General features: G+C 66.9%; 48 protein-coding genes and 6 tRNA genes (1 of these 54 running past the window's edge). 22 read left to right on the top strand and 32 right to left on the bottom strand.

The annotated features are described in order from the left end of the window. The 7 genes from tig to AC06E7_RS08930 all read right to left on the bottom strand — a co-directional run. Positions 1-66 carry the 5' portion of a trigger factor gene (tig, locus tag AC06E7_RS08960; RefSeq protein WP_478064235.1) on the bottom strand. 1230 nt of this gene lie to the left of the window's left edge, so the window shows 66 of its 1296 coding nt (coding positions 1-66); the start codon lies at positions 64-66; the stop codon falls past the left edge of the window. A gap of 191 nt (positions 67-257) precedes the next feature. Beyond that, positions 258-342 (bottom strand) — tRNA-Leu (locus AC06E7_RS08955). Between the two features lie 139 nt (positions 343-481). Further along, positions 482-557: transfer RNA gene (locus AC06E7_RS08950), tRNA-Lys, on the bottom strand. Positions 558-736: 179 nt separating this feature from the next. Further along, positions 737-812, bottom strand: a tRNA-Lys gene (locus tag AC06E7_RS08945). A gap of 84 nt (positions 813-896) precedes the next feature. Beyond that, a tRNA-His gene (locus tag AC06E7_RS08940) sits at positions 897-973 on the bottom strand. 47 nt (positions 974-1020) lie between these two features. Beyond that, a tRNA-Arg gene (locus tag AC06E7_RS08935) sits at positions 1021-1097 on the bottom strand. Between the two features lie 46 nt (positions 1098-1143). After that, positions 1144-1220, bottom strand: a tRNA-Pro gene (locus AC06E7_RS08930). 162 nt (positions 1221-1382) lie between these two features. Here AC06E7_RS08930 and AC06E7_RS08925 point away from each other — a divergent pair. After that, complete coding sequence (locus tag AC06E7_RS08925) at positions 1383-2141, top strand: Bax inhibitor-1/YccA family protein (protein ID WP_320459216.1); 759 nt, start codon at positions 1383-1385, stop codon at positions 2139-2141. A gap of 195 nt (positions 2142-2336) precedes the next feature. Here the strand turns inward: AC06E7_RS08925 and AC06E7_RS08920 are convergent, their stop codons facing one another. The 3 genes from AC06E7_RS08920 to grxC form a co-directional block, all read right to left on the bottom strand. Continuing rightward, positions 2337-3344: an isocitrate dehydrogenase gene (locus tag AC06E7_RS08920; RefSeq protein WP_068849569.1), complete on the bottom strand. Its 1008-nt coding sequence runs from the start codon at positions 3342-3344 to the stop codon at positions 2337-2339. A 297-nt stretch (positions 3345-3641) separates the two neighbouring features. After that, a complete protein-coding gene (locus tag AC06E7_RS08915) occupies positions 3642-4034 on the bottom strand; it encodes a carboxymuconolactone decarboxylase family protein (RefSeq protein ID WP_019185812.1) in 393 nt (130 codons plus the stop codon). Continuing rightward, positions 4031-4327, bottom strand: coding sequence for a glutaredoxin 3 (gene grxC / locus AC06E7_RS08910; RefSeq protein WP_478064233.1), 297 nt, complete (start codon positions 4325-4327; stop codon positions 4031-4033). Before grxC ends, AC06E7_RS08915 begins: the two co-directional genes overlap by 4 nt. A 108-nt stretch (positions 4328-4435) precedes the next feature. Between grxC and AC06E7_RS08905 the strand changes: the two genes are divergently transcribed. From AC06E7_RS08905 to lpxH, 9 genes are all read left to right on the top strand, one after another. Continuing rightward, the gene (locus tag AC06E7_RS08905; protein ID WP_095364538.1) at positions 4436-6076 is read left to right on the top strand and encodes a M48 family metalloprotease; all 1641 of its coding nucleotides are present in this window, start codon (positions 4436-4438) and stop codon (positions 6074-6076) included. A 112-nt stretch (positions 6077-6188) separates the two neighbouring features. Then, positions 6189-6878, top strand: a complete 690-nt coding sequence (gene phoB, locus AC06E7_RS08900; RefSeq protein WP_068849561.1) for a phosphate regulon transcriptional regulator PhoB — start codon at positions 6189-6191, stop codon at positions 6876-6878. A gap of 18 nt (positions 6879-6896) precedes the next feature. Beyond that, complete coding sequence (gene phoR, locus AC06E7_RS08895) at positions 6897-8237, top strand: phosphate regulon sensor histidine kinase PhoR (protein ID WP_068849559.1); 1341 nt, start codon at positions 6897-6899, stop codon at positions 8235-8237. A gap of 20 nt (positions 8238-8257) precedes the next feature. Further along, positions 8258-10315: a polyphosphate kinase 1 gene (gene ppk1, locus AC06E7_RS08890; RefSeq protein ID WP_478064602.1), complete on the top strand. Its 2058-nt coding sequence runs from the start codon at positions 8258-8260 to the stop codon at positions 10313-10315. A gap of 125 nt (positions 10316-10440) precedes the next feature. Beyond that, positions 10441-11967 carry an exopolyphosphatase gene (ppx, locus tag AC06E7_RS08885; RefSeq protein ID WP_068849555.1) on the top strand — a complete coding sequence of 509 codons (1527 nt, stop codon included), beginning with the start codon at positions 10441-10443 and terminating at the stop codon, positions 11965-11967. Between the two features lie 344 nt (positions 11968-12311). Next, positions 12312-15230, top strand: a complete 2919-nt coding sequence (locus AC06E7_RS08880; RefSeq protein ID WP_478064230.1) for a TonB-dependent receptor domain-containing protein — start codon at positions 12312-12314, stop codon at positions 15228-15230. Positions 15231-15376: 146 nt separating this feature from the next. Then, positions 15377-16513 carry a glycosyltransferase family 4 protein gene (locus AC06E7_RS08875; protein WP_478064229.1) on the top strand — a complete coding sequence of 379 codons (1137 nt, stop codon included), beginning with the start codon at positions 15377-15379 and terminating at the stop codon, positions 16511-16513. Then, a complete protein-coding gene (locus AC06E7_RS08870) occupies positions 16494-17033 on the top strand; it encodes a phosphatase PAP2 family protein (protein WP_068849550.1) in 540 nt (179 codons plus the stop codon). Before AC06E7_RS08875 ends, AC06E7_RS08870 begins: the two co-directional genes overlap by 20 nt. Before the next feature lie 163 nt (positions 17034-17196). Further along, complete coding sequence (gene lpxH / locus AC06E7_RS08865; RefSeq protein ID WP_478064227.1) at positions 17197-17937, top strand: UDP-2,3-diacylglucosamine diphosphatase; 741 nt, start codon at positions 17197-17199, stop codon at positions 17935-17937. Between the two features lie 85 nt (positions 17938-18022). Here lpxH and AC06E7_RS08860 read toward each other — a convergent pair whose 3' ends face one another. Beyond that, positions 18023-19279 carry a zinc-dependent metalloprotease gene (locus AC06E7_RS08860; RefSeq protein ID WP_478064226.1) on the bottom strand — a complete coding sequence of 419 codons (1257 nt, stop codon included), beginning with the start codon at positions 19277-19279 and terminating at the stop codon, positions 18023-18025. A 218-nt stretch (positions 19280-19497) separates the two neighbouring features. On the opposite strand from AC06E7_RS08860, the gene AC06E7_RS08855 reads away from it, so the two are divergent. Beyond that, positions 19498-20985 carry a DUF2235 domain-containing protein gene (locus tag AC06E7_RS08855; protein ID WP_478064225.1) on the top strand — a complete coding sequence of 496 codons (1488 nt, stop codon included), beginning with the start codon at positions 19498-19500 and terminating at the stop codon, positions 20983-20985. A gap of 257 nt (positions 20986-21242) precedes the next feature. Here the strand turns inward: AC06E7_RS08855 and AC06E7_RS08850 are convergent, their stop codons facing one another. The 7 genes from AC06E7_RS08850 to AC06E7_RS08820 all read right to left on the bottom strand — a co-directional run bounded on the left by AC06E7_RS08850 (position 21243) and on the right by AC06E7_RS08820 (position 30261). Then, entirely contained in the window at positions 21243-22031 is a 789-nt protein-coding gene (locus AC06E7_RS08850) for a ferritin-like domain-containing protein (protein WP_217537667.1), read from the bottom strand. A 72-nt stretch (positions 22032-22103) separates the two neighbouring features. Further along, entirely contained in the window at positions 22104-23570 is a 1467-nt protein-coding gene (purF, locus tag AC06E7_RS08845) for an amidophosphoribosyltransferase (RefSeq protein WP_068849542.1), read from the bottom strand. Positions 23571-23599: 29 nt separating this feature from the next. After that, on the bottom strand, positions 23600-24397 hold the full coding sequence (locus AC06E7_RS08840; RefSeq protein WP_093534622.1) for a CvpA family protein: 798 nt from the start codon (positions 24395-24397) through the stop codon (positions 23600-23602). Positions 24398-24412: 15 nt separating this feature from the next. Beyond that, entirely contained in the window at positions 24413-25450 is a 1038-nt protein-coding gene (locus AC06E7_RS08835; RefSeq protein WP_478064222.1) for an SPOR domain-containing protein, read from the bottom strand. Between the two features lie 100 nt (positions 25451-25550). Next, positions 25551-26825: a bifunctional tetrahydrofolate synthase/dihydrofolate synthase gene (gene folC / locus AC06E7_RS08830; RefSeq protein WP_478064221.1), complete on the bottom strand. Its 1275-nt coding sequence runs from the start codon at positions 26823-26825 to the stop codon at positions 25551-25553. Between the two features lie 60 nt (positions 26826-26885). Next, complete coding sequence (locus AC06E7_RS08825; protein ID WP_184124939.1) at positions 26886-27530, bottom strand: histidine phosphatase family protein; 645 nt, start codon at positions 27528-27530, stop codon at positions 26886-26888. Positions 27531-28095: 565 nt separating this feature from the next. Continuing rightward, positions 28096-30261, bottom strand: a complete 2166-nt coding sequence (locus AC06E7_RS08820; protein ID WP_478064219.1) for a S46 family peptidase — start codon at positions 30259-30261, stop codon at positions 28096-28098. 159 nt (positions 30262-30420) lie between these two features. Here AC06E7_RS08820 and tdh point away from each other — a divergent pair, with 159 nt between their 5' ends. Beyond that, complete coding sequence (gene tdh / locus AC06E7_RS08815; protein ID WP_210131951.1) at positions 30421-31443, top strand: L-threonine 3-dehydrogenase; 1023 nt, start codon at positions 30421-30423, stop codon at positions 31441-31443. A 186-nt stretch (positions 31444-31629) separates the two neighbouring features. Here the strand turns inward: tdh and AC06E7_RS08810 are convergent, their stop codons facing one another. Beyond that, positions 31630-32331 (bottom strand): TorF family putative porin, encoded by a 702-nt coding sequence (locus AC06E7_RS08810; protein WP_478064218.1) that lies wholly within the window; start codon positions 32329-32331, stop codon positions 31630-31632. A 149-nt stretch (positions 32332-32480) separates the two neighbouring features. Between AC06E7_RS08810 and kbl the strand changes: the two genes are divergently transcribed. Continuing rightward, positions 32481-33692 carry a glycine C-acetyltransferase gene (gene kbl, locus AC06E7_RS08805; protein ID WP_068849526.1) on the top strand — a complete coding sequence of 404 codons (1212 nt, stop codon included), beginning with the start codon at positions 32481-32483 and terminating at the stop codon, positions 33690-33692. A gap of 13 nt (positions 33693-33705) precedes the next feature. Here kbl and AC06E7_RS08800 read toward each other — a convergent pair whose 3' ends face one another. The 4 genes from AC06E7_RS08800 to AC06E7_RS08785 form a co-directional block, all read right to left on the bottom strand. Beyond that, the gene (locus tag AC06E7_RS08800) at positions 33706-34050 is read right to left on the bottom strand and encodes a hypothetical protein (protein ID WP_095364542.1); all 345 of its coding nucleotides are present in this window, start codon (positions 34048-34050) and stop codon (positions 33706-33708) included. Between the two features lie 55 nt (positions 34051-34105). Then, positions 34106-34945, bottom strand: a complete 840-nt coding sequence (locus AC06E7_RS08795) for a pseudouridine synthase (RefSeq protein WP_478064215.1) — start codon at positions 34943-34945, stop codon at positions 34106-34108. 19 nt (positions 34946-34964) lie between these two features. Continuing rightward, positions 34965-35483, bottom strand: a complete 519-nt coding sequence (locus tag AC06E7_RS08790) for a hypothetical protein (RefSeq protein ID WP_068849519.1) — start codon at positions 35481-35483, stop codon at positions 34965-34967. A 179-nt stretch (positions 35484-35662) separates the two neighbouring features. Then, positions 35663-36742 carry an OmpA family protein gene (locus AC06E7_RS08785; RefSeq protein WP_068849517.1) on the bottom strand — a complete coding sequence of 360 codons (1080 nt, stop codon included), beginning with the start codon at positions 36740-36742 and terminating at the stop codon, positions 35663-35665. A gap of 371 nt (positions 36743-37113) precedes the next feature. On the opposite strand from AC06E7_RS08785, the gene AC06E7_RS08780 reads away from it, so the two are divergent. The 5 genes from AC06E7_RS08780 to AC06E7_RS08760 all read left to right on the top strand — a co-directional run bounded on the left by AC06E7_RS08780 (position 37114) and on the right by AC06E7_RS08760 (position 42396). Next, positions 37114-38139 (top strand): zinc-binding alcohol dehydrogenase family protein, encoded by a 1026-nt coding sequence (locus tag AC06E7_RS08780; protein WP_426805782.1) that lies wholly within the window; start codon positions 37114-37116, stop codon positions 38137-38139. 100 nt (positions 38140-38239) lie between these two features. Further along, positions 38240-38851 carry a membrane protein YczE gene (gene yczE / locus AC06E7_RS08775; RefSeq protein ID WP_478064212.1) on the top strand — a complete coding sequence of 204 codons (612 nt, stop codon included), beginning with the start codon at positions 38240-38242 and terminating at the stop codon, positions 38849-38851. A 61-nt stretch (positions 38852-38912) separates the two neighbouring features. Continuing rightward, positions 38913-40946 carry a 2,4-dienoyl-CoA reductase FMN-binding domain-containing protein gene (locus AC06E7_RS08770; RefSeq protein ID WP_478064210.1) on the top strand — a complete coding sequence of 678 codons (2034 nt, stop codon included), beginning with the start codon at positions 38913-38915 and terminating at the stop codon, positions 40944-40946. 290 nt (positions 40947-41236) lie between these two features. After that, positions 41237-41695, top strand: coding sequence for a cell wall hydrolase (locus AC06E7_RS08765; RefSeq protein WP_068849509.1), 459 nt, complete (start codon positions 41237-41239; stop codon positions 41693-41695). A gap of 89 nt (positions 41696-41784) precedes the next feature. Next, entirely contained in the window at positions 41785-42396 is a 612-nt protein-coding gene (locus AC06E7_RS08760; protein WP_093534601.1) for a glutathione S-transferase N-terminal domain-containing protein, read from the top strand. Positions 42397-42415: 19 nt separating this feature from the next. On the opposite strand, the gene AC06E7_RS08755 is transcribed toward AC06E7_RS08760, so the two are convergent. The 4 genes from AC06E7_RS08755 to AC06E7_RS08740 all read right to left on the bottom strand — a co-directional run bounded on the left by AC06E7_RS08755 (position 42416) and on the right by AC06E7_RS08740 (position 47305). After that, positions 42416-43489: a suppressor of fused domain protein gene (locus AC06E7_RS08755; protein ID WP_478064208.1), complete on the bottom strand. Its 1074-nt coding sequence runs from the start codon at positions 43487-43489 to the stop codon at positions 42416-42418. Between the two features lie 66 nt (positions 43490-43555). Beyond that, positions 43556-44050 (bottom strand): hypothetical protein, encoded by a 495-nt coding sequence (locus AC06E7_RS08750; protein ID WP_068849505.1) that lies wholly within the window; start codon positions 44048-44050, stop codon positions 43556-43558. A gap of 223 nt (positions 44051-44273) precedes the next feature. Beyond that, complete coding sequence (gene prpE / locus AC06E7_RS08745) at positions 44274-46151, bottom strand: propionate--CoA ligase (protein WP_478064207.1); 1878 nt, start codon at positions 46149-46151, stop codon at positions 44274-44276. Positions 46152-46240: 89 nt separating this feature from the next. Next, entirely contained in the window at positions 46241-47305 is a 1065-nt protein-coding gene (locus AC06E7_RS08740) for an aldo/keto reductase (protein WP_068849501.1), read from the bottom strand. A 140-nt stretch (positions 47306-47445) separates the two neighbouring features. Here AC06E7_RS08740 and AC06E7_RS08735 point away from each other — a divergent pair, with 140 nt between their 5' ends. Beyond that, on the top strand, positions 47446-48327 hold the full coding sequence (locus AC06E7_RS08735; RefSeq protein ID WP_210131964.1) for an AraC family transcriptional regulator: 882 nt from the start codon (positions 47446-47448) through the stop codon (positions 48325-48327). 55 nt (positions 48328-48382) lie between these two features. Here AC06E7_RS08735 and AC06E7_RS08730 read toward each other — a convergent pair whose 3' ends face one another. Both AC06E7_RS08730 and AC06E7_RS08725 read right to left on the bottom strand, forming a co-directional pair. Continuing rightward, complete coding sequence (locus AC06E7_RS08730) at positions 48383-49369, bottom strand: malate dehydrogenase (RefSeq protein ID WP_478064204.1); 987 nt, start codon at positions 49367-49369, stop codon at positions 48383-48385. 114 nt (positions 49370-49483) lie between these two features. Continuing rightward, positions 49484-49978 (bottom strand): peptidylprolyl isomerase, encoded by a 495-nt coding sequence (locus tag AC06E7_RS08725; protein WP_478064202.1) that lies wholly within the window; start codon positions 49976-49978, stop codon positions 49484-49486. Positions 49979-50226: 248 nt separating this feature from the next. Here AC06E7_RS08725 and typA point away from each other — a divergent pair, with 248 nt between their 5' ends. The 3 genes from typA to AC06E7_RS08710 all read left to right on the top strand — a co-directional run bounded on the left by typA (position 50227) and on the right by AC06E7_RS08710 (position 54237). Beyond that, positions 50227-52074, top strand: a complete 1848-nt coding sequence (typA, locus tag AC06E7_RS08720) for a translational GTPase TypA (protein WP_184124918.1) — start codon at positions 50227-50229, stop codon at positions 52072-52074. A 61-nt stretch (positions 52075-52135) separates the two neighbouring features. Then, positions 52136-52570: a DUF2127 domain-containing protein gene (locus tag AC06E7_RS08715; RefSeq protein ID WP_221414303.1), complete on the top strand. Its 435-nt coding sequence runs from the start codon at positions 52136-52138 to the stop codon at positions 52568-52570. 56 nt (positions 52571-52626) lie between these two features. Next, the gene (locus tag AC06E7_RS08710; RefSeq protein WP_478064200.1) at positions 52627-54237 is read left to right on the top strand and encodes an amidase; all 1611 of its coding nucleotides are present in this window, start codon (positions 52627-52629) and stop codon (positions 54235-54237) included. Positions 54238-54299: 62 nt separating this feature from the next. Here AC06E7_RS08710 and AC06E7_RS08705 read toward each other — a convergent pair whose 3' ends face one another. The 3 genes from AC06E7_RS08705 to AC06E7_RS08695 all read right to left on the bottom strand — a co-directional run bounded on the left by AC06E7_RS08705 (position 54300) and on the right by AC06E7_RS08695 (position 57500). Next, positions 54300-55448, bottom strand: a complete 1149-nt coding sequence (locus AC06E7_RS08705) for a mechanosensitive ion channel family protein (RefSeq protein WP_478064198.1) — start codon at positions 55446-55448, stop codon at positions 54300-54302. Between the two features lie 134 nt (positions 55449-55582). Next, complete coding sequence (locus tag AC06E7_RS08700) at positions 55583-56956, bottom strand: class II 3-deoxy-7-phosphoheptulonate synthase (protein ID WP_249833797.1); 1374 nt, start codon at positions 56954-56956, stop codon at positions 55583-55585. Positions 56957-56987: 31 nt separating this feature from the next. Further along, positions 56988-57500, bottom strand: coding sequence for a disulfide bond formation protein B (locus AC06E7_RS08695; protein WP_068849485.1), 513 nt, complete (start codon positions 57498-57500; stop codon positions 56988-56990). Positions 57501-57671 lie beyond the last annotated feature (171 nt).

The raw sequence follows: 57671 nt of genomic DNA, 5'->3' as shown, positions 1-57671 counted from the left end.
GTCTTCCGGCAGCGAGAAGGTCAGGCGGCGTTCCAGATTGCCGGTGGATTCGATCGAAGCTTGCATGTTGACTCCTGCCAACCGGTGGCGACGCCCCCGGCACGATGTGATTGGATGAAACGGGTTGAGAACGCGGGGTCGTGGACGCGCCTGCCCGCCGCAGCCCTGTAGTTTGGCCGATAACGGCCAGCGCCGCCAGCAGGGTGCCGGGAACGTCATTCCGGGGCGTGTTCAGGGGAGTCCCCTGCCCTGTCAGCTGGTGCGAAAGGGGGGACTCGAACCCCCACGCCTTGCGGCACTGGAACCTAAATCCAGGGCGTCTACCAATTCCGCCACTTTCGCGCTGGGCGGCATTATAGCGGCGCAAGGCCGTTCAATGCCGCCTGCCGACCGACCGCGTAGGGACACGCCATGCGTGTCCGCGCCATGCCCGATCGCAGGCAAGAAAAAAGCCACCCGGCGGACCGGATGGCTTTCGTCTTGGTGGGCTGTCAAGGATTCGAACCTTGGACCTATTGATTAAGAGTCAACTGCTCTACCAACTGAGCTAACAGCCCGAAAATCGGGAGGCGAATTATGACGCAATGCCGCACGCGGTTGCAAGGGGTTTCTGCAGACATGGTTCAGACGCGGACGACGGGGGCGGGCACCGCGCAGGGTCACGCCATGCGTGTCCGCGCCATACCGGATCGCAGGCAAGAAAAAAGCCACCCGGCGGACCGGATGGCTTCTGTCTTGGTGGGCTGTCAAGGATTCGAACCTTGGACCTATTGATTAAGAGTCAACTGCTCTACCAACTGAGCTAACAGCCCTGAAATCCCAGGCGCATAGTGTAGCGTTTGCGCCTTTTTTTGCAACCCCGATTCACTTCCGGTGAAACGGGCCCTTCAAATCAGTGGGGTGGCTGAGGGGATTCGAACCCCCGACCACCGGAATCACAATCCGGTACTCTAACCAACTGAGCTACAGCCACCACTGAAACCTGTTTATTCGTTTGAAACATCCTGACGCTTGCACCGATGGTGCGCCCGACAGGAATCGAACCTGTAACCGCCGGCTTAGAAGGCCGGTGCTCTATCCAGTTGAGCTACGGGCGCCCGGACCGGATTGTCGCATTCCCATCCCGTTTTGAGCAGCGGGATGTGGTCGGGGTAGAGGGATTCGAACCCCCGACATCCTGCTCCCAAAGCAGGCGCGCTACCAGACTGCGCTATACCCCGGTGGTTTGATCCCTCGAGGTTCCCCCCGAAAGAGTCGGCTATTGTGGGAATCGGCGAGGCATCTGTCAACGGTTTTCACAAGGTTTTTCACATTCGTGATCGGGCGCTATGCTTTCTGCAGCGGCCGGACGGCCCTACCCCTACCCTTCAAGGAGATTGGCAATGCGCAGCGGCAATCCCGCACTTTCGGAGTCGACGTTCCTCGACCTGGCCAGCGGCTCGGTGGTGACCTCGCCCGACCAGGTGATGACCATCAACGGCACGGTCAACAAGACCGGCATCCTGCTGTTGCTGACCGTGCTCACTGCTGCCTTCGCCTGGAGCCAGACCATCGGCGCCGACGGCCAGATCGCCCCGGGCGCGATGATCTATGCCATCGGCGGCGCCATCGGTGGGCTGATCCTGGCCCTGGTGACGGTGTTCAAGAAGGAATGGTCGCCGGTCACCGCGCCGATGTACGCGCTGGTGGAAGGCTTCTTCCTGGGCGCGATCTCGGCGGTGTTCGAAGCGCGCTTCCCGGGCATCGTGTTCCAGGCCGTGCTGCTCACCTTCGGCACCCTGTTTGCCCTGCTGGCGGCCTACCGCAGCGGCCTGATCAAGGTCACCGAGAACTTCAAGCTGGGCGTGGTCGCAGCCACTGGCGGCATCGCGCTGCTGTACCTGGCCTCGTTCGTGCTCAGCTTCTTCAACATCAACGTGCCGGTGATCCATGAAGCCAGCTGGCTCGGCATCGCCTTCAGCCTGTTCGTGGTGGTGGTGGCCGCGCTGAACCTGGTGCTGGACTTCGACTTCATCGAAACCGGCGCCGCCGCGCGCGCACCGAAGTACATGGAGTGGTACGGCGCGTTCGGGCTGATGGTTACCCTGGTGTGGCTGTATGTGGAATTCCTGCGGCTGCTGTCGAAGTTGCAGCAACGTTGAGGCGTAGCATCAACGCGGGTAGAGCCGACTGTTAGTCGGCTGCTGTTCGACCGCACGTGAGTGCAACGAAAAAGGGCACCCGATGGGGTGCCCTTTTTTTTGGAGCAGCCGACTAACAGTCGGCTCTACCTGTGGAGCAGCCGACTAACAGTCGGCTCTACCGTCGGCTCTACCGTCGGCTCTACCGCTGCCCGGTTACAGGCGGCTGGCGATGGCCTGGGCGAAGCCCATGGTGTTGCCGGTGCCGCCGAGGTCGCCGGTCAGCGAGTCCTTGGCTTCCAGCGTGGCCACGATGGCCTTGCGCAGGCGCTCGGCGTTTTCAGTCTGGCCGACATGGTCCAGCATCTGCGCGGCCGCCAGCAGCAGCGCGCACGGATTGGCCTTGCCCTGGCCGGCGATGTCCGGGGCGGTGCCGTGCACGGCTTCGAAGATCGCCGCGTTCTCACCGATGTTGGCACCCGGGGCCAGGCCCAGGCCGCCGACGAGGCCGGCGCACAGGTCGGAGATGATGTCGCCGAACAGGTTGGTGGTGACGATCACGTCGAACTGCTCCGGACGCATCACCAGCTGCATGCAGCAGTTGTCGACGATCATTTCCTGGAACTCGATGTCCGGGTACTTGGCCGCCACTTCGCGCGCCACGGCCAGGAACAGGCCCGAGGTCGACTTGATGATGTTGGCCTTGTGCACGGCGGTGACCTTCTTGCGGCCGGTGCTGCGGGCCAGCTCGAAGGCGTAGCGCACGATGCGCTCGGAGCCCTTGCGGGTGATGCGGGTGCCGGAGAACGCGGTTTCGCCGTCGGCCGAGACTTCCTGGCCTTCGGCCAGGTAAGCGCCTTCGGTGTTCTCACGCACGGTGACCAGGTCCACGCCGTCGCCGAAGCGCGACTTGGTGTTCGGGAACGACACCGCCGGACGCACATTGGCGTACAGGTCGAAGTGGCGACGCAGGCTGACGTTGATCGAGGTGAAGCCACCACCGACCGGCGTGGTCAGCGGGCTCTTCAGGGCGATCTTGTTGCGTGCGATCGATTCCAGGGTGGAGGCCGGCATCAGGTCGCCGTGCTTTTCCAGTGCGACCAGGCCAGCGTCGGCATCTTCGTACTCAAAGCCGGTGTCCAGCTTGCCGAGCACGAACAGGGTGGCGTCCATGATCTCCGGGCCGATGCCGTCACCGCGGATGACCGTGATTTTCTGCGTCATTTGATCTGTTTCCGAACCGAGGGGGAGCGCCGTGGGTCCGGGGTCCGGAGCGTCGGCGCAAGGGAAGTTTCACCCGCAATTATGCCCCAGCCAGCCCCCGGACCCCAAATAGACCAAGGTAGCGCCGGCGTTGGCCGGCCCACCGATCGCCTGGACCCGTACCGACCAACGGTCGGTAGCTACCGGGCCTTCGGCCCCATGGCCACGCGGGCGATCCGTACCGACCAACGGTCGGTACCTACCGGCGCCGTGACGCGCCGGGGTAGCGCCCGACCGTTGGTCGGGCGGCGCCATGCATCAATGTTCGTGGACGGCCGGGGCTTCAGCGCCGCCTTCCAGCTGGTCCAGGAAGTCCACGGCGCGGCGCAGATGCGGGATGACGATGGAGCCGCCGACAACCAGGCCGACCGAGAAGGTCTCGAAGAACTCCTCGCGGGTCACCCCGGCGTCCTTGCACTGGGCCACGTGGTAGCTGATGCAGTCGTCGCAGCGCAGCACCATCGAGGCGACCAGGCCCAGCAGCTCCTTGGTCTTCACATCCAGCGCGCCGGCCTGGTAGGTCTGGGTGTCGAGCGCGAAGAAGCGCCGCACCACCTGGTTGGGCTCACCCAGGATGCGCTGGTTCATGCGCTGGCGGAACTCGGTGAACTCGGCGATCCGGTCCTTGCTGCCGTCGTCCGCAGCGCTCATGCGCCTTCCCCGTTCAGCAGCGGCTCAAGCTTTCCTTCGCGGTGCAGGGCCATCATGTCGTCGTACCCGCCCACATGGACTTCACCGACGAAGATCTGCGGCACGCTGGTGCGGCGGGTCTTGGCCATCATCTTCTCGCGCTCGACCGGGTCGAGGTCGATGCGGACTTCGGTCCAGCTCTCGCCCTTGCTCTTCAGGAAGTTCTTGGCCGCCACGCAGTACGGGCAGACGGCGGTCGAATAGATGGTGATGGGCGGCTTCCCACCCGGGTTGGAAGCGACATCTTGGCTCACGGGAAACTCCACAACGGAACGAGTGTCTGTATATGGTAGCCCTGCGCTGGATTTTCCATGTCATCACCGCAACACTGCGGATCACCCGCAGCTCCCAGGAGTTCCTGTTTGCGCCCTTTGCTGCTCTCTGCCGCGTTGACCCTGGCCTTGGCCGCCCCATTGGCGTCGGCCCAGGACAGCAAGCTGCCGGACATCGGCTCGTCGGCCGGTGAGCTGCTGACCCCGGCGCGCCAAGCCGAGTACGGCGGGATGATGCTGCGCGAGCTGCGCAATTACGGCTTCCTGCTGGATGACCCACTGGTGGACGACTGGCTGCAGACCATGGGCGCGCGGCTGGGTTCCAACAGCGCCCAGCCGCGCCAGTCCTACACGTTCTTCATGCTCCGGGACCGGCAGATCAACGCCTTCGCCACCCTGGGCGGCTACGTGGGGGTCAACGCCGGGCTGGTGCTGACCGCAGAACGCGAGGACGAGGTGGCTGCGGTGCTGTCCCACGAAATCGCCCACGTCACCCAGCAGCACGTGCTGCGCGGGGTGGAACGGGCCCAGCGCGACCAGATCCCGATCCTGCTGGGCATGCTGGCGGCGGTGGTGGCCGCGCAGCAGGCTGGCGGCAACTCCTCCGGCGATGCCACCATGGCCGCGATCACCTCCGGCATGGGGCTGATGCAGCAACGCCAGATCAACTACACCCGCAGCAACGAATCGGAGGCCGACCGCCTGGGCATCCGCACCCTGGCCCGCAGCGGCTACGACGTGGATGCGATGGCCGGCTTCTTCGAACGCATGTCCGCCTCGATGCGCGGCAATGCCGGCGGCTATTCGGTACCGGATTTCCTGCAGACCCACCCGGTCAACACCACCCGCATCAGCGAAGCCAAGGCCCGCGCCGAGCAGATGAAGAAGGACACCGTGCTGCTCACCACCGAAGTGCCCGGCGGGGTGCGCCAGGAACGGGTGGACCCGGCCGACCCGGCGCTGTCCGACCCGCTGGTCCGGCGCACCAACCCGCTGCTGCCTTCCTCGATGCAGATCTCGGTGAATTCGCTGAGCCGGGGCGGCACCGGCCAGTTCGAGTGGGCGCGCGAGCGCCTGCGCGTGCTCAGCGCCGATACCCCGGGCGAGCTGGCCACCGAGTACCAGAACCTGCAGCGCGCGCAGAAAAGCGGCCTCAACGACGCCCAGCGCTATGGGCTTGCCCTGGCGCGCCTGCGCAACAGCGGTGCGGCCGAGGCCCGGCGCGACCTCACCGAACTGCTCAAGGACCACCCGGACAACCTGTGGGTGGCACTGGCGCTGGCCGAGTCCGAGTCGCGCTCGGGCCAGCCGGCCCAGGCCAACGCCCGCTTCGACGCGCTGCTGCGCCAGCACCCCGGCAGCCGCCCGGTGGCGCTGACCTACGCCGAGATCCTGAACGAACAGGGCGGGCGCGAAGCCGGCCAGCGCGCGCAGGCGATGCTGCGCCCGCTGTTGTCGCAAAGCGGCAACGATCCGGTGTTCCAGCAGCGCTATGCCCGCGCCAGCGAGCTGGCCGGCGACACCCTGCGCGCCAGCGAGGCCTACGCCGAGGCCGCGTTCCTGAACGGCCGGCCGGAGCAGGCATTGATGCAGCTGCAGGCGCTCAAAAAGCAGCCCGCACTGGATTACGTGGGCCGGGCCCGGGTGGATGCGCGGATCGAGAGCATCACCCCCACCGTGCTGGAGATGCGCCGGCAGGGCATCAACGACCCGGAGCTGGAACGGCGCTGAACCGCGCCCGGATGACCGTGGGATGGCAATGCCCTCATGGCCGTCACAAACATGTCATGAAACCGTAGTCTACTGGGCTCAATCCCGGTCTGATGAGCAATACGGTGGGCACGTGCAGAAACGCATCCTGATCGTCGATGACGAACCCGCGATCCGCGAAATGGTCGCCTTTGCCCTGCGCAAGGGTGATTACGACCCGATCCACGCCGGTGACGCCCGCGAAGCGCAGACGGCCATCGCCGACCGCGTACCGGACCTGATCCTGTTGGATTGGATGTTGCCGGGCACCAGCGGGCTGGACCTGGCCCGGCGTTGGCGCAAGGAGGCCCTCACCCGCGAGGTGCCGATCATCATGCTGACCGCGCGCGGCGAAGAGAACGACCGCGTCGGCGGGCTCGAAGCCGGGGTGGATGACTACGTGGTCAAACCGTTCTCGGCCCGCGAGCTGCTGGCCCGCATCCGCGCCGTGATGCGGCGGGCGCGCGACGACGACGAGGACGGCAGCGTGGCGGTGGGCAGCATCCGTATCGACGGTGCCGCGCACCGGGTGTTCGCCGGCGACCAGCCGGTGCCGATCGGCCCGACCGAGTACCGCCTGCTGCACTTCTTCATGACCCACCCCGAGCGCGTATACACCCGTGCCCAGTTGCTGGACCATGTGTGGGGCGGCAGCGTATATGTGGAGGAGCGCACCATCGATGTGCACATTCGCCGGCTGCGCAAGACGCTGGAACCGTTCGGCGCTGAAAACATGGTGCAGACCGTGCGCGGTGCAGGCTACCGGTTCTCGACCTCGACCTGATTTTTCCCTGGGACCGCAATGCCGCGCCACATCCGCTCCGCCTGGTTGAAAACCCTTGCCACCCTCGCCGTGCTGCTGCTTGCCGCCGGCCTGGTGGGCCTCGCCACCGGGCATGTGTGGATGTGCATCGCACTGGCCTCCATTGGTGCGCTGGCCTGGCACTACTGGCGGCTGCGCAAGGTGCTGCGCCGGCTCACCGCGCGCCAGCGCTGGGACATGAGCGGCGGCAACGGGGTCTGGAACGAACTGGACCGGCTGCTGTACCGCAACCAGCTGGAAATGCGCACGCGCAAGCGGCGCCTGCTGGACATGCTGCGCAGCTACCGCGCGGCTGCCGCCGCGTTGCCGGATGCGGTGGTGGTGGTGGACCGCAACAGCCAGCGCGTGCAGTGGTTCAACGAATCGGCCACCACGCTGCTCGGCCTGCACCATCCCGGTGACCTGGGCGAGGCCCTGGTCGCGCGCCTGCAGCCGATGCCGCTGGCGCACTGGCTGGCCGGCGGCCGCAACGCCGAACCGATCCTGGACGTGCCCTCCCCGGTCGATCCGGCGATCCGGCTCAACCTGCGCCTGATTCCCTATTCGCCCGACTACTGGCTGCTGATCGCGCGCGATGTGAGCAAGCTGCTGCGGCTGGAGCAGGTGCGCCGCGACTTCGTGGCCAACGTCTCGCATGAGCTGCGCACGCCGCTGACGGTGGTGCACGGTTACCTGGACATGATGGAGCCGGAGGATTTCCCCGGCACCGGGCCGATGCTGGAGGAAATGCGCAGGCAGTCGCAGCGCATGGCCCAGCTGGTCGAAGACCTGCTGACCCTGTCGCGCCTGGAATCGCAGGAACACACCGAAGAAGAAACCGTGGCGATGGCGCCGATGCTGGCCACGCTGCGCCGCGAAGCCGAGGCGCACAGCCAGGGCCGCCACCAGATCAGCGTGATCGACAGCGCCGGGGTGGACCTGCAGGGCTCCAACAAGGAACTGCACAGCGCCTTTTCCAACCTGGTCACCAACGCGGTGCGCTACACCCCGGCCGGCGGCCGGGTCGAGGTGGAGCTGGCCCGCGAAGGCCACGGCGTGGTGCTGGCGGTACGCGATACCGGCTATGGTATTCCCGCCACCCACCTGCCGCGCCTGACCGAGCGTTTCTACCGCGTTTCCAGCAGCCGCTCGCGCGAAAGCGGTGGCACCGGGCTGGGCCTGTCGATCGTCAAGCACATCCTGGGCCTGCACCACGCGCGCCTGGAGATCCAGAGCGAGGTCGGCAAGGGCAGCGTGTTCTCGTGCCACTTCGATGCCGACCACGTGCGCGAGCGCACTGACGTGGCCACCCTTTCCTCTGCAGAAGACTCCTCCGCATGAGCACCCTCGTTCCCATCGCCATGCCGGCCGAAACCGATCCACTGCGCGACCCGGCCCTGTACATCAACCGCGAGCTGTCGCAGCTGGATTTCAACTTCCGCGTGCTGGCCCAGGCGATGGACCCTCAGGTGCCGGTGCTGGAGCGGCTGCGCTTCATGTGCATCTCCTGCACCAACCTGGACGAGTTCTTCGAGATCCGCGCCGCCGCGGTGCGCCACGCGCAGGAATTCGGCCTGCCGCCGGCGCCGGATGGGATGGCGCCGCAGACCATCCTCAACGCCATCCATGACCGCGCCGCGGAGCTGGTGGACCAGCAGTACCGCTGCTGGAACGACACGCTGCGCCCGGCGCTGCACGAGGCCGGCATCGACGTGCTGGGCCGGCACTCCTGGAACCACCGCCAGAAGCGCTGGCTGCGCGCCTACTTCCGCAACGAGATCATGCCGGTGCTGTCGCCGCTGGGCCTGGATCCGTCGCATCCGTTCCCGAAGATCCTCAACAAATCGCTGAACATCGTGGTGGTGCTCAAGGGCACCGATGCGTTCGGCCGCGCCGGCCACCTGGCCATCGTGCGCGCGCCGCGCTCGCTGCCGCGCATCATCCAGCTGCCGCAGACCCTGGGCGGGGCGCAGACCTTCGTGTTCCTGTCCTCGGTGCTGTCCACCTTCGTCGGCGAGCTGTTCCCGGGCATGGAAGTCCAAGGTGCCTACCAGTTCCGGGTGACCCGCAATTCCGAGCTGGTGGTGGACGAGGAAGAAGTGGAGAACCTGGCGCTGGCGCTGCGCGACGAGCTGGTCGATCGCGGGTATCGCCCGGCGGTGCGGCTGGAAATCGCCCAGGACTGTCCGCGCGACATCGTGCGTACGCTGCTTCAGAACTTCGGCCTGACCGAGAACGCGGTGTACCGCATCGACGGCCCGGTCAACCTCAACCGTGTCATCCAGCTGTACGACCTGCTGGCCCGACCGGAACTCAAGTACCCGCCGATGAGCCCGCGCACGCTGCGCGACAGCGACGGCATCTTCGAGGTGGTGGCACGCAAGGACGTGCTGCTGCACCACCCCTTCGACGCCTTCACCGCCGTGCTCGACCTGATCAAGCAGGCCGCGGTGGACCCGAACGTGCTGGCGATCAAGCAGACGCTGTACCGCACCGGCAAGGATTCGCTGATCGTCGATGCGCTGATCCAGGCCGCACGCAACGGCAAGGACGTCACCGTGGTGGTGGAGCTGCGCGCGCGCTTCGACGAGGAAGCCAACCTGGGCCTGGCCGACCGCCTGCAGGAAGCGGGCGTGCAGGTGGTGTACGGCGTGGTGGGCTACAAGACCCACGCCAAGATGCTGCTGATCGTGCGCCGCGAGGGCCGCAAGCTGCGCCGTTACGTGCACCTGGGCACCGGCAACTACCACAGCGGCACCGCGCGGGCGTACACCGACCTGAGCCTGATCACCGCCGATGCCGATATCGGCAACGACGTGCACCTGCTGTTCCAGCAGCTGTCCGGGCTGGCCCCGCGCACGCGCCTGAAGCGCCTGCTGCAGTCGCCGTTCACCCTGCACGACGGGCTGCTGCAGCGGATCGAGCGCGAGATGCACCTGGCCCAGAGCGGCCGCCCGGGGCGGATCATCGCCAAGATGAATGCCCTCAACGAACCGCAGGTGGTGCGTGCGCTGTATGCCGCTTCGCAGGCCGGGGTGCAGATCGACCTGATCGTGCGCGGGGCGTGCACGCTGCGCCCGGGCGTACCGGGGGTCTCGGACAACATCCGGGTCCGTTCCATCGTCGGCCGTTTCCTGGAACACAGCCGCGTCTACTGGTTCGGCAACGACGGCGCGTCCGAGCTGTACTGCGCCAGCGCCGACTGGCTGGAGCGCAACCTGCTGCGCCGGGTGGAGACCTGCTTCCCGATCCTGGACCCGGAGCTGGCCCGCAAGGTGTACCGCGATGTGCTGCAGAACTACCTGGACGACAACCTCAACGCCTGGGAACTGCACGCCGACGGCGAGTACCGCAAATGCAGCCCCGGCCCCGACCAGCCCCCGCACTCGGCGCAGATGGCGTTGATGCAAGGGTTGTAGATCGAAGATCTACAACCCGGGTAGATCCCGACCGTTGGTCGGGATTCTTTTGGTGCGGCCTCCGGTCGCATCATGTGAAGGCCGTGCGGTGACGCCGCGACCCACCCTTCGGCTACCATTCGCAAATGCCGCATACCTCCACGACTCCGCCCGCCCTGCAGGATGGCGACCTGCTCGCCGCCGTCGACCTCGGTTCGAACAGTTTCCACATGGTCATCGCGCGCTACACGCTCGGGCAGCTGCGCGTGGTCGACCGCTTGCGCGAGACCGTGCGCATGGCCGATGGCCTGGATGGCAAAGGCGGCTTGTCAGCGGACGCGCGCCAGCGCGCGCTGGAGTGCCTGGCCCGGTTCGGCCAGCGCATCCGTGGCATTCCTTCGGTACGCGTGCGCGCGTTGGCTACCAACACCGTGCGCCAGCTGCGCTCGCCGCAGGCGTTCCTGATGCCGGCCGAAACCGCGCTGGGGCATGCCATCGAAGTGGTCAGCGGGCGCGAAGAGGCCCGCCTGATCTACCTGGGCGTGGCCCATGCGCAGCCGCCCAAGCCGGACCAGCGCCGGCTGGTGATCGACATCGGCGGCGGCTCCACCGAATTCATCATTGGCCAGGGCATGCAGACCCTGGAGCGCGAAAGCCTGCAGGCCGGCTGCATCGCCAGCACCCGGCGCTTCTTCCCGGGCGGCAAGCTGAGCAAACGGCGCTGGAAGGATGCGCTGACCGAGATCGGCGCCGAGTTCCAGCAGTTCGCCACCAAGTACCGCGCGCTGGGCTGGCACGAAGCGCTGGGCTCGTCAGGCACGCACAAGGCGATCAGCGAAATCTGCGCCACCATGAAGCTGAGCAAGGGCGCGATCACCGCCGAAGCGCTGCCGCAGCTGCGCGATGAGCTGCTCAAGGCCAAGCGCATCGAGGACATCAACCTGCCCGGGCTGTCGCCCGACCGCCGGCCGATCATCGCCGGCGGCATCCTGGTGCTGGAAGCGGCGTTCCAGGCGCTGGGCCTGCAGAAGCTGCTGGTCAGCAAGGCGGCGATGCGCGAAGGCATCCTGTACGACATCCTCGGCCGCGCCAGCGAGAACGACCTGCGCGACGAATCGGTGGACGCGCTGACCCTGCGCTACGGCATCGATACCGTGCAGGCCGATCGCGTGCAGCGCACCGCGCTGGACCTGTTCGCCCAGGTCGAAGGCAGCTGGAACCTGGACCCGGACGACGCACGCATGCTCGGCTGGGCAGCGCGCCTGCACGAGCTGGGCCTGATGATCGCCCACAGCGGCTACCACGTGCATGGCAGCTACGTGCTGGAGAACTCGGACATCGCCGGCTTCTCGCGCCAGGAACAGCAGCTGTTGGCCGCGCTGGTGCGCAGCCACCGCCGCAACGTCTCCAAATCCGCATTCGATGCCCTGCCCGAACGCCTGCTGTTGCCGGCCCGGCGCATGACCGCCCTGCTCCGGCTGGCGGTGCTGCTCAACCGTGCCCATGAGGACACCCCCGTGCCGGCGCTGGAGCTCAGCGCCGACGACAGCCGCATGTCGCTGATCCTGCCGCAGGCCTACATCGATGCCCGCCCGCTGCTGCGCGCCGACCTGATCGGCGAAACCGACGGCATGGCCGGGCTCGGCGTCCAGTTCCGCCCGTTCGTGGCCTGAGCCGCGTCCGCGGCACCCGCCTCGCTGCCGCTCCAGACACTGCGCCACCATACGTGACGGTGTGCGCAGATCCACGTGCTGCGTTGCAGTATCCGGATACATTGCGACATATCCGGATACATCGGGCAGATTCAGCAAAACTTCACAATTCATTGATGCATAAGGAAATTTGTCTCTTTGGTTACGAAGAGGTGAATTTTTTTTGGCAAAAAGCTTTACACCGGCTTAACGACTGGGACTAAGATCGAATCACCGGCCCATTTGGGCTGGTTTTCGAGGGACGCGGGACACTTGGGACCCCGCCGACCTCTTTTGATTCAGTTCTGAACCAGAGAGAGAGCCAAATGACTTCACGCATCAACGTACTCGGGCAGGCGATCCGCTATGCCCTGGTCGCCGGTACCGCTGGCCTGGTGGCCGCCCCGGCCATGGCACAGGACGCGCCGAACCCCACCAACCTGGATCGCATCGAGATCACCGGTTCGCGCATCCGTACGGTGGACGTGGAAACCGCGCAGCCGGTGTTTGCGATCAGCCGCACCGACATCGAGCGCCAGGGCTTCAGCTCGGTCGCCGACATCCTGCAGAACGTGACCGCCATGGGCAGCCCGACGATCAGCCGCGCCAACGCGCTGACCGCCGGTGAGAACGCCGGCGGCACCTACATCGACATGCGCAACCTGGGCACCCAGCGCACGCTGGTGCTGGTCAATGGCAAGCGGCTTGGCATCAGCACCTCCGGCTACCAGGACGTGTCGACCCTGCCCGTCTCCGCCGTCGAGCGCATCGAAGTGCTGAAGGACGGCGCCTCGGCCATCTATGGTTCCGACGCGATGGCCGGCGTGGTCAACATCATCACCCGCGGCAACGTCACCGGCGTCACCGCCAACGTCTACCACGGGCAGTACAGCGAAGGCGACGGCGCCCGCGACCGCTTCGACGTGGTGGCCGGCTGGAGCAATGACCGCATCTCGCTGACCCTGTCGGCCGAACACGCTGAAGAGAAGGGCGTGTGGGCGCGCGACCGTGGCTTCAGCCAGTACGGCATGACCGATCGCCACCCGCTGGATTCCAGCAACTGGACCACCATCAGCCAGTACGGCCAGATCACCGGTCTGCGCGGCCCAGGCTGCACCGCCACTGCTGGCTGCGGTTACTCGCTCAACCGTGGTTCGGACCCGACCCTGCCGGGCAACTACCACCGCACCGACACCACCCCGTTCACCGGTGATGTGAGCAACGCCAACGACCAGATGCACGTGATGTATCCGCTCAAGCGCGATTCGGTGTACTTCGATGGTCGCTTTGCGATCACCGACAGCATCAACTTCCGCACCGAGCTGGGTTACAACGAGCGGGAGTCGACCCGCCAGATCGCCGGTTACCCGCTGCAGTCCAGCACCGCCGGGGTCGGCTCGATGTCGATCAACAGCTACTTCAATCCGTTCGGCAACCAGCACGGCTATGCCACGCCGACCGCGGTGGCCTGGAACCGTCGTACCTGGGAAGTTCCGCGCGTTACCACCAGCAACCTGAAGACCTATCGCGCGGTGGCCTCGTTCGACGGTTCGTTCGACATCGGCGAGCGCTACTTCGACTGGGAAGCGGGCTACCAGTACAACCGCAATGAACTGGAATCGGTGGCCACCGGCAACCTGCACAAGGCGCGCGTCGCCGGCGGCGTGGGTCCGTCGTTCCTCAACGCGCAGGGCCAGGTGCAGTGCGGTACCGCCGCCGCCCCGATCTCGTTCGACGTGTGCAAGCCGTGGAACCCGCTGGTGGCGTACGGCGTGACCGCGCCGAACGGCCTGTATGGCAACGAAGAGCTGCAGGCCTGGCTGTTCCCGGAAGAAACCACCAAGGGCCGCACCACCTCGAAGAACTTCTTCGCCAACATCGCCGGCTCCGTCTTCACCCTGCCGGCCGGCGACCTGGGCTTCGCCTTCGGCGTTGAAAGCCGCAAGGAAGAAGGCAAGTACACCCCCGATGCGCTGGCCCAGACCGGTGCCACCACCAACCTGGCCGCCGGCCCGACCGGTGGCGACTACACCGTCAACGAAGCCTACCTGGAGCTCAACATCCCGGTGCTGGCCGACCTGCCCGGTGCGAAGGAACTGACCTTCAACGGCGCCACCCGCTTCTCGGACTACGACACCTTCGGCAACACGCTCAACAGCAAGTTCGGTTTCAAGTGGAAGCCGATCGACTCGCTGATGGTGCGCGGTACCTGGGCCGAAGGCTTCCGTTCGCCCACCATCAACGACCTGTTCGGTGGCGGTTCGGAAACCTTCGCGCAGTTCAGCGATCCGTGCGACACCGTGTTCGGCTCCTCGCGCACCAGCGCCGAAGTGCGCGCCCGCTGCTCGCGTGACATCGCCAGCGCCGCCACGTTCCGCCAGCTGCGCCAGGGCGGCACGCCGGTGACCGTGGCAACCGATGCCACCCCGGTGCCGTTCACCTCCGGCTCCAACCCGACGCTGACCCCGGAAACCTCCAAGAGCAAGACGCTGGGCCTGGTGTGGAGCCCCGGCTTCATCCAGAACTTCAACGCCTCGCTGGACTGGTGGAAGATCCGCATCGACAACACGATCATTGCCGACACCCCCACCCAGATCCTGATCGACTGCTATGAGCAGGGCATCGACGCGCGCTGCTCGCGCTTCGAACGCGATCCGGTCACCGGCATCGTGACCAACCTGAAGTTCGGCAACCGCAACGCCGGTTTCCTCGAAACCGAAGGCTACGACCTGGACCTGAACTACCGGATGGACACCGACTTCGGCAAGTTCTCGCTGAACTCGGCCACCACCTACGTGTCGAGCAACATCTACCGTTCGACCAATGACGCCAGCGTCGTGCCGACCCCCACCAACGGCATCGGCAGCGGCTTCCGCGTCCGCTCCAACCTGGTGCTGGGTTGGGACCTGGAAAACTTCGGCATGAGCTGGACCGCCCGCTACTACTCCGGGGTGAAGGAACAGTGCGCCAACATCGCGCTGTACCCGGAAGAGTGCTCGGATCCGAACCAGTACGCACCGTGGTACAAGGGCTCGCGCAACTACAACGAGCGTGGTTCGGTCACCTTCCACGACCTGCAGTTCCGCTACAACCTGCCGTGGGAAGCCACCGTGTCGGTCGGCGCCAACAACGTCTTCGACAAGCTGGGCCCGATCATGTACAGCAAGCCGAACTCGGCCTTCTCGTACTACGGCGGTTACGACATCGGTCGCTTCATCTACATGAAGTACCAGCAGCGTTTCTGATCGCCCCGCGCGGTTGATGCACGATGACCACGGCCCTTCGGGGCCGTGGTTTTTTTGTGCCCGGCGCGGCGTCATGTGCTGGTCATGTCGATGTCATGTCGGCTACATCGCCAGCCCCGAGCATGCCTTCAAACCGGAGGCCCGCCATGCGCTATGCCATCGTCACTGAAACGTATCCCCCCGAAGTCAACGGCGTTGCCCTGACCGTGCAGGGACTGGAACAGGGACTGCGCGCGGCCGGGCATGAGGTGGACCTGGTGCGCCCGCGCCAGGCCGACGACACCGATGCCGGCGGCGCGCTGCTGGTGCAGGGCGCCGGGCTGCCCCGCTACCCCGGCCTGCGCTTCGGCCTGCCGGCCCCCAAGCGGCTCGCCCGGCAGTGGCAGCAGCAGCGCCCCGACGCCATCTACATCGCCACCGAGGGCCCGCTGGGCTGGTCGGCACTGCGCACCGCGCGGCGCCTGGGCATCCCGGTCGCCACCGGCTTCCACACCCGCTTCGACGAATACCTGCCCGACTACGGCGTGGCCTGGTTGCAGGCTGCCGCCCTGCGCTGGATGCGGCGCTTCCACAACCAGGCCGATGCCACCCTGGTGCCCACCCAGGAGCTGCAGCAGTTCCTCGGCGACCAGGGCTTCGACCGGGTGCGCCTGCTGGCGCGCGCGGTGGACAGCAGCCAGTTCGAGCCGACGCGGCGCGACCCGGCACTGCGCGAGGAATGGGGCATCGACGGCAGCGGCTTCGCGGCGATCTACGTCGGACGCATCGCGGCGGAAAAGAACCTGGCGCTGGCGGTGAAAGCGTTCCGCCGGCTGCAGCAGGTGCGGCCGAAGGCCCGCTTCGTGTGGGTGGGCGATGGCCCGGCCCGCGAGAAACTGGCCCATGAAAACCCGGACTTCATCTTCTGTGGGGTGCAGCGCGGCGATGCGCTGGCGCGCCATTTCGCCAGCGGCGACCTGTTCCTGTTCCCCAGCCGCAGCGAGACCTTCGGCAACGTCACGCTGGAAGCGATGGCCAGTGGCCTGACTACGGTGGCATTCGATTACGGCGCGGCCCGCGAGCACCTGCGCACCGATGAGAACGGGGTAGCGGTGGACGATGACAACGCCTTCGTCGATGCGGCCGTGCGGCTGGCCGGCGACGACACCGAGCGCGAACGGTTGGGCCGCAATGCGGCCGTGGCGATGACGCGGCTGCATCCGCAGCAGGTCGTGGCCGAGTTCGAGGCCCTGCTTGCCGAACTGGCCAGTGCCCGGAGGTCGCATGCGGACCACGCCGCTTGATGCCCTGCGCGGGCGCGAAACCCGCTGGTGCCGACGCGCCAACCACTATTGCCGGCACCGCCGCGTGCGCCGCGCGTTCTCGGTGGTCAGCCGCCTCGGCGACGGGGTGTTCTGGTACGCGCTGATGGGCGCACTGGTGCTGCTGGACGGCTTCGATGGCCTGCGCGCGTCGCTGCACATGGCCGCTACCGGCCTGATGGCGTTGCTGCTGTACAAAAGCCTGAAGCGCTGGACCCGGCGCCCCCGCCCCTATGCGGCCGACCTGCGCATCCGTGCCTGGGTGGCGCCGCTGGACGAATTCAGTTTCCCTTCCGGGCACACCCTGCATGCGGTGTCGTTCACCATCGTGGCGCTCGCCTACTACCCGTGGCTGGCGCCGGTGCTGGTGCCGTTCACGGCGGCGGTGGGGGTGTCGCGGGTGGTGCTGGGGCTGCATTACCCCAGCGACGTGCTGGCCGCCACGGCGATTGCCACGGCGTTGGCAGGCGCCAGTCTGCAATGGTTGCCGTTGCCGGTTTGATTGCGGGTGTACGTGCGCAGGGTCATGGCTTTGACACGCATGGCGTGTCACTACGATCCTTGGTCGCCCGATCCGTGGTCGCCCCGGGCGGGGGATCGGGCGCCTTGTAGGGACACGCCATGCGTGTCTGCGCGGTGCCGGGACAACCTAATACAATGGCGGCATGACTACGCTGTTCATCTCCGATCTGCATCTGGACCCGAGCCGTCCAGCCATCACCGACCTGTTCCTGGACTTCCTGCGCCGCGAGGCGATGCAGGCCGATGCCCTGTACATCCTGGGCGACCTGTTCGAGGCCTGGATCGGCGATGACACCCCCTCCCCCGCCGCCGATGCGGTGGCCGACGCGCTCAAGGCGGTCGCAGACGCCGGGGTGCCGGTGTACTTCATCCGCGGCAACCGCGATTTCCTGGTGGGCGAGGACTACGCCCGCCGCGCCGGCTTCCGCATCCTGCCCGACCCGAGCGTGATCGACCTGTACGGCACCCCGGTGCTGCTGCAGCACGGCGACCTGCTGTGCACCGATGATGTGGCCTACCAGCAGTTCCGCGCACAGACCCGCGACCCGTTGTTCCAGGCCCAGTTCCTGGCCCAGCCGCTGGCCGCACGCATCGCCTTCGCGCAGAAAGCGCGCGATGCCAGCCAGGCGCGCCAGTCGGAAATGAAACAGGGCGACCGCGCCACTTTCGAGACCGTGACCGACGTGGCGCCCGATGAGGTCACCGCCACCTTCGTGCGGCATGGCGTGGACACCATGATCCATGGCCACACCCACCGCCCTGCCATCCACAGCCTGCAGGCCGGCGGCCGCGCGTGCACGCGCATCGTGCTGGGCGACTGGTACGAACAGGGCTCGGTGCTGCGCGTCACGCTGCAGGGGTGGACGCTGGATTCATTGGCGTAGGAGCGTATCGACCAACGGTCGATACCTACCCGGTAGCACACGCAAGGAAGGGCACAGCCCTTCCCGTCGTGTGCTCCGGAAACCATCAGCGGAACGCAGCCACCGCCGCCTTGGTGTTGACCAGCACCCGCTGGTTGTCGGCACTGGAGGCGATGCCCATCGGAATCCCGTTGTAGCTGATGTTGGGATTGGACCAGAAGTTCAGGCGCGGGCAGCCTGAAGTGCAGTCGTAGGCCATGATCGTGCGCCAGCGCGCGCCGGTGGCCGGCTGGTAGCGATACCCATGGCCGTACGCATACGGCGAGGTGCTGGAGTCGGTGGCGATATCGTGCCGCGCGCTCTGCAGGTGGCCGATCTCATGCGCGAACGAGTAGTAGCCGGTAGCGCAGTCCCAATACACGGCCGCGAAGGCGGTCGATGCCGTCGAGCCGATCCCGGATGCCAGCCCGCAGTAGCTGCTGTTGTTGATGATCAGCACGGCCACGTCGGCTGCGGTGCTGTTGCGGGTGGTGTGGATGGCATCCATGTAGCCATCGTTGGTCGAGCGGAAGCGTGCCAGGTCGGTGCTGAAGTTCCCGGTCTCGGTGTACGCCACGGCCTGGTACCCGGCCAGCTGCATGGTGATGCCGACGTTGCTGTTGGTGTAACCCTGGTTCGACTCGGCCACCGCCAGCTGCACCAATGACTGCATGTTGCCGCCGTAGGCGTTCACCGCCGCGTTGGTGGCCACCACCAGCACCCGGATGGTGGCCGGCGTGCCCGACGAGGCCGCCGCAATGCCGGCGCGATCACTGGCCGGCATCTCGATCTTCGGCAGCGTGTTGTAGTCGGCCGGGTGTTCGGCCGGCATGCGCGACTCATCCACCTGCACCAGCACATGGCGGCCATCGCTGAGCGGACGCAGCCGGTACAGCGTGCCGTCCTTGCGGATTGAACCGGTGACGGTATCGCCATTGCGCACCAGGATCACCGAGTTGCCCGGATCCTGCGTACCGGCCTGGCGGGTCAGTTTCGACCCCGCGTTCTGCAGGCTGCCGTACCAGATGCTGCCGCCATCGGGCAGGTTCTCCACCCGCTGCTGCAGCGCCTGCACGGGCGTGCCGAGCAGCTCGAACTCCAGCTGCCGTTGCGCAGCCACCACCGCGCCGGCCTCAACGCGGACTTCCTGCACGGCGGCGCTGGAGGGCGCCGACAACACCGCCTGCGCGGCCGGCTGGCTGGCCGCAGCGGCCCGGCTCAACACCGTCACCGGCTGGAACAGGGGAGCCGCCGCCGCCGTACCCACGGCGGCCAGGAACAACGTGATCGCACCTGCGGTCTTTCTCATCGAACTGGACATCATGTCGCCTCTCTCGTTGAGTGAACTTCGGAAGTGAACGTGTTCGCGCCACCGCCCCTGTCGGCAGGCCACACCATCTGGCGCCAATCGATCGCGTGAATTCAATAGAGCGCACCAATGAGATTTCCGAACTGTGACCGGCGGCCACAGCGGTTCAGTTACGTCGCGCGCGTGTCGCTTTCGCGCTACCTTAAACGCGCATCGACAGGGGAACCGAGGCCATGGCAGGGCAGCCCACTCCGACCACCACCGTGCCGGTCACGCTGCAGATCGGCCTGTTCTTCGACGGCACCCGCAACAACGCCGACAACCTGCTGCACGCCTCGCGCCCCCCCGGCAGCACCACCCCCGCACCGCGCCCACCCGCCCCCGCCGTCCTGGCCGACGACGCGTCCCCCTACCAGAGCCGCCTGACCAGCAGTTTCAGCAACGGACTGACCAACATCGCGCGACTGCACGCGCTCTACCCCGACCACCGGCGGACTACGCCGACACTGCCCGGCACGCTGTCCCTGGCGATCTACATCGAAGGCGCCGGCACCCGCACCGGCAAGGACGACGACCTGATGGGGCTGGCGTTCGGCATCGGCCCCAGCGGCGTCATAGCCAAGGTCCACCGCGCCCTCGACGTACGCCTGCCCGAAGCACTGCGCGTCTTGGCCAGCACCCTGCCGCCCCATGCATTGACCACGGTCCGCCTGGACCTGTTCGGCTTCTCGCGCGGCGCCGCCTCCGCGCGCGACGCGATCAACCGGCTCAACGCCCCCGACGGCCGCCTCTGGCTGCAGGAACAGCTGCGCCGCACCGGCTGGACACTGCCATCGGCCCCTGCCATCCGCCCGGTGCGTTTCGTCGGCCTGTTCGACACCGTGGTCGCGATCGACGCGCGCCAGCGCGACGAACTGCCCCACGTCACCCTGCCCGCCGGCTGCGCCGACAAGGTGGTCCAGCTCACAGCGCGCGACGAGCACCGCCACTACTTCGCACTGACCTCCGTCGCGCCCGAACACGACGAGATCGCGTTGCCCGGCGTGCACGCCAACATCGGCGGCGGCTACGACCAGCGCATCGAAGGGCCAAAACTACTCACCCGCCCGCAGGGCCAGCGCATCCGCACCCACGACGTACCCGACACCACCACCCCGCCGCTGGCCCTGCTGCGCAGCACCCAGGTCTACGCACGCGCGCAGGCCGCCTGCCGGCGATGGCAGGCCGCACTGGGCCTGGGCGAAGACAACGTCTGGGTCGACGTATGGCATCGCTGGCAGCAGATGCGCGTGGCCGGCAGCGACAGCGTGCTGCCGCAGTGGGTGCTGTTCGCGCATGCCGCAGTAGTGCTCAAACGCGAGATCGACTGGCGCTACCAGCTGGTCGCCCTAAGGCTGATCCACCAGCGCGCGGCAGCCGCCGGCGTGATGTGGGCACGCACGCCGGATGCGGATCCGGCGATGGCGTTGCCGGATGAGCTGAAGCCCATTGCGGCGCGGCTGGTAGCCGGCCAAGCGCTCGATGCAGCGCAGGAACGGCTGTTGCGACAGCGTTACCTGATGCAGTCGGCGCATTGGAATTTCGACGCGCTCGGCGACACCGCGTTGTTGTATGCGGCCGACGATGCAACGCGCGAACTGCCGTACCGGCCCGGGCCAGGGTTGTTTTACATCAACCGGCCAACAGAAGACGGAACACGCGTAGTGTTACGGAACGTTTAGCGCGGCGGGATTCCCAGCATGAAGCCGCCGCAAGCACGTAGCAATTCGTAGTGCCACGCCATGCGTGGCAACCGCGCAACGCGCGGCACAAGCATCCGAAGGCGAATCGTTTCCGCGTCGATCATTTTGTCCGGCGTCAGGAGTGTCCGGAGCCGTGTCTCAGGCGTTCATGACGCCGGAACGGAGAGCAGCCACGCATGGCGTGGCACTACGCGTTCATGACGCCGGAACGGAGAGCAGCCACGCATGGCGTGGCACTACGATCTTGAAGGCGTACGACCCGCCTGCTCGATCAGGTCCGCCAGCTCGTCCTGCTCGAACCCAGCCAACAACCGCGCCTCAAGATTGAACGGGCCATATAGAAACCCGTTGGCATATTCCTTCAACAGCGCGATGAAACGCGCCCGGGGCTCCACACCGGCACGCTCGCAATACCAGCGATACCAGCGCGTCCCCGCCGCCACATGCGCCACTTCCTCGCGCAGGATGATCTCCAGCACATCGGCAGTAGCATGGTCATTGGCCGAACGCAGCTTGGTGATCATCCCCGGCGTGACATCCAGCCCGCGCGCCTCCAGCACCCGCGGCACCAGCGCCATCCGCGACAGGCCATCGTGCGCCGTCTTCTCGCACATCTCCCACAGCCCGTTGTGCGCGGCGAAATCGCCGTAATCGTGGCCGTGCGCCTGCAACCGCCCATGCAACAGCAGGAAGTGCCGCGACTCATCATCGGCCACCCCCACCCAGTCCGCATGGAACGACCCCGGCAGCCCGCGGAAGCGATACACCGCATCCCACGCCAGATCGATGGCATTGAGCTCGATATGCGCGATCGCATGGATGAACGCCGCCCGCCCCTCCGCATTGCCCAAGCCCCGCCGCGGTACATCGCGCGGATGCACCAGCTGCAACTGCGACGGCCGCCCCGGCATCCGGATCGGCTCCGGCGGCGGCGCATCCGCGCGCACCTTCAACTGCCCCGCGCGGAACTGCGCCGCGTACTGCTGGGTCAGCGCCACCTTGCGCAGCGGGTCCGCCTCGGCCATGCACTGCTGCGCCGCGCGCAGCAGATCACCGGCCGCCTCGTCCCGCGGCAACGTCGCGCTCACCGCCAGGCCTCAGGCGCGGCGCTTGTGCTTGGCATCGTCCGAACGCAACTGCTGGATGCGCTCGAAATAGCCCGGCTCGATACCGGTCGGGTACACGCCGTTGAAGCACGACGAATCGAACGACTTCAGCTCCGGGTTGCCTTCGCGCACCGCCGCTTCCATGTCCTCGATGTCCTGGTAGATCAACCAGTCGCAGCCCAGGTGCGCCTCGATTTCCTCCACGCTGCGGTTGTGCGCCACCAGCTCTTCGGCCGCCGGCATGTCGATGCCGTAGATGTTCGGATAGCGCACCGGCGGTGCCGCGCTGGCCAGGTAGACCTTGCGCGCACCGGCGTCGCGCGCCATCTGCACGATCTGCTGGCTGGTGGTGCCGCGCACGATCGAATCGTCCACCAGCAGCACCACCCGGTTGCGGAACTCCAGGTGGATCGGGTTGAGCTTGCGGCGCACCGACTTCACCCGCTCACCCTGCCCCGGCATGATGAACGTGCGGCCGATGTAACGGTTCTTGATGAAGCCCTCGCGGTACTTCACCCCCAGCACATTGGAGATTTCCAGCGCGGCATCGCGCGACGTATCCGGGATCGGGATGATGGTGTCGATATCGTGGTCCGGGCGCAGGCGCAGGATCTTCTCGCCCAGCTTGATGCCCATGCGCATGCGCGCCTTGTGCACCGACACGTTGTCGATCATCGAATCGGGGCGCGCGAAATACACGTACTCGAAGATGCACGGGCTGTGCTCGGCCGGCTCGGCGCACACTTCCGAGAACAGCTCGCCACGCGCGGTGATCACCAGCGCCTCGCCCGGGCGCACATCGCGCACGCGCTGGAAGCCCAGCACGTCCAGCGCCGACGATTCGGAGGCCACGATGTACTCATCGCCTTCCGCATGCGCGCGCTTGCCCAGCACCAGCGGGCGGATCCCGTGCGGGTCGCGGAACGCGACCAGGCCCAGGCCCAGCACCACGCTGATCACCGCATAGCCGCCCTTGCAGCGGCGGTGCACGCCAGCCACCGCACGGATCGCCGCTTCCGGGGTCAGCTGGCGCTGCGCGTCCAGCTCGAACGCGAACACGTTCAACAGCACTTCGCTGTCCGAATCGGTGTTCACGTTGCGGCGGTCCTGTTCGAACACCTGCTGGCGCAGCGCCTCGGTGTTGATCAGGTTGCCGTTGTGGGCCAGCGCGATGCCGTACGGCGAATTGACGTAGAACGGCTGCGCCTCGTCCATGCCTTCCGAACCGGCGGTCGGGTAGCGCACATGGGCGATACCGACGCGGCCTTCCAGGGTGGACATGGTCTTGGCGTCGAACACATCGCGCACCAGGCCGTTGGCCTTCTGCACGCGCAGGCGGGTGCCATCGGCGGTAGCGATGCCTGCCGCGTCCTGGCCACGATGCTGGAGGACGGTCAGGCCGTCATACAACTGCCCGGCGACGTTCTGGTTGCCGACAATACCGACGATGCCACACATGGTGCGAATCTCCGCTGGGCTGGGCCCATCTACTGTGAAGGTGGCCGTGCCTGGCCGGGGGAACCGTTCCGTGCCGGAGCGGTGTCGTCCGGGCGCACGAGCGCCGGATCGATGTTCTGGGGGGAGCCTGGCCGTGCCTGGTTGGCCCACACATCGGCGGGGTCCACCGCCTGCTGCGGGGTCTCATCCAGCGGTCGCGGCCATCCGCGCCCACCCAGCAACTGGCCAAGGACGCCATTATCGCCTGTCGCGCCCGGCTTGCCCAACTCCCCGATAGGCAGTTGCGCCATGTTCACCTCCGGCAGCGCCGTCGGCAGCCCCTGCAGGCCCTGCATGTCCTTCAGGTTGGGCATCTGGGGAAGCTCCGGCATGCGCGGCATCTTGGCCTGCATCCAGCCCACCCCGGGGTCGAGCATCGCGCGCAGGTGCGATTCGCGCCAGGTCGCTTCACGGGTCAGCGGGGTGTACGAACCCAGCAGCAGCAGCGCGCAGGCGATCAGGCCGCCCCGGGCCAGGCCCAGGCCGCCGCCCATCATGCGATCGGCGCCGTTCAGGCTGGTCGAGCGCACCGCCTGGCGGATCACCAGGCCGATCGCCCAGACCGAGACCATGACGAGCAGGAATACGGTGAGGTAGCCGGCGAAATAGTGGCCGGTGCCCGGCGCGGCCGGGGCGGACCACCACGCGGCGGCGCTGCGCCCGAACATCAGCGCGGCCCAGCCGCCCAGCAGCCACGAGAACGTGCTGATGACGATGCTGACGAAACCGCGCATCACCCCGAGCAGGGTCGAGATGCCGATCACCGCCAGCAGCACGAAATCAATCATGTGCGGGGGGCCGCATCAGGGATGTGGCCGGACCATGCCGGCCACGCCGACCTTCGACGCAACCTGGGCCTTGAGGTTCTCCGCCTCGGCACGGTTGGCGACGGGACCGACGCGCACGCGGTTGAGCGTGCCCTTGTCGGTACGTACCTGCTCCACGAAGGCGCTGAAGCCGGCCGCGCGCACTTTGTCGCGCAGCGCGTTGGCTTCGGTCGCCTGGCCGAAGGCGCCCAGCTGTACGGCGAAGCCGACGCTACTGGCCGCCGGTGCGGTCGGCACGGCCACGGGCTTGGAGGCCGCGGTGGCGGGTTCGGGCTTGGCCGCCGCCGGCTTCGGCTCCGGCTTGGGGGCCTCCGGCTTCGGCGCCGGCTTGGCGGCCGCCACCGGTTCCGGTGGCAGCGTTTCGGTCTTCACCGTGGCGGCAGCAGGCGCGGCAGCGGCGCTGGATGCAGCCGGTGCCGTCGCGGTGGCCGGCGTCGGCGTCGGTGCCGGGGCCGCAGCCACGGCGGTATCGGCGCGCGCGTCCAGCGTCACCACTTCGGCCTTGACGTCATTGCGCACCTTGACCGCTTCCAGGCGTGCCGCTTCGGCCTGCGCGCGATCGGCATACGGCCCCACGCGCACCCGCCAGGCCTGGCGGCCGTTGATCGTGGCCGGTTCGCTGAAGCCCGGCAGCTGGGCCTTCTTGAGGAACGCGATCACCGCGTTGGCATCGGCCTGGCTGCCGTAGGCGCCAAAGCTGACCGCATAGTTGCCCGCCGCCACGGCCGGCGAGGTATCGGCGGCCGCCGGCTCGGCCGGTGCGGCTGCATCGGGCTGCAGCGGCTGGGTGGTGGAGACCCCGCTCTGCAGGCCGGTGGCGCCACCGGTGGGGGCCACCAGCGGCAGTTCGCGGGTCTGGAACTGGCCATCGGCCGGCGCGTCCGGCGCGGTGATCGGCACGTTGGCCACGCCACTGTCAGGGGCAGGCCCCTTGACCAGCATGGGCAGGAAAATCACGGCCAACGCCACCAGGACGATGGCACCAATCAGTCGCTGTTTCAGAGGAGTATCCACGGAAGGCTGGCAGGGCGGCGCGGCGGAATGCCACGGCGATTATACGGGCGCGCGCGCGTGCGGCGTCGAAGACGGCTGAACGTTGTCGCTCGTGCCCGCCTCAGCGGGCGTTCTCGAGCCACAGCAAGGCCTGCGCGGCAGTGTGGAAGGAACCGAAGACCAGCACGCGGTCACCAGCCTGGGCCGCCGACAGCGCCTGCTGCAACGCAGTGTCCACGTCGTCATGGGTGGCAGCCGCAGCGGCGGCGGTGCCCGCCAGGCGGGCAAGCAATGCCGTCGCACTCTGTGCGCGCGCACCTTCCAGCCCGGCCAGGTGCCAGCCATCGACGCGGTCGGCCAGTGCCTCGACCACACCGACGGCATCCTTGTCCTGCAATGCGGCGAACACGGCCACGGTACGCCCGGTGATCGTCGCGGCCTTCAGGGCAGCCGCCAGCTCGCGCGCGGCCTGCGGGTTGTGGCCGACATCGACCAGCACCTCCACGCCATCACGCTCGAACGCCTGCAGGCGGCCGCGGATGCGGGCTTGGGCCACGCCCTCGACGATGGCCGCACGCGGCAGGGGTTTGTCCAGCGCGCGCAGCGCGGCGATGGCCGAGGCGGCATTGCGCAGCTGGATCGGGCCGCGCAGCGCCGGCATCGGCAGTTCGATGCGGAAGCCTACGTCGCGCCAGGACCAGTGCTGGGCATCGATGGTATCGGCAAAGAAATCGCTGCCACCACGGATCGCGTTGGCGCCCAGCAGGTAGGCGCGCGCCAGCACGCTGGAGGGCGGATCGGTCTCGCCCAGGATCACCGGCTTCCAGCCGCGGATGATGCCGGCCTTCTCAACACCGATCGCTTCGCGGTCCTCGCCCAGCCAGTCGGCATGGTCGATGTCCACCGTGGTGATCACCGCGACGTCGGCATCGACGATGTTGACCGCATCCAGGCGCCCGCCCAGCCCCACTTCCAGCACGGCCAGGTCGAGCCCGGCCTGCGCGAACAGGTGCAATGCGGCCAGCGTGCCGTACTCGAAGTAGGTCAGCGTGGTATTGCCGCGCGCGTCTTCAATGGCATTGAAGGCGCCGATGAGCTCCGCGTCGGAGGCATCTTCGCCGTCGATGCGCACGCGCTCGTTGTAGCGCAGCAGGTGTGGCGAGGTGTACGCGCCCACCTTCCAGCCCGCCGCCCGCGCGATCGCCTCGATGAAGGCCACGGTGGAGCCCTTGCCGTTGGTGCCGCCCACTACGATGGTGTGCGGCGCCGGCTGGCCCAGGCCCATGGTGGTGGCCACTGCACGCACGCGCTCCAGCCCCATGTCGATGGTGGCCGGGTGCTGCTGCTCGATGTAGGTGAGCCAGTCGGCGAGGGAATGCGGGCGGGTACTGGTCATGGCAATAAATCGTGGTATCGGCAAATGTAGTGCCGACTGTCAGTCGGCAACCCAAAAAACTCACAACGCCCGATGCTTCGCCTCACCAAAGAACGGCGTGTGGTGCGCGCAGTCGTTCAGGCGCACGACTTCCAGGCTGTCCAGGTCGGCGCCTTCGAGCAGGTTGAGCGTGGTCGGTGCCTGGCGGAAGGTCCACAGCCGCGACAGCGGCAGGCCCAGGATCCGGCACAGGATCACCCGGTTGACCGCGTCGTGGGCCACGACCAACAGCGTGTCGTGCTCGCCCAGCCCTTCGGCGGCGCGGGCCAGGCCGCGCCAGCTGCGGTCCAGCACCAGCCGCAGCGATTCGCCGCCTGGCATGAGCACCGTATCGGGCTCGTCGCGCCAGGCCTGCAGGCGTGAGGGGTCTTTTTCATTGATTTCGCTGGCCAGCAGGCCTTCCCACTCACCGTGGGCGATTTCCTGCAGTTCCGGCTCGGTCAGCAGCATGCCGGCGCGCTCGGGACCGAGGGCCAGCTGCGCGGTGCGCTGCGCCCGCGACAGCGGCGAGGCGACGGCACGGGTGATGTCCACCGACTTCAGGCGTTCACCCAGGGCCTGGGCCTGGGCTTCGCCGATCGGCGACAACGGGATATCGATCTGGCCCTGGTAACGGCCTTCGGCATTCCAGGGGGTTTCGCCGTGGCGGGCAAGCAGGATGCGCATGCGAACTAGAGGTCCTTGGGGGAGAGGAGAACAGTCGCAATCGTTCACGTGATGTGAATGATCGGGGGGAGCGGCCATCATACCTTGCCGAGCAAACGGTTCTTCCTCCGTCTTCGATCAGGTTCATCGCGAGCGTTGAGGGCCCCGCCGCGGCCGGCAGGCCCCTGTGCAAATGTCCCCCGGCGTCGGCCGGAGGCCGACACCTCCTCCTTTAATTTGCCAGGGACCTGCCGGCCGCGACGGGGCTCGGCTTGCGGTTGGCAGGGAAAAGCGGATGTCGGGGAGCAACGCCGGTGGATCGAGTGCCGGGGCGGCATACCCTTGGAGGCGAAGTAAAGGAGGAGGTGTCGGCCTCCGGCCGACGCCGGGGGACATTCGCCGGAAAGGGTATGCCGCCCCGGCGCTCGATTCACCGGCAGCCGCGTTTGATCCAGCACGCAAAAAACCCCGCGGCATTGCCGCGGGGTTTTTTTACCGGTGTAACGACCAACGGTATGCCCACCGGGGTGGGCACCCTTCGGGCCGTCGACAAGCGACGTCAGGGCCGGCTGCGCCGTCCCTTGCGTTACCTGGCCGTGAGGTTCAGTTCTTTGAGCAGCTGCGGGGCCGGAGCCACTTCCTGCATGATCCACTGCATGTAGCGGCTGTCCACCGCAATCATGCGGGTCATCACCGGGTCGAACACCCAGTTGGAGCTGACCGATTCCCAGTTGCCGTCGAAGGCCAGGCCGACCAGCTTGCCGTGCGCATCCAGCACCGGCGAACCGGAGTTGCCGCCGGTGATGTCCAGGTTGGAGAGGAAATTGACCGGCACCGAGCCGATCCGCTTGTCTTCCAGCCCGCCGTAGCGCTTGGCCTTGACCGCATCCAGCAGGGCCTTGGGCGAATCGAACGGATCTTCGCCGGTTTCCTTGGCCGCCACGCCTTCCAGGGTGGTGAACGGCGTGTAGTTCACCCCGTCCTTGCCGTAGCCCATGACGTTGCCGAAGGTGATGCGCAGCGACAGGTTGGCGTCCGGGTAGACGAATTCGCCCTTGCTCTTCTTGTAGTCGGCCACGGCCTGCAGGTAGGCCGGGCGGGCCAGCAGCGATTCGCCTTCACGGGTCTTCTTCTGCTCTTCCTGCTGCAGCAGGGCCGGCATGGTCGCCACGGCGTACTGGATGACCGGGTCTGTGCTGGCTTCGAAGGCGGCGCGGTCGGCCTTGAACCAGGTCAGGCGTTCGTCCAGGCTGCCCAGCTTCGTGCCGGACAGTTTCCTGACCAGGCCGTCGACGGCGGCGGCGTCACTGCCGGCCAGCCACTGGTTCAGTACCTCATTGGTGCGCTGGGCCGGCGGCAGGGCCACGTACTGGTTCAGCCAGTACTGCTGCAGCTGCTGGTCCATGCCCGCCACGTAACGGCGGTCCATCTGGCGCAGGCTGCCTTCGATGGTCGGCAGGTCGCGTTCCTGGTAACCGGCTTCGCGCTGCGCGTCGGGCTTGGCGCGCTCGATCGACAGGCGGTACAGGGCCAGCGCGGCGCCGACGGCGGAGGTGTTGTTGAACTGGCCCACGAACAGATCGCGCTCGCGGGTGCTCTTGCTGGTATCGAGGTGCTTGACCAGCTGCGCGTGCGCGGCCAGCGCCGGCTTGCCGGCAGCGCCCTGCTTCTTCAACCAGGCCAGCACCGCAGCCTCTTCGGCCTGCTTCTGGCCCGCCGCGTCGATGCGCTTGAAGCCTTCCAGCTGGCCCACGTAGTTCTTGGCCACGTTGTTCATGCTGGCGGCGGTGGCGGCGTATTTCACCTTCACGTCCGGATCGGCCTTGCCGGCCTTGGCGATCAGGTCCAGCACTGCGTTGTAGTGGCGGGCAATGGTCGGGTAGGTGAAGCTGGCGGTTTCGTTGAATTCCGCAGCCAGTGCGTAGCGGTTGGTGCGGCCCGGGTAGCCGGCGACCATCACGAAGTCGTCGGCGCCCAGCGGCTGGTCGGCGAATTTCAGGAAGTGCTTGGGCTGGTACGGCACGTTGTCGGCCGAGAACGCCGCCGGCTTGCCATCCTTGCCGACGTAGGCGCGGTAGAAGGAGAAGTCACCGGTGTGGCGCGGCCACATCCAGTTGTCGACGTCGCCGCCGAACTTGCCGACGCTGCCCGGGGGCGCGTAGACCAGGCGCACGTCCTTGATTTCCATGTTGCGGAACAGGCGGTAGGTGTTGCCGCCGGAGAAGCTGTACAGGCGGCAGCGGAAGCCAGCATCGGCTTCGCAGGCGGCGGTCTGCGCCTTGTCGAAGGCTTCCAGCGCGCGGGTGCGGGCCAGCGGATCCTTGCCGGCGGCGGCGATGGCGGCCTTGGCCTGGTCGGTGACATCGGTGATCTGGTCGAGCACGAACACGCGCGCGTTCGGGCCGGCGCTCAGCTCATCCTTCAGGGTCGGCGCGTTGAAGCCGTCCTTGATCAGGTTCTTCTCGGCGGTGGAATTGAGCTGGATCGCACCGTAGGCGCAATGGTGGTTGGTCACCACCAGGCCCTGCGGGGACACGAAGCTGGCGGTGCAGCCGCCCAGCGCGACCACCGCGCCCATCGGGTCGCCGGTCAGGTCGGAAATCTGTTCCGGGGACAGCTTCAGGCCCGCCTGCTTGAGCGGCCCGGCGATCTCCGGCAGCTGTTGCGGCACCCACATGCCCTCAGCGGCATGGGCGGCCTGGACCAGCGCAAGGCTGGCGACGACGGAGAAGGCAAGCAGGTTCGAGCGCATGGGCGGCCCCTGGTGAAAGAACCGCCGATTGTAGCCGGGTCCCCCGCCTGCCCTGTCGGCCGAAAGTCACGGACCGCACCGCAACATGCCCAAGCCCCTGCCGGCCCTATAATTCCGCCTTTCCCCCAGACGAGTTCCACCCCGATGGCGCAGCAAACAATGAAGGCCCTGGTCAAGCGTGAAGCCGCCAAGGGCATCTGGCTCGAAGAAGTGCCGGTGCCGGTGCCGGGCCCGAACGAGGTCCTGATCAAGCTGGAGAAGACCGCCATCTGCGGTACCGACCTGCACATCTACCTGTGGGACGAGTGGAGCCAGCGCACGATCAAGCCAGGCCTGACCATCGGCCATGAGTTCGTCGGGCGGATCGCCGAGATCGGCCCGGGCGTGACCGGCTACGAGATCGGCCAGCGCGTGTCGGCCGAAGGCCACATCGTGTGCGGCCACTGCCGCAACTGCCGCGGCGGCCGCCCGCACCTGTGCCCGAATACCGTGGGCATCGGCGTGAACGTCAACGGCGCCTTTGCCGAATACATGGTGATGCCGGCCAGCAACCTGTGGCCGATCCCCGACCAGATCCCGTCCGAGCTGGCCGCCTTCTTCGACCCGTACGGCAATGCCGCGCACTGCGCGCTGGAATTCGACGTGATCGGCGAAGACGTGCTGATCACCGGTGCGGGCCCGATCGGGATCATCGCCGCCGGCATCTGCAAGCACATCGGTGCCCGCAACGTGGTGGTGACCGACGTCAACGACTTCCGCCTGAAGCTGGCCGCCGACATGGGCGCCACCCGCGTGGTCAACGTGGCCAACACCTCGCTGAAGGACGTGATGAAGGAACTGCACATGGAGGGCTTCGACGTGGGCCTGGAAATGAGCGGCAACCCGCGCGCGTTCAACGACATGCTCGACTGCATGTACCACGGCGGCAAGATCGCCATGCTCGGCATCATGCCCAAGGGCGCCGGCTGCGACTGGGACAAGATCATCTTCAAGGGCCTGACCGTGCAGGGCATCTACGGCCGCAAGATGTACGAGACCTGGTACAAGATGACCCAGCTGGTGCTGTCCGGCTTCCCGCTCGGCAAGGTGATGACCCACCAGCTGCCGATCGACGAATTCCAGAAGGGTTTTGACCTGATGGAACAGGGCAAGGCCGGCAAGGTGGTCCTGAGCTGGAACTGATGCCGGGAGGTCACGACCAACGGTCGTGACCTACCAGATCGCGGTAGGTGCCGACCGTTGGTCGGTACGAAAATTGCGGTAGGTACCGACCGTTGGTCGGTACGAAAATTGCGGTAGGTGCCGACCGTTGGTCGGTACGAAAAAGGCACCCAACGGGTGCCTTTTTCTTTGCCGGCCAAACGCGCGTTATTGCCCGATGGCGACCGTGAGCACCACGCGGTTGTCGGCGAGCTTGCCGGAATTGTCGCGCCCGTTGCCGTCCGTGCCGTAGTAGCCCAGGCCCAGGGTGAACAGGCCCCAGGTGCGGTTCACGCCGATGTTCCAGTCGGTGTAGTCCTTGGCAACACCGTCTTCGAACGTGCTGCGGCCGACGTTGGCGGTCAGGTTGAACTCGTTCGGCAGCGCCCATTCGGTGCCTGCGGCGAAGTACCAGCCATCGGTGTCGGTGTTCCAGACATCGTTGGTGTAGGCCACGGTCACGTTGTAGTGCTCGGCGAAGCTGGTCTTGGTGATCAGCTCGGTGTACGCCAGTTCGCTGGAGCCGGGGTAACTGTAGTGGTTGAGCATCACGTCGAAGTTGACGCTGTCGGTGACGTCCACGCCGTAGCCGATGAAGTAATCGACTTCGGCATCCGGGCCGCCGTCGCCGAAGTCCACGCCCGAACCCCACACACCGGCGTACAGGCCGACCGGCGAGGTGTAGGTGAAGCCGGCCTGCACGGTCGGGTCTTCGTCGGTCTGGGAGACACCGCGGAACACGTAATCGGACACGCCGGTGACGTTCCAGCTGAACGGCGATTCGGCCTCGTCCTGGGCACTGGCGGCAAACGGGGCAAGCAAGGCGGCGCAGAGCACAGCGGCGGCAGTACAGCGCGTGGCGTGGTTCATGCGGGGTCTCTCCGGGACGTGGGGTGGATGCAGCGCGTGTTTACGGATTCTTAACCTGATTGATATTGCGATGCAACAATCCCATCTGCAACCGTTTCCTGCGGTGGGCTGTAAAATCCCGGTTTTCCCCGTGCCGATGACCGCCTGCCATGACCGACGCCCCGACCGCCCCGCTCACCCAGCACTATGTTGAAGAACTGGAGGCGATCCGCGCCCAGGGCCTGTTCAAGTCCGAGCGCGTCATCACCAGCCCCCAGTCGGCCGAGATCACCCTGGACGACGGCCGCACGGTGCTGAACTTCTGCGCCAACAACTATCTGGGCCTGGCCGACCACCCGGACCTGATCCAGGCGGCCAAGGACGCGCTGGACAGCCACGGCTTCGGCATGGCCTCGGTGCGCTTCATCTGCGGCACCCAGGACCTGCACAAGCAGCTGGAGCAGCAGATCGCCGGCTTCTTCGGCAAGCAGGACACCATCCTGTACGCGGCCTGCTTCGACGCCAACGGCGGCCTGTTCGAGCCGCTGCTGGGCGAGAATGACGCGATCATCTCCGATGCGCTCAACCATGCCTCGATCATCGACGGCGTGCGCCTGTGCAAGGCCAAGCGCTTCCGCTACGCCAACTGCGACATGGCCGACCTGGAAGCCCAGCTGCAGGCGGCCGATGCGGCTGGCTGCCGCACCAAGCTGATCACCACCGACGGCGTGTTCTCGATGGACGGCTTCATTGCCCCGCTCGATGAGATCACCGCGCTGGCGAAGAAGTACAACGCGCTGGTGCACATCGACGAGTGCCACGCCACCGGCTTCCTGGGCGCTACCGGCCGCGGCTCGGCCGAGGTCAAGGGCGTGCTGGAGAAGATCGACATCATCACCGGCACCCTGGGCAAGGCCATGGGCGGCGCGCTGGGCGGCTTCACCACCGCCAGCGCCGAAGTGATCGAGCTCCTGCGCCAGCGTTCGCGCCCGTACCTGTTCTCCAACTCGCTGCCGCCGCACGTGGTCGCCGCCGGGATCAAGGCGTTCGACATGCTGGCCGCTGCCGACGACCTGCGCACCACGCTGGCCGACAACACCGCCTACTTCCGCCAGAAGATGACCGCCGCCGGCTTCGACGTGAAGCCCGGCGTGCACCCGATCAGCCCGGTGATGCTGTATGACGCGCCGCTGGCGCAGAAGTTCGCCGAGCGCCTGCTCGAGGAAGGCATCTATGCGATCGGTTTCTTCTTCCCGGTCGTGCCCAAGGGCCAGGCCCGCATCCGCACCCAGATCAGCGCCGCGCACACCCGCGCACACCTGGACCGGGCGATTGATGCGTTCACCCGGATCGGCCTGGAGCTGGGCGTGATCAAGGGCTGACGCGCATCGCGCGTCATTTCTTTTTCTTCTTGCCCTTCGCGTCTTCCTTGCTGGCCACCACCACCGGCTTGGCCGCCGGCGTTGCATTCGGGTTGCCCTTGGCGACCCGGATGCCGTTGGCCTTCATCCACGCATCGAACTCGTCGGCGCTCATGCGCTTTTCGCCGTTGCTCATGTGGAAGCGATAGGCGCCCCGCCCATCGCGTTCGGTGGGCTGGATCTCCACGATCTTGTCGGTCACCGGCGGCGGCGTGGCCTTGGCCACCTCCTTATGGCCGCCGCAGGCGCTGAGCAGCGCGGCAGGCAGCAGCAGCCAGGCGCTGCGCAGCAGGGAACGGGTCAGGGGGTGGGCGTACATGGCATTCTCCCGGTAGGTGACGAAATCTCGGTCGCAGGCCATCCCTTGCCCAATCTCAGGTATCGGCCACGGCAACATCGGCCGTGGCGGTCAGCAGGTCCAGCTCGTGCGGCTCCAGTTCGCGCCAGGCACCCTTGGCCAGCGTGCCCAGCGGCAGCCGGCCGATGCCTACGCGCACCAGCCGCAGCACGTTGATGTCGAAGGCCGCCAGCAGGCGGCGGATATGGCGGTTGCGGCCTTCTTCCAGTACCACTTCCAGCCAGGCGGTCTTGTCGCCACTGCGCACCAGGCGTGCCTGGCGGGCGCGCAGGAATTCGCCGTCGTCGTCCACGCCGCTGCACAGCGCAGCCAGCTGCGCGGCATCGGGAATGGCATCGATCTGGACGTGGTAGGTCTTGTCCGGCCCGGTGCTGGGGTCGGTCAGCCGCGCAGCCCACTGCGGGTCGTTGCTGAACAGCAGCAGGCCTTCACTGGCCTTGTCCAGCCGCCCGACCGGCGCCAGCCACGGCAGCCCCGCCCCGTCGAAGCAGCGGTACACGGTGTCGCGGCCCTGCTCGTCCTGCGCGGTGGTGACCAGGCCGCGCGGCTTGTTGAGCACGATGTGCAGGCGGCGCGGTGCATCCAACGGCTGGCCATCGACACGCACCACGTGACGGCCGTCAATGATCGGGAAGTCAGGATTGTTGATGGTGCGCCCATCGACCGTCACCCGGCCCTCGCCGATCCAGCGCGCCGCTTCGGTGCGCGAGCACAGCCCTGCCTTGGACAGCACGCGCGCCAACCCGTGGCGTGGCGCATCGCTGGGCTGGCCTGCAGGTCTGGCGGGGGCGGACGCACGCCGCGGATCGCGGCGTGGTCGAGCGGTGGGCGCGGCGGGAGGGCGACGGTTACGCATCGGGCGCCGCGCGCGTTGCTTACTTCTTGCCGCCCGGCTTGGTCTCAGCCGGTGCTTCGGCGGCCGGTGCGGGTGCGGGTGCAGCGGCGGCGGCCGCACGCGGCTTGACCACGCGCACGCCGCGCGACTTCATCCAGGCGTCGAACTCATCGGCGGTCATGCGCTTGCCGTTCTGGCTCATGTCGAAGCGCCACGGCGTGTTGTCGAACTCGGTCTGCGGCTTGTAGGCGGCCGGATCGTTCGGCTTGATCGCAGGCGCGCCCGGCATCGCCTTGGCGATGTTCTGGCAGCCATCGATGCGAAGGCGCTGCAGCACGCGGTCGAGCGACTGCTGCTGGTCGAAGTTGGAGGTCAGCACGCCGGCGGGCATGCCCAGCTGCACGTTGCGGATGTACAGCTCGGACGCCACCGGGGCGATCGCGGTGGCCGGCAACGGCAGCGGCTTGACGCTGGTGGCCGAAGCGGAGCAATCCACGGCTGCGTAAGCGGTGGGAACCAGGGCCAGGCCGAGTGCGGCGGCCAGTGCGATACGCAGCATGGGATGCATCCAGGAAAGAGGGTGACGCACCGAGTTTAACAGCGCCACAACGCCTTTCAAGATCCCACATTCAATGAATACGGCAACTTGTTGGATTTATTGTTGATTCCTGGCAAACAAGGCAAAAAAAAGGGCCCGGCAATGCCGGGCCCTTTCCTGAAGCTGATGTTCCCGAACGATTAGTTCTGGACGTTCAGCTCGGTACGACGGTTCTTCTCGCTCTTGCAGGCCGGGAAGGTCTGCGGGGTCTGCTCCAGCGGACGGCTCTCGCCATAACCGATCGGACCGGCCAGACGGCTGGCAGCCACGCCGTTCTGGGTCAGATAGTTGTACACGGCGGTCGCACGACGCTCGGACAGCTTCTGGTTGTAGTCATCCTTGCCGCACAGGTCGGTGTGGCCAGCCACTTCGACGCGGATGTCCGGGTAACGCACCAGGATCTGGGTAGCTTCGGAGAGGATCGCCACGGCGTCCGGACGCAGGTTCGACTTGTCGAAGTCGAAGTTGACGCCCTTCAGGTCGATGGAGACCGGCACCGGGCAACCGTCCGGACCGATGGTCTGACCCGGCTGCGAGTTCGGGCACTTGTCGTCGCAGTTGTTGACGCCGTCACCGTCGTCATCCAGGTCTGCGCAGCTCGGGGCAACCGGCGGCGGGGCAACAACGGCAGCAACCGGCGGCGGGCCCAGCGGGATCACGACGCCGACCGAGGCCAGCACGTCGCCGAACCAGCTTTCGTCCGCAGCGGCAATGCTCTTGTCGTCGAAGTCACCGCGGTAGGCCACTTCGGCGCGGACTGCAACGCGCTTTTCGAAGGTGGTCTGCAGGCCGACGCCGACCTTGGCGGCGAAGTTGCCGTCCTTGCGGTCACCCGGACGATCGTTCAGGCGCGAGAACTCTTCTTCCGACTTCTGGTATCCCAGACCCATCAGCAGGTACGGGTTCCAGCCACGGCCTTCGGAGATGAAGTGGCGGCGCAGGTCGACCGAGGCGCCGTACTGGCTCCAGTTCAGGTCCTGGTTGTCGTCGAAGTTCGGGTTCTGATAGTTCAGCTCGCCGTCCAGCGACCAGTTGGGGCTGATGAACTTGCCAAGACCCAGGGTAACGAACGGAGCGTCGTTGGTCGTACGGTCGCTATCCTGGAAGTTGAAGCCGGCCGAACCGGTCAGGTACCAGCGGTCATCAAAATCCTGCGCGGAGGCTGCCTGGGCAAACGCCAGGCCGCCCAGCAGCGCGGCAGTGAGGATCTTCTTGTTCATGTAATACAGCTCCTATTTCGGGGGTATGAAACCGGTAGAGGCATGGGCCAGCACTACTGCGTCGTTTAAGACTGCCGATTCAGCACGCCACCGCCGCGAACATTATGCTCAGGGGAGTGAAGGCGATGTTAACGGTCACGTAACATGTGAAATCAGCGACCAGACCTCCTCCGGGTCCAGCTGGTGGCACCCTATACAGGTTGGTGAACTTCCGCAAGACCCAACAATGGCAAGGCTTTTCAGGACTTTCCCAGAGTTTTCAAAGGCTCGCCACAGTATTTGATGCAGTTTGTCGCAGGCTGGCGATTCAGCTCGCAAACAGGTTCAAAAGCGACCTTATGATGACGTTGTTCATCTCCACAGGAGCTGCCATGAAAGCCGTAGGCCTCTCTCGGTACCTGCCCATCGACCACGTCGATTCGCTTCTTGACCTCGCGTTACCTGAACCCGGCGCGCCCCAGGGGCATGACGTTCTGGTGCGCGTTCACGCCGTCTCGGTGAATCCGGTCGACACCAAGCAGCGCGCGCCGCGCGCCGGTGACGTGTCGCCACCGCGCGTTCTGGGATTTGACGCTTCGGGCACCGTTGAGGCCGTGGGTGCGCACGTGACCGCGTTCGCTCCGGGCGATGAGGTGTATTACGCCGGCGACGTAACGCGACCCGGCAGCAATGCGCAGTGGCAGTGGGTGGATGAGCGCTTGGTGGGACGCAAGCCGACCACGCTGGATTTCGCTGAAGCCGCAGCGCTGCCACTGACCGTGTTGACCGCATGGGAACTGCTGTTCGAGCGCATGCCGCTGCATTTCGATGATCGCCGCCACGTTGGCCAGACCCTGCTGGTCATCGGCGGTGCAGGCGGTGTCGGTTCCATCGCGATTCAACTGGCACGCCATGCCGGCTTCACCGTGGTGGCCACCGCATCGCGTGACGACTCGGCCGAATGGTGTCGCCGGATGGGCGCCGACCATGTGGTCGATCACCGCCAGCCGCTGCCGGCGCAGCTGCAGGCGCTGGGCATTGCGCAGGTGGAGGTGGCGCTGAACCTGGCCGACACCGACCACTACTGGGAGGTGCTGGGCGAGCTGCTGGCGCCGCAGGGGCATGTCGGCCTCATCGTGGAACCGCGTGGCCCGCTCCGCATCGGCGATCCCTACAAGGCCAAGTGCATCGGCATCCATTGGGAATTCATGTTCGCCCGATCGCGATTCCAGACCGCCGACATGGTGGAACAGCACCGCATCCTCAGCCGGGTGGCCAGCCTGGTCGATGCCGGTGAACTGCGCAGCACCGCGCATACCTCGTTGGGCAGCATCAATGCGGCCAACCTGCGCGAAGCCCATCGCCTGCTGGAAGGCGGCGGGGTTACCGGCAAGCTGGTGCTGTCCGGCTGGGAGTGAGCGTCGGCGCGCGCGGTGTGTGCGCGCTTTCGCCTGCATCTGTATCTGTCGGCGCGGCAGCGCGCGCCCTACAGTCAAACGCCCTGTCGATGACGCCGCCATGCCCACCTCCCTCCCCCTGCGCCTGCTGCAACTTCTGATCGGCCTGTTCCTGTACGGGATGGGCGCGGCGGTGATGATCCGCGCCGCGATCGGCGTGGCGCCCTGGGATGTGCTCTCCCAGGGCATCGCGCTGCAGACGCCGCTGTCGTTCGGCGTGGCCACCAACGTGATCGGAGCGCTGGTACTGCTGCTGTGGTGGCCGATCCGGCAGAAGCCGGGACTGGGCACGGTGTTGAACGTGCTGCTGATCGGCCCCAGCGCGCAGTTCGGCCTGTGGCTGCTGCCGGAAGTGCACGGGCTGGTGTGGCAGGTGCCGATGTTTGCCCTGGGGCTGCTGCTGGTGGCGGTCGCCACCGGCCTCTACATCGGTGCCCGTTTCGGACCGGGCCCGCGCGATGGCCTGATGACCGGCCTGCATGCCCGCACCGGCTGGCCGATCTGGCGGGTACGCAGCCTGATCGAGGGCACCGTGCTGGTCATCGGCTGGTACCTGGGCGGCAACGTCGGCCTGGGCACCCTTGCCTTCGCGCTGCTGATCGGCCCCCTGTGCGGCTACACGCTGCCCCTGTTTGGTGTGCGCAGACCGGAGCCGGCGCCCGCCCTGCGCTGACCCTTGCGTGCAATGGCGATACGCGGCACCCTTCGCACCTACCGTACGCAAGCGTATCTTCATGTCGCCAGCCGCCGAAACTCCCGCCTACCCCCACCTGTTCGCCCCGCTCGACCTGAACTTCACCACCCTGCGCAACCGCATCCTGATGGGGTCCATGCACACCGGGCTGGAAGACCGCGCGCGCGACTTCCCGCGGCTGGCCGCGTACTTCGCCGAGCGCGCGGCGGGTGGGGTCGGGCTGATCGTCACCGGCGGCTATGCGCCCAACGTGGTGGGCTGGCTCAAGCCGTTCGGCGGCAAGCTGTCCTGGCCGTGGGAAGTGGGTCCGCACCGCCAGCTCACCGCGGCGGTGCACGGCCATGACGGCAAGATCTGCCTGCAGCTGCTGCACGCCGGCCGTTACGCCTACCACCCCCTGTCGGTGGCGCCGTCGAAGAAGAAGGCGCCGATCAATCCGTTTACCCCGCGCGCGCTGTCGGCACGTGGCGTGGAACGGCATATCGCCGATTACGCGCGCAGCGCGCGGCTGGCCCGCGAAGCCGGCTACGACGGTGTGGAGGTGATGGGCTCGGAGGGCTACCTGATCAACGAGTTCATCGCCCCGCGCACCAACCTGCGCGGCGATCGCTGGGGCGGCGACGCTACCCGGCGCATGCAGTTCGCGGTGGAGATCGTGCGCCGCATCCGCGAAGCGTGCGGCCCGGATTTCATCATCATCTACCGTTTGTCACTGGTGGACCTGGTGGAGGACGGCAGCAACTGGGATGAGATCGTGCAGCAGGCCAAGGCCATTGAAGCGGCCGGCGCCACCCTGATCAATTCCGGCATCGGCTGGCATGAAGCACGCGTGCCCACCATCGCCACCTCGGTGCCGCGCGCGGCGTTTGCCGGGGTCACCGCCAAGCTCAAGCCGCATGTACGCGTGCCGGTGATCGCCACCAACCGCATCAACATGCCCGACGTGGCCGAACACATCCTGGCCGGCGGCGGTGCGGACATGGTGTCGCTGGCGCGGCCGCTGCTGGCCGACCCGGAATGGGCCAACAAGGCGCGCGCCGGCCGTGCGCACGCGATCAACACCTGCATTGCCTGCAATCAGGCGTGCCTGGACCACGTGTTCGAGAACAAGACCGCCAGCTGCCTGGTCAACCCGCGCGCCGTGCACGAAACCGAACTGGTCTACCGCCCCACCACGGCCCCGAAGAAGGTCGCGGTGGTCGGTGCTGGTCCGGCCGGCCTTGCCTGCGCCACGGTGGCCGCCGAACGCGGGCATGTGGTCACCCTGTTCGACGCCGGCAGCGAGATCGGCGGCCAGTTCAACGTGGCCAAGCGCATTCCCGGCAAGGAAGAATTCCACGAAACGCTGCGCTACTTCCGGCACAAGCTGGACGAAACCGGCGTGAACGTGAAGCTCGATACCGTGGCCGACGTCGCCACGCTGGCCGGCTTCGATGCGGTGGTGGTCGCCACCGGCATCACCCCGCGCCAGGTCGATTTCCCCGGCGCCGACCATCCCAAGGTGGTCAGCTATCTCGATGTGCTGCTGGGCCGGGTGGAGGTTGGCGCGGAAGCGGCGATCATCGGTGCCGGTGGCATCGGCTTCGACGTGGGCGAGTTCCTGGTCCACGAGGGCCCCTCCCCCGCGCTGGACCCGGCCCGCTGGATGGCCGAATGGGGCGTTGACCCGAACTTCGAGGCACGTGGCGCGCTGGCCCGGCCGCAGCCCGAGGCACCCGCTCGCAAGGTCTGGCTGCTGCAGCGCAGCCCGGGCAAGCCCGGCGCACGGCTGGGCAAGACCACCGGCTGGATCCACCGCGCCACGCTCAAGGCAAAGGGCGTGAAGATGCTGGGCGGCGTGGAATACCTGGGCGTGGACGACGACGGCCTGCGCATCCGCATCGATGGCCAGGAACAGACCCTGCCGGTGAGCCACGTGGTGGTCTGCGCCGGCCAGGAACCGCGCCGCGACCTGCATGCCGCACTGCTGGCCGCAGGCGTGGATGCGCACCTGATCGGCGGCGCCGATGTGGCCGCGGAACTGGATGCAAAGCGCGCGGTCAACCAGGGCAGCCGGCTGGCGGCAGGCCTGTAACCGGCGTGCCGGCCGCCGGCCGGCACTGCCTGAATGGGCGAAAATGGCCCCCTTCCGAACCTGAATGTCAAGCCTTTCGGTTCAGGATGCGTTGCGAAATCCCCCCCTATCGTGCGCCAACTTTCCCGCTCACCACCCAGTTCGAGTGAGCGCGCGGCCCCCACGTCTTTCGGGTGCCGCTCCCGGGCGGCCCCGATGGCCGCCTCCCCATGACGCCAAGTCGTACACCCCGCCCCATCGCGTTGATCGGATGGACAGCCAGGTGCGGCCCATACGGAGCAAGGAGATTTATGAAACTGGCCTGGATTCTCTGGCTGTCGCAGTTGTTGCCCCAGCCGGCCGCCGATTCGCTGTGCTTGAGCACGACCGTCTACCTCGAAGCGCGTGACCAGACCCTGCGCGGCCAGCAAGCCGTTGCGGAAGTGGCCCTGCGCCGGCTGGACAGCGGGCTGTGGGGCGATTCGATGTGCAAGGTGGTCACCGCACGCAAGCAGTTCGCACCAACCATCGTGGCGCCGGGCACCCAGCTGGGCAACACCGATGCGTGGGAAGAAGCCATGACGGTGGCCTTTGATGCCGAGCGCAACTGGGCGCTGCCGGAAGGCGAGCGCAAGGAAATCGTGCCCGGTGCCAGCCACTTCGCCGCGCTGTCCATCGCCAGCCCCAGCTGGCGCAATGCCTACCAGGTGGCCACCATCGGCGACCACACGTTCTATCGCGTGCAGAAACTCAAGCCACGCGCGTCGTAACGATCTGTTACGGCCATACCGTTGAGGATGCGGGGCCGGCTCTGGAATAGTGGGCCGCTTACCTTTCCTGCATTCCGACGGAGTTTCCCATGAAGCTGTACAGCAAGCCCGGTGCCTGCTCCACCGCCGACCACATCGCCCTGCAGTGGACCGGCCAGCCGTTCGAGGTGGAACTGCTCGACAAGGACACCCTGAAGGCCCCGGCCTATCTTGCGATCAATCCGGCCGGCTCGGTGCCGACCATCGTGGACGGCAGCTTCGTGCTGACCCAGAACGCGGCCATCATGGGCTACATCGCCGACAGCTACCCGCAGGCCGGCCTGGGCGGCGACGGCAGCCCGCAGCAACGCGCTGAAGCCAACCGCTGGCTGGCCTTCGTCAACTCGGACGTGCACCCGGCGTTCTCGCCGCTGTTCGCACCGGCCAAGTTCATCGCCGATGACAGCCAGTACGACGCGATCCGCGACGCCGCCCGCAAGCGCCTGCGCGGCCTGTTCGAGACCGCCAACCGCCAGCTGGCCGACAAGCCCTGGCTGGCCGGCTTCCGCAGCTACGCCGACGCCTACTTCTACATCACCCTGCGCTGGGCAGCCGGTGCCAAGGTCGACCTGACCGGCCTGGACAACCTGGCTGCGTTCAAGACCCGGATGGAAGCCGACACCGGCGTGCAGGCCGCGCTGAAGGCCGAAGGCCTGCAATAAATGAATGTGGTGCGCGCGATCAGCCGATCTCGCGCACCACGTTGCCCTGCGCATCGCGCAGTGCGGTCGGCACCACTTCCACCACCAGCGGCGTGCCCGGTACGGGATAGCGCCCGCGCCCGGCCTGCACGCGCTGCTCCAGCGCATCCAGTCCCTGCGCAGTCAGCGTGCAGCGCATGCCCTCCCCGTCCTTGGCGACAGCATCGCGGTCACCGGGGGCGAATAGCCACTCGTGTTCGCGGCTGACGATGGTCAACGGATTGCCATGGCGCAGGCGCAGCGGCAGCAGTTCAAGCACATTGGGCACCTGCCCCGCACCCAGCACCAGCACGACCTGGTTGCCTTCTTCGCGCCACGCCAGGGTCTCCACGAACAGGACCGCGGTACTGGACCCTTCGCGTTCGCTGCCTTCCTGCAGTTGCCTTACCAGCGCCGGGTCATCCAGCAGGCTGGCACGGTGCAGGTCGGTAATCCACAGCGGCATGCGCGGCGCCAATGCCTGCAGCACCCCGTCGGTCGACCAGCGCTTGATCGCCGCCATCTCGTCGTCGCTCAGCCCGATCACCTGCAGGAACGCCAGTTCACCATTGGGCGTGGCCCGCGCCGGCAGCTGCGGATCGGGCATGAAGGCCAGGTGGCGCAGGCAGGTGTCGGTATCCAGCGCGATCGGACCGTTGGCATTCATGTGGTGCCCGGCCTCGAACACATTGCCGCTGCCGAACACGTAGCGCGCCAGGTTCTGCAGCAGGTTCATCGGCCATGCCGGCGGGGTGTCATCGCCGCTGTCGATGGCCAGGCGGAAGGTGAGCTCGAAGCCGAAGCCGCTGCTGTCAGCGTCATCGCTCTGCTTGTCGTACAGCTCGGAGAAACCGTAGGTGACGTAATGCCAGTGCGGGCGCGGCAGCTCGGCGCGGTACACGCTGATGCCATCGAGCGGGTCGCGCCCACCCAGCGTGTACGGCAGCGCGGTGCCGTAATGGCGCGGCTCCTGCCCGGGGTACAGCGCGGCCAGGGCCGCGTTGATGGCGTCCCAGCCCGGGGTACCGTCGTCGTTGCCGGTGTCGAGGCTGTTGTCGATGTGTTGTTCGTCCACGCGCTGCTCCTGGCGCCCCGGAAAGACGCCAATGTACGCCATCAACGCTGCGCCGCGCCGCCGTCGTCAGGCGGGTTGCGCATCGCTGTGCAGCAGCGCGCGGGTTTCCTCCAGCCAGCGGTTGGCCAACGCGGGACTCTTCGCCTTGGACACGGCGGCGGCCATCTCCGGCCACAGTTTTTCCAGGCTGGCCGCATCGGTACAGCGCTCGATCTTGAGCTGCATGAAGTAGCCCTTCAGGCCCAGGTGTCTGCGGACCGATTCGCTCATCCAGTCATACAGCTGCTTGTACAGCACCGGGTCCTGTTCGCGACCGGAGGTCAGCGCCCGTGGCGCGGCTGGCGCCAGCGCACCACCGACCACTTCGATCAGGCCCATCTCCGCCAGCTGGGCCAGCGCGTCATCCGGCGCGCGCAGCCCGGGCAACATCGCGGTCAATTCATTGTCATCGCGCTGACCATCAACCATCAGCAGAATGGAGCGCAACCCCGGCACCAGCCGGCGCGCGCGGTCTTCGATTTCCTGACGGCCAGCGGCCGTCTTGGCATGGATGTACGCCATGTGTTCCCCCTGTTACCTGGTCCCCCTGCACGCACGCTCCCCGGCGGTCACCGGAACCCGTACGCCCCCTTGCGGTCGTCCAGACAGCAGCCCGGGCCGCGCACGCCATCCCCGGCGTGTCGCGCATCGGACCCACAACGATCACCCCCGCAGCTTAACCGAGGTCCCGCGCGGCGGATAATGCACCGCAGCACGGGACACGGTCGCTGGACGTCGGAGGGAGTTACCGCCCCAGCGCCCGGCGGATCTCCTCCAGCGCACCGGGGTCGTCCAGGGTGGACAGGTCGCCCGGGTCGCGGTGTTCGGCCAGGGCCTGCAGTGAACGGCGCAGCAGCTTGCCCGAGCGGGTCTTGGGCAGGGCGTTGACCAGGTGGATGTGCGCCGGGCGCGCGACCGCGCCCAAGGTTTCGGTCACGCGCTTCATCATCTCGGCCACCACCGCGCTGCCATCTCCGTCGACCGCCTGCTTGAGGGTGACGAACACCAGCGGCACCTGGCCCTTGAGTTCGTCCTTGACCCCGATCACCGCCGCTTCGGCCACCAGCGGGTGACCGGAGATGCATTCCTCGATCTCCCGCGTGCCCAGCCGGTGCCCGGCCACGTTGATCACATCGTCGGTGCGCCCAAGGATGAAGGTGTAGCCGTCTTCGTCGCGGATCGCCCAGTCCAGCGAGCTGTACAGCAGTTCCTTGAAGTGGCTGAAATAGCTCTGGATGAAACGGTCGTCGTCGTTCCAGACCGTGCTCATGCAGCCCGGCGGCAGCGGCGGCACCATCACCAGCACGCCCTTCTGCCCGGGCTGCACTTCGGCGCCGGTGTTCTCATCGATCACCTTCATGCGGTAACCGAGGTTGGGGAAGCCCGGCGAACCGAAACGCACCGGCTTGAGGTCCACGCCCGGCAGCAGGGTCAGCGCCGGCCAGCCGGTTTCGGTCTGCCAGTAGTTGTCGATGATCGGCTTGCCAAGCGCATCGTTGATCCAGTGCGCGGTCGGCTCGTCCAGTGGCTCACCGGCCAGGAATACATACTTCAACGCGTCCAGGTCGTGGCGTCGGATGAAGTCGGCATCGTGCTTCTTCAGCACACGGATCGCGGTCGGCGACGAGAACAACGTGCGCACGCCGTACTGCTCGCACAGCGCCCACCAGATGCCCGGATCGGGATTGGTCGGCAGGCCTTCGTACAACAGAGAGGTGCAGCCGCCGATCAGAGGGCCGTATACGTTGTAGGAGTGCCCCACCGCCCAGCCGACGTCCGAGGTGGAGAACATCACCTGGCCCGGCTTGCAGTCGAACACGGTTTCCATGGACTGCGCCATCGCCACCGCATAGCCGCCCACGTCGCGCTGCACACCCTTGGGCTTGCCGGTGGTGCCGGAGGTGTACAGCAGGTAGCTGGGTTCGCTTGATTCCAACCAGACCACCGGCACGTCCTGGTCGCCCACTTCCTCGCGCAGCGTGGCGTAGTCGAGATCGCGCCCCGGCACCTTCGGTTCGGCCGGGTCCAGTCCGCGCGAGACGATCAGCACGTGCGGCGGCGGCGACTGCGCTTCGGCGCAGGCCGCATCCACCATCGCCTTGTACGGAATGATCTTGCCGCCGCGCTTGCCGGCATCGGCGGCGATCAGCAGCTTGGGCGCGGCATCGTCGATGCGCAGCGCCAGGTTGTGCGCGGCAAACCCACCGAACACCACCGAGTGGATGGCGCCGATGCGGGCGCAGGCCAGCATGGCGAAGACCGCCTCGGCCATGTTCGGCATGTAGATCACCACGCGGTCGCCGCGCTGCACCTCCAGCCGCTGCAGCACGGCGGCGAACGCATTCACTTCGCGGTACAGCTCGCGGTAGGTGATTTCGCGGGTGACGTTGGTCTCGGTGGAAATGGCCACCAGCGCCAGCTGGTCGGGGCGCTCGGCCAGGTGCCGGTCCACCGCGTTGTAGCAGAGGTTGGTCTGGCCACCCACGTACCAGCGCCGGAATGGCGGGTTGCTGTAATCCAGGACCTGCTGCGGCGGTACATGCCAGTAGATCCGGTGCGCTTCCTCGGCCCAGAACGCTTCGGGTTCCTCCACCGACCGACGGTAAACCTCTTCATAACGCATGACAGCCCTCCCAGACAAGGTCATGGGATCGAGCATAGTCCGATGGCGATGGACCGGCCGTCCGACCTTGGTCGTAGGAGGGCCCGGTGCTACCGGCTCCGGATCCGGCTTCCACCACTGATCAGCTGCTGCGCCATCGGCCGTGCGATGAAACGCGCGGGGAAAATCGGTGCCGGCGCGCTCGCCGCGTCCAAGCGTTGCAGCTGCGCATCACTGAACACGATGTCCAGCGCACCGATATTGTCCTGGAACTGCGCCAGGGTGCGCGCGCCCATGACCGGCGAGACCACGGCCGGATGCCGCAGCGTCCAGGCCAGGGCGACCTGCGAACGGCTGGCACCCAGCTCCCCGGCGATAACACCGACCACGTCGGCGATATCCAGGGCGCGCCCGGTTAGGTGCCCGGTGGACGCGATCACGCCCTTGCGCGTGGGCGATACGTCGGCGGCATTGTCGTCGGTCAGATCCGCGCGGCTGTACTTGCCGGTGAGCACCCCGCCGCCCAGCGGCGACCAGGGCAGCACGCCGAGACCGAGCGCTTCGGCCATCGGCATCAACTCGTGCTCCACGGTACGCTCGAGCAGGCTGTACTCGATCTGCAGCGCGACGAACGGCGACCAGCCGCGCAGGTCGGCCAGGGTCTGCATCTGCGCCACGCGCCATGCCGGCGTGTTGCAGATGCCCAGGTAAAGCACCTTGCCCGCGCGGACCAGATCGTCGAGCGCACGCATCACCTCCTGCGGCGATGTCGTGAAGTCCCACGCGTGCAGGTACAGCAGGTCGACACGATCGGTATCGAGCTGGCGCAGGCTGGTTTCCACGGAGCGCACCAGGTTGAGGCGGTGGTTGCCACCGGCATTGGGATTGCCCGCCTCGCGCGCCATGGTGAACTTGGTGGCGAGCACGATGCGTTCGCGCATGGCCTTGATCAGCCTGCCGAGGATGCGTTCGGCGCTGCCGTTGGTGTAGTTCACGGCGGTGTCGATGAAGTTGCCGCCACGCTCGACATACGCATCGAAGATGCGCGCGGCCTCGGCGTCGTCGGCGCCCCAGCCCCAGTCGGCACCGAAGGTCATGGTGCCCAACGAGAGCGGCGACACGCGCAGGCCGGATCGTCCGAGCAGGCGGTAGTGATTGAGGGCGGTGGTTGTCATCGGCAGGGCCTCGCGCCAGGGAAGTGCCGGGAATCTTCCGGCGGCGGCTCCGCGAGGCGATAGCCTGTGCGTCCGGCAGGCTTGCACGATCGTCCATCCCCCACGCGCCCCGCGCCGGTCGGCCTGTACCATCTAACGGCATGGACCGACTCGCTGCCTTCGTTGCCCTGCTGGACCGCCACGCGCCGTCCGACGGCATGCATGCCGTCGCACTGCCGGGGGTCACGCTGATCCGCGCCGCATCGCCGACGCTGCCCATGCCGGTGATCTACGAACCCACCGTGTGCCTGGTCGGCCAAGGCGTCAAACAGGCGCACCTGGGCGCGACCTCGTACCGCTATGACCCGCAGCATTACCTGATCGCCTCGGTGGATCTGCCGGTGATGGGCTCGGTGATCCAGGCCAGTCCCGAACGGCCCTATCTGTGCCTGCAGCTGGATCTGGACATGGCCACGTTGTCCGAACTCGCCCTCGCCCACCCGGCCGCGCCGGCACCTGCGCCGGCGCCCGCCAGCGGGCTGTCGCTCAACCGCACCAGCCCGGAACTGCTGGACGCTGCGGTTCGCCTGCTGGCGCTGCTGGACGCACCGTCTGATATCGACGCGCTGGCGCCCCTGACCGTGCGCGAACTGCTGTACCGGCTGCTGCAGGGGCCCGGTGGCGGGATCCTGCGCCACATCGCGCAGGCCGACAGCCGGCTCAACCAGATCGCCCGCGCCATCGCGTGGATCAAGACGAACTTCCACCAGCCGTGCCGGATCGAACAGGTCGCCGAGGTGGCCGGCATGAGCCGCTCCAGTTTCCACCAGCACTTCAAGGCGATCACCACGCTGAGCCCGCTGGAGTTCCGCACCCGCTTGCGCCTGCAGGAGGCGCGCCGGTTGATGGTGGGCGATGCACTGGACGCGGCCAGCGCCGGCTTCCGCGTCGGCTACGAAAGCCCCTCGCAGTTCAGCCGCGACTACGTCCGGGTATTCGGCGCGCCGCCGGCGAAAGATGCAGGGCGGTTGCGCGCCGGGTAGCGGAAAAAAAACGCCGGGCAAGCCCGGCGTTTTTCAATGCGTACCGTCCAAGGGATCAACCCAGCAGGTGGGCCACGCCGCTGCGCTCTTCTTCCAGCTCGGCCAGGGTCTTGTCGATGTACTTCTGGCTGAAGTCGTCGACCGGCAGGTCCTTGACCAGGGTGTACTCACCGTTTTCGGTGGTCACCGCGAAGCCGAAGATCACGCCTTCCGGGATGCCGTAGGAGCCGTCGGACGGCACGCCCATGGTCACCCACTTGCCGTTGCTGCCCAGCACCCAGTCGCGCACGTGGTCGATGGCGGCATTGGCGGCCGAGGCAGCCGAGGACGAGCCACGGGCTTCGATGATCGCCGCGCCGCGCTTGCCCACGGTCGGAATGAAGGTGTTGGCATTCCATTCCTGGTCGTTGATCGCATCGGCGACGGAGGCACCGTCGGCGGTGGCGAAACGGTAGTCCGGGTACATGGTCGGGCTGTGGTTGCCCCACACGACCAGCTTTTCGATGCCACCCACCGACTTGCCCAGCTTGGACGACAGCTGGCTCAGCGCACGGTTGTGATCCAGGCGCAGCATGGCGGTGAAGTTGCGCGGGTTCAGGTCCGGCGCCGACTTCATGGCGATGTAGGCATTGGTGTTGGCCGGGTTGCCGACCACCAGCACCTTCACGTTGCGGCTGGCGACCTTGTTCAGCGCCGCGCCCTGCGCGGTGAAGATCTTGGCGTTTTCCAGCAGCAGGTCCTTGCGCTCCATGCCCGGGCCGCGCGGACGCGCGCCGACCAGCAGGGCGATGTCGGCGTCCTTGAATGCCACTTCGGCGTCATCGGTGCCGACCATGCCGGCCAGCAGCGGGAACGCGCAGTCTTCCAGTTCCATCATCACGCCGCGCAGGGCGGCCTGGGCCTTGTCGACCGGCAGCTCGAGCAGCTGCAGGATGACCGGCTGGTCCTTGCCCAGCATTTCGCCGGAGGCGATGCGGAACAGCAGGGCGTAGCCGATCTGGCCGGCGGCGCCGGTCACGGCAACACGAACAGGTGCTTTCATGGGGATTTCCTCTGGTAAGAAGCTGTGTGGGAGTGGCCACCGGGCGGGGAGAGACCTGGCGGGGCGGCCGGAAATGCGCAACGGCCTCCCGCGAGGGAGGCCGTTGAAAGGGAATTACCTGGCCGGGATCAGCTTGTTCCACTCGGCCACGCGGTCGGCCTGGGCGGCCAGCACGCCGTCGGTGTCGCCTTCCAGGGTGATCGAATGGATCACGTCGCCCTGCTTGACCGAGTCCACGATGGCCTGGCCCTCCAGCACCTGGCCGAACACGGTGTGCTTGCCGTCCAGCCAGTCGGTCTTGATGTGGGTGATGAAGAACTGGCTGCCGTTGGTGTTCGGGCCGGCATTGGCCATGGACAGCGAACCAATCTGGTGCTTCACGCCGTTCTTCTCGTCTTCGAACTTGTAGCCCGGGCCGCCGGTGCCCTGGCCCTTGGGGCAACCGCCCTGGATCATGAAATCGGGGATCACCCGGTGGAAGATCAGGCCGTCATAGAAGCCCTTCTGGACCAGGTTCACGAAGTTGGCGACGGTCAGCGGCGCCTTGTCGGCGAACAGCTCGACCTTGATCGGGCCCTGGGTGGTATCGAAAGTGGCGATGAGGGACATGAGGATCCTTGATATTCGGGGGTTGTCGTCAGCCCGTAAGGATACACCGGAGGGACGCGCGGAGCCCGCCTGACCATGGTCGAACCCACCCGGTAGCGCTGGCCGTTGGCCGGCCCTCAGGTACCCGTGTGCCCGCCAACGGCGGGCGCTACCTGAATGCGCCAAAGGTTGTTTTCGCGTTTGGCCGGCAAAGCCGTATAATGATGGACTTCTTTTTCCAAATCCGGCGCCGACTGGCCCCCTTTCGCATGTCTATCGAAAATCTTCGCAACATCGCCATCGTCGCCCACGTCGACCACGGTAAGACCACCCTTGTGGACCAGCTGCTGAAGCAGTCCGGCACCCTCTCCGAGCGCACCGTGCTCGCCGAGCGCGTGATGGACAGCAACGACCAGGAAAAGGAGCGTGGCATCACGATCCTGGCCAAGAACACGGCCATCACCTGGGAAGACAAGCGCACCGGCGTCAAGAACCGCATCAACATCGTCGACACTCCCGGACACGCCGACTTCGGCGGTGAAGTGGAGCGCGTGCTGTCGATGGTGGACACCGTGCTGATCCTGGTCGACGCCATGGACGGCCCGATGCCGCAGACCCGCTTCGTCACCCAGAAGGCCTTCGCGATGGGCTTCAAGCCGATCGTGGTGGTCAACAAGGTCGACCGCCCGGGCTCGCGTCCGGATTGGGTGATCGACCAGGTGTTCGACCTGTTCGACAAGCTCGGCGCCACCAATGAACAGCTCGACTTCCCGATCGTCTACGCCTCGGCCCTGAACGGCTACGCCGGCCTGGAAGACAGCGTGCGCGATGGCGACATGACCCCGCTGTACGAAGCGATCATGCAGCACGCGCCGAAGCCGGAAGTGGACCCGGAAGGTCCGTTCCAGATGCGCATCAGCCAGCTGGACTACAACAACTTCGTGGGCGTGATCGGCATCGGCCGCATCCAGCGCGGCACCCTGAAGAAGAACATGCAGGTCGCGGTGATCGACCGTGAAGGCAAGAAGCGCAACGGCAAGGTCGCCCAGGTGCTGGGCTTCCTGGGCCTGGAGCGCATCGAGCAGGAAACGGCCGAAGCCGGCGACATCGTCGCCATCTCGGGCATTCCGGAGCTGACCATCTCCGACACCCTGTGCCACCCGGACACCCCGGAAGCACTGCCGGCGCTGACCGTCGACGAGCCGACCATCTCCATGACCTTCCAGGTCAACAACTCGCCGTTTGCCGGCAACAAGGACCTGTCCGGTGGCAAGTTCCTGACCAGCCGCCAGATCAAGGACCGCCTGGACCGCGAACAGGTCCACAACGTGGCCCTGAAGGTGGAACAGCTGGAAGACGCCGACAAGTTCCTGGTCTCCGGCCGTGGCGAACTGCACCTGTCGGTGCTGATCGAGAACATGCGTCGCGAAGGCTACGAGCTGGCCGTGTCGCGCCCGGAAGTGATCATCAAGCAGATCGACGGCCAGGCCATGGAGCCGATCGAGCAGCTGGTGGTGGACGTTGAAGAAGTGCACCAGGGCGGCGTGATGGAAAAGCTGGGCACCCGCAAGGGCCAGCTGAAGAACATGGAGCCGGACGGCAAGGGCCGTGTGCGCCTGGAATACATGATCCCGGCCCGTGGCCTGATCGGCTTCCAGAACGAGTTCAAGACCCTGACCCAGGGTTCGGGCCTGCTGTTCCACGTGTTCGACCATTACGGCCCGAAGGAACAGGGCGCCATCGCCAAGCGCCAGAACGGCGTGATGATCGCCAACGCCCCGGGCGCCACCCCCGCGTACTCGCTGGGGCCGCTGCAGGAACGCGGCAAGCTGTTCGCTGCTGAAGGCGACAACGTGTACGAAGGCCAGCTGATCGGTATCCACTCCAAGGACAACGACCTGACCGTCAACGCGATCAAGACCAAGCCGCTGACCAACATGCGCGCTTCGGGCAAGGACGACGCGATCCAGCTGACCCCGGCGATCAAGTACTCGCTGGAGCAGGCCCTGGACTTCATCGAAGACGACGAACTGGTCGAAATCACGCCCAAGGAAATCCGTCTGCGCAAGAAGTTCCTGACCGAAAGCGACCGCAAGAAGGCCTCGCGCGGCGGCTGATCGGACCCTTGTGACCGACGCGGCCTACAACCCGGATCCTCACAAGCATCCGGGACTTCACATGATCGCCTTGCTGGAAGCCAGCAAGGCGGTCCTGGCGCTGTTGGCGGCTACCGGGCTGGAAGTGCTCGGCCCGCAGCCACTGCGTGATGGGGTCAATGCCCTGATCCGGCGTTTCAGCCTGGACCCGGATCACGGCACCCTGCCCTCGCTGCTCAACATGATCAGCCCCGATGCCGTCCACCTGGCCGCTGCGGCCATGGTTGCCTACGGCATCCTGCATCTCTTCGAGGCCTGGGGCCTCTGGCGCGCCAAAGCCTGGGCATCCTGGCTGGGCTGCGTCACCGCCGGCATCTACCTGCCGTTCGACATTTTCGCGATCATCCGCCACCCGGGCTGGGCCTCGTGGTCGGTGCTGGTGATCAACCTCATCGTGGTCGGCGTCCTCGCCCGCGACATCCGCAAGCGTCACGGCCCGGCCCAACCGCCGGCGTGAGTTGCCAAGCGTGCGGAGCGCTGGTTAGCCTGAGCGCTGGTTCCGGGGATACACAGATGCGCGCGCCACTGACATCGCTCGCGTTGGCCATCGCACTGCTGGCAGGCTGCTCGCCCTCGCCCGTGCCCTTGTTCAACCAGGCCCATGCCGCCGCGTCCGCGGCCCCACGCGATACGCCGTTCGCCTACGCCGAAACCGATATCGTCCAGTTGCAGGCGGCGATGGCCGCTGGCGAGCTGGACAGCGTCACCCTGACCCGCGCCTACCTGGAACGGATCGCCCGGCTCGACCGCGCCGGCCCGCGCCTCAACGCCGTGCTGGAGCTCAATCCGGATGCCCTGAAGGAAGCGGCGGCACTGGATGCCGAACGCCGCCGCGGGCAGCTTCGCGGCCCCCTGCACGGCATTCCGCTGCTGCTCAAGGACAACATCGGGGCACGCCCGATGGGCACCAGCGCCGGTTCGCTGGCACTGGCCGGGTTCCGCCCCGACGATGCGTTCCTGGTCACCCGGCTGCGCGCGGCCGGCGCGCTGATCCTGGGCAAGACCAATCTCAGCGAATGGGCGAACTTCCGTTCCAGCCAGTCGATTTCCGGCTGGAGCGCGCGTGGCGGCCAGACCCGGAATCCCTACCGGCTCAGCCACAACCCGTGCGGCTCCAGCAGCGGCAGCGCGGTGGCGGTGGCGGCCAACCTGGCGGCCGCGGCGGTGGGTACCGAGACCGACGGCAGCATCGTCTGCCCGGCTGCGGTGAACGGCGTGGTCGGGCTCAAGCCCACGGTCGGGCTGGTCAGCCGCGATGGCATCGTGCCGATTTCCTTCAGCCAGGACACCGCCGGCCCGATCACCCGCAGCGTGGCCGATGCCGCCGCCCTGTTGACGGCGATGGCCGGCCGCGACGACGCCGACCCGGCCACGGCGACCATGCCCGGGCGGGCGGTGTATGACTACACCGCGCGACTGAATCCGGACGGCCTGCGCGGCGCCCGGATCGGCGTCCTGCATGGCCCGCTGGACCAGCAGCCCGGGGTCGCTCCCGCCCTGCAGCACGCGATCGGCGTGCTGCGTGATGCCGGCGCCGTGGTGGTACCGGTGCAGCTGCCTACCGAGGGGCAGTGGGAAGACGCCGAACGCCTGGTGCTGCTGCACGAGTTCAAAGCCGGCATGCAGCGCTACCTCACCCGCCACCAGGCCCCGGTGCGCGACCTGGACGCGATCATCGCCTTCAACCGCACCCATGCCGACAAGGAGCTGGTGCTGTTCGGGCAGGACCTGATGGAGACGGCCGCGCAGGCCGGCGGCCTGGGCAGCCCCGAGTACATCGCTGCACGCACCCAGGCGCGCCGCCTGGCCGGCCCCGAGGGGATCGACGCGGTGCTCAAGGCCGAGCGCCTGGACGCCCTGGTGGCGCCCACCACGGGCACCGCATGGCCGATCCGTACCGGCCACGGCGATGACTTCCCCGGCGGCAGCTACAGCGCCGCCGCCGTGGCCGGCTACCCGAGCCTGACCGTGCCGATGGCGCATGTGAACGGACTACCGTTGGGGCTGTTGTTCATGGGCACGGCCTGGAGCGAGCCGAAGCTGATCGAGCTGGCGTACGACTATGAGCAGCGCACCCGGGCCCGGCGTCCGCCGCGGTTCGGGACGCAGGCGTTGTTGCCATAGGTTGGCTGCGGTCCGGCCAACGGCCGGGGCTACGAATTTTTACGGGCGCATTGGGATCGGGATCAACCCACCGTGGGGTCTTCGACCGGGACCACCGCCGGGGGGCCGTCTTCGGCGCCGGGTGAGCGCACGTCGTCGGCCGGCTGCGAACGCGGACCGCGGGTGGCCGGATCGGGGCGGTCCAGGATCTCCGCGCGCGTGCGTGGCAGCGCCTGCGGATGTTCACGGGCGAGGAAGTCGAGCATGCGTTCGCGCACGATGCAGCGCAGGTCGAAGGCGTCGCCGGAATTGCGCGCACTGACCAGCAGGCGCACCTGCAGCGTGTGATCGGTGGTTTCCGTCACCTGGGTGACGCAGACGCGGCCATCCCACAACGCTTCGCCCTTGCAGATGCGCTCGAGCTCGGCACGGATCGCCGCGATCGGCGCCCGATAGTCCAGCCACAGGAATGCGGTGCCGAGCAGGTCGGCGCTGCGCCGGGTCCAGTTCTGGAATGGATTCTCGATGAACCAGGTCAACGGCACCACCATGCGCCGCTCGTCCCAGATCCGCACCACCACGTAGCTGCTGCCGATCTCTTCCACCCGGCCCCATTCGCCTTCGACGATCACCACGTCATCGAGGCGGATCGGCTGGGTCAGCGCGATCTGCAGGCCGGCGATCAGGTTGCCGAACACCGGCTTGGCGGCGATGCCGGCGACCAGGCCGATGATGCCGGCCGAGGCCAGCAGCGCGGTGCCGATCTGGCGCACCATCGGGAAGGTCAGCAGCACCATCGAGGCGCCGACCAGGATGATGGCGCCCATCAGCACGCGGCTGAGTACGCGGGTCTGGGTCTGGATGCGGCGGGCGGCCAGGTTGTCGGCCACTTCCATCGGGTGGTCACGCAGGATCGCCTGCTCGCCGGCAGCCACCGCGCGCACCAGCAGCCAGATGAAGCAGGCCGTCAACCCGATATGCAGCAGCCGCAGCGACTGGTCCAGCCAGCGCCCGTCCAGCGGGGTGGCTTCCAGTGCGGGAATCAGCACCAGCATCGGCAGCGCGAACGCCAGCGGCCGGCTGATCACGCGCGCGATGCGCGCACGGCGGTAGTCGCGCCCCTTGAGGCGGCGGGTCAGCAACATCAGCGCCCACCATCCGGTGAGACCGATCGCCAGCGCGATCCCGATCGGCCAGAGATAAGCGGCGGCCGTCTGCCAATCCACGTGCATGCACGCTCCCGTGTTGATCACAAAGGAGCCCTAGCGTGCCAAAGACGACATGACCGTCATGTAGTGACACGCCATGCGTGTCCTCAGGATGCCCGAACGAGGTCCAGCCACGCAGGGCACGAAGACGTACCCGGTCAGCCGCCCTGCTTGCGCACGATGGCCATGGCGATCTCGAGCGACTGCTCGTAGTTCAGGCGCGGATCTACCGAGGACCGGTAGGCACGCTCCAGGTCGCGCTCGGTGAGCTCGCGCGCGCCCCCGGTGCACTCGGTGACATCCTCCCCGGTCAGCTCCAGGTGCACGCCGCCCAGCCGCGTACCGGCGGCTGCGTGCAGGTCGAAGGACAGCTCCACTTCACTGCGCACGTTGTCGAAGCGACGGGTCTTGTAGCCGTTGCTGGTGCTTTCGGTGTTGCCATGCATGGCATCGCACACCCACAGCACGCGGCGACCATCGCGCTTGACCGCCTCCAGCAGCGGCGGCAGCTTCTCGGCGATCTGCGCCGCACCCATGCGATGGATGAAACTCAGGCGGCCGGGTTCGTCTTCAGGATTGAGCACGTCGATCAGGCGCAGCAGCTGGTCGGGCTGCACGGACGGACCGACCTTGATGGCAATGGGGTTGCGCACGCCGCGCAGGTATTCCACGTGGGCGCCATCGAGGGCGGCGGTGCGCATGCCGATCCACGGGTAATGCGTGCTCAGGTTGAGCCAGCCATGCTGGCGCGGCACCTGGCGGGTGAGCGCCTGCTCATACGGCAGCAGCAGCGCTTCGTGCGAGGTATAGAAGTCGATCCGGTTGAGGTTGTACACCTGGGCGCCGGACAGGGTTTCCATGAAGCGCACGGCATCGCCGATGGAGGAGACCATCTTCTGGTAGTCGGTGGCCAGCGGCGAATGCCGCACCCACTCCAGGTTCCAGTACTCGGGATGGTGCAGGTCGGCGAAGCCACCATCGATCAGCGCACGCACGAAGTTCATGGTCATGGCCGAATGCGCGTGGGCCTGCAGCATCCTGCGCGGATCGGGCAGGCGCGCGGCTTCGGTGAACTCGGGCGCGTTGATCACATCACCCCGGTAGCTGGGCAGGGTCACGCCATCGCGGGTCTCGGTGTCGGCCGAACGCGGCTTGGCATATTGCCCGGCAAACCGGCCGACCCGGATCACCGGCTTGCGCATGCCGTGGACGAGCACCAGGCTCATCTGCAGCAGCACCTTGAGCCGGTTGGAGATGGTGGTGGACTCGCAGTCGCTGAAGTTCTCCGCGCAATCGCCGCCCTGCAGCAGGAAACGCTTGCCTTCCTGGGCCTCGGCGAGCTGCTGCTTGAGCGAGAGGATCTCCCAGGAGGTCACCAGCGGCGGCAGCCGCTTGAGCTCGTGCAAGGACGCATCCAGCGCCACCGGATCGGGATACGTCGGCATCTGCAGCGCGGGCCGGCCGCGCCAGCTCTCCGGCGACCAGTCGGTCGGCAGCGAAGCGGAAGGGGTGGCACGGTCGGAGGCAGTCATCGGAATATCCAGTAAACCAGCAGAAGAAAGATCAGTAGCGACGGGCAGGACGACGGAACGACACCACCAGCGCCCACAGGCCCAGCACGGTGAACCACACCAGGCTCCACATGGGCATGGTCAGCCCCAGGAACTGCCAGTCGATGTTGCCGCAGTTGCCGGTACCGGTAAGCACGGTACGGAACACTTCAAACGGCCCCATGGTCTCGCTCAGGAACGACAGCGGCGGCCCACAGCTCGAGCCCATGTCCTGGGGCAGCAGCTGCACGTACACATGGCGCCCGGCAATGCCGATGCCCACGGCGGCGGCAATGAAGGCCAGCACACCATAGGTGATGCGCCCAGGTCGATCCCGCGGGCCATGCAGCGCACCGATCAGGAACAACAATCCCAGCGCGGCGAACGCGATGCGCTGGAAGATGCACAGCGGGCAAGGCTCCAGCCCCATCTTCAGCTGCAGGAAGATCGCATAGCCCAGCAGGCCAGCACACACCAGGAACCCCAGCAGGAACTGGGCGCGGTAATTCCAGCGCAATGGATTCATTGCCAACACTCTTGTTAGTCCAGGCGCCAAGATTAACAGGGAGCTGTGCGGTGTAGGCTGCGGCCGTTTGCCGTACATCGGCTTAGTTGGCCATACGTAGTGTTCTGAGGTCTTGGCGAACAGCTGCACCTCTGCAGGTTCCACTGCCCGGCCGCGCCGGGTGCGGGTTTG

This window comes from Stenotrophomonas sp. Steno-Z4 (assembly GCF_056393145.1).
This window is presented reverse-complemented; position numbering and strand designations above follow the sequence as displayed.

Excerpts from the sequence above, each read along its gene's own strand:
- AC06E7_RS08925 (WP_320459216.1), top strand. The coding sequence starts at position 1,383 with ATGCGCAGCGGCAATCCCGCACTTTCGGAGTCGACGTTCCTCGACCTG.
- AC06E7_RS08920 (WP_068849569.1), bottom strand. The coding sequence starts at position 3,344 with ATGACGCAGAAAATCACGGTCATCCGCGGTGACGGCATCGGCCCGGAG.
- AC06E7_RS08915 (WP_019185812.1), bottom strand. The coding sequence starts at position 4,034 with ATGAGCGCTGCGGACGACGGCAGCAAGGACCGGATCGCCGAGTTCACC.
- phoR (WP_068849559.1), top strand. The coding sequence starts at position 6,897 with ATGCCGCGCCACATCCGCTCCGCCTGGTTGAAAACCCTTGCCACCCTC.
- ppk1 (WP_478064602.1), top strand. The coding sequence starts at position 8,258 with ATGCCGGCCGAAACCGATCCACTGCGCGACCCGGCCCTGTACATCAAC.
- ppx (WP_068849555.1), top strand. The coding sequence starts at position 10,441 with ATGCCGCATACCTCCACGACTCCGCCCGCCCTGCAGGATGGCGACCTG.
- AC06E7_RS08880 (WP_478064230.1), top strand. The coding sequence starts at position 12,312 with ATGACTTCACGCATCAACGTACTCGGGCAGGCGATCCGCTATGCCCTG.
- AC06E7_RS08875 (WP_478064229.1), top strand. The coding sequence starts at position 15,377 with ATGCGCTATGCCATCGTCACTGAAACGTATCCCCCCGAAGTCAACGGC.
- AC06E7_RS08870 (WP_068849550.1), top strand. The coding sequence starts at position 16,494 with ATGCGGACCACGCCGCTTGATGCCCTGCGCGGGCGCGAAACCCGCTGG.
- lpxH (WP_478064227.1), top strand. The coding sequence starts at position 17,197 with ATGACTACGCTGTTCATCTCCGATCTGCATCTGGACCCGAGCCGTCCA.
- AC06E7_RS08860 (WP_478064226.1), bottom strand. The coding sequence starts at position 19,279 with ATGATGTCCAGTTCGATGAGAAAGACCGCAGGTGCGATCACGTTGTTC.
- AC06E7_RS08855 (WP_478064225.1), top strand. The coding sequence starts at position 19,498 with ATGGCAGGGCAGCCCACTCCGACCACCACCGTGCCGGTCACGCTGCAG.
- AC06E7_RS08850 (WP_217537667.1), bottom strand. The coding sequence starts at position 22,031 with ATGGCCGAGGCGGACCCGCTGCGCAAGGTGGCGCTGACCCAGCAGTAC.
- purF (WP_068849542.1), bottom strand. The coding sequence starts at position 23,570 with ATGTGTGGCATCGTCGGTATTGTCGGCAACCAGAACGTCGCCGGGCAG.
- AC06E7_RS08840 (WP_093534622.1), bottom strand. The coding sequence starts at position 24,397 with ATGATTGATTTCGTGCTGCTGGCGGTGATCGGCATCTCGACCCTGCTC.
- folC (WP_478064221.1), bottom strand. The coding sequence starts at position 26,825 with ATGACCAGTACCCGCCCGCATTCCCTCGCCGACTGGCTCACCTACATC.
- AC06E7_RS08825 (WP_184124939.1), bottom strand. The coding sequence starts at position 27,530 with ATGCGCATCCTGCTTGCCCGCCACGGCGAAACCCCCTGGAATGCCGAA.
- AC06E7_RS08820 (WP_478064219.1), bottom strand. The coding sequence starts at position 30,261 with ATGCGCTCGAACCTGCTTGCCTTCTCCGTCGTCGCCAGCCTTGCGCTG.
- tdh (WP_210131951.1), top strand. The coding sequence starts at position 30,421 with ATGAAGGCCCTGGTCAAGCGTGAAGCCGCCAAGGGCATCTGGCTCGAA.
- AC06E7_RS08810 (WP_478064218.1), bottom strand. The coding sequence starts at position 32,331 with ATGAACCACGCCACGCGCTGTACTGCCGCCGCTGTGCTCTGCGCCGCC.
- kbl (WP_068849526.1), top strand. The coding sequence starts at position 32,481 with ATGACCGACGCCCCGACCGCCCCGCTCACCCAGCACTATGTTGAAGAA.
- AC06E7_RS08800 (WP_095364542.1), bottom strand. The coding sequence starts at position 34,050 with ATGTACGCCCACCCCCTGACCCGTTCCCTGCTGCGCAGCGCCTGGCTG.
- AC06E7_RS08795 (WP_478064215.1), bottom strand. The coding sequence starts at position 34,945 with ATGCGTAACCGTCGCCCTCCCGCCGCGCCCACCGCTCGACCACGCCGC.
- AC06E7_RS08790 (WP_068849519.1), bottom strand. The coding sequence starts at position 35,483 with ATGCTGCGTATCGCACTGGCCGCCGCACTCGGCCTGGCCCTGGTTCCC.
- AC06E7_RS08785 (WP_068849517.1), bottom strand. The coding sequence starts at position 36,742 with ATGAACAAGAAGATCCTCACTGCCGCGCTGCTGGGCGGCCTGGCGTTT.
- AC06E7_RS08780 (WP_426805782.1), top strand. The coding sequence starts at position 37,114 with ATGAAAGCCGTAGGCCTCTCTCGGTACCTGCCCATCGACCACGTCGAT.
- yczE (WP_478064212.1), top strand. The coding sequence starts at position 38,240 with ATGCCCACCTCCCTCCCCCTGCGCCTGCTGCAACTTCTGATCGGCCTG.
- AC06E7_RS08770 (WP_478064210.1), top strand. The coding sequence starts at position 38,913 with ATGTCGCCAGCCGCCGAAACTCCCGCCTACCCCCACCTGTTCGCCCCG.
- AC06E7_RS08765 (WP_068849509.1), top strand. The coding sequence starts at position 41,237 with ATGAAACTGGCCTGGATTCTCTGGCTGTCGCAGTTGTTGCCCCAGCCG.
- AC06E7_RS08760 (WP_093534601.1), top strand. The coding sequence starts at position 41,785 with ATGAAGCTGTACAGCAAGCCCGGTGCCTGCTCCACCGCCGACCACATC.
- AC06E7_RS08750 (WP_068849505.1), bottom strand. The coding sequence starts at position 44,050 with ATGGCGTACATCCATGCCAAGACGGCCGCTGGCCGTCAGGAAATCGAA.
- prpE (WP_478064207.1), bottom strand. The coding sequence starts at position 46,151 with ATGCGTTATGAAGAGGTTTACCGTCGGTCGGTGGAGGAACCCGAAGCG.
- AC06E7_RS08740 (WP_068849501.1), bottom strand. The coding sequence starts at position 47,305 with ATGACAACCACCGCCCTCAATCACTACCGCCTGCTCGGACGATCCGGC.
- AC06E7_RS08735 (WP_210131964.1), top strand. The coding sequence starts at position 47,446 with ATGGACCGACTCGCTGCCTTCGTTGCCCTGCTGGACCGCCACGCGCCG.
- AC06E7_RS08730 (WP_478064204.1), bottom strand. The coding sequence starts at position 49,369 with ATGAAAGCACCTGTTCGTGTTGCCGTGACCGGCGCCGCCGGCCAGATC.
- AC06E7_RS08725 (WP_478064202.1), bottom strand. The coding sequence starts at position 49,978 with ATGTCCCTCATCGCCACTTTCGATACCACCCAGGGCCCGATCAAGGTC.
- typA (WP_184124918.1), top strand. The coding sequence starts at position 50,227 with ATGTCTATCGAAAATCTTCGCAACATCGCCATCGTCGCCCACGTCGAC.
- AC06E7_RS08715 (WP_221414303.1), top strand. The coding sequence starts at position 52,136 with ATGATCGCCTTGCTGGAAGCCAGCAAGGCGGTCCTGGCGCTGTTGGCG.
- AC06E7_RS08710 (WP_478064200.1), top strand. The coding sequence starts at position 52,627 with ATGCGCGCGCCACTGACATCGCTCGCGTTGGCCATCGCACTGCTGGCA.
- AC06E7_RS08705 (WP_478064198.1), bottom strand. The coding sequence starts at position 55,448 with ATGCACGTGGATTGGCAGACGGCCGCCGCTTATCTCTGGCCGATCGGG.
- AC06E7_RS08700 (WP_249833797.1), bottom strand. The coding sequence starts at position 56,956 with ATGACTGCCTCCGACCGTGCCACCCCTTCCGCTTCGCTGCCGACCGAC.
- AC06E7_RS08695 (WP_068849485.1), bottom strand. The coding sequence starts at position 57,500 with ATGAATCCATTGCGCTGGAATTACCGCGCCCAGTTCCTGCTGGGGTTC.